52 protein-coding genes and 1 pseudogene (1 of these 53 running past the window's edge) are annotated in these 56,971 nt (G+C 72.0%); 25 read left to right on the top strand and 28 right to left on the bottom strand.

The window, feature by feature from the left end; translation table 11 throughout:
• Positions 1–334: the 3' portion of a PH domain-containing protein gene (locus ABT070_RS29100; RefSeq protein WP_351764836.1), read on the top strand. 170 nt of this gene lie to the left of the window's left edge; only the last 334 of its 504 coding nucleotides appear in the window; the start codon falls outside the window, past its left edge; it ends in the stop codon at positions 332–334.
• 239 nt (positions 335–573) lie between these two features.
• Positions 574–1,848, top strand: a complete 1,275-nt coding sequence (locus tag ABT070_RS29095; RefSeq protein ID WP_351764883.1) for a PH domain-containing protein — start codon at positions 574–576, stop codon at positions 1,846–1,848.
• 27 nt (positions 1,849–1,875) lie between these two features.
• Here the strand turns inward: ABT070_RS29095 and ABT070_RS29090 are convergent, their stop codons facing one another.
• Positions 1,876–3,432, bottom strand: a complete 1,557-nt coding sequence (locus ABT070_RS29090) for a hypothetical protein (protein WP_351764835.1) — start codon at positions 3,430–3,432, stop codon at positions 1,876–1,878.
• Between the two features lie 453 nt (positions 3,433–3,885).
• Positions 3,886–5,013, bottom strand: coding sequence for an alpha/beta hydrolase (locus ABT070_RS29085; protein WP_351764834.1), 1,128 nt, complete (start codon positions 5,011–5,013; stop codon positions 3,886–3,888).
• 236 nt (positions 5,014–5,249) lie between these two features.
• Here ABT070_RS29085 and ABT070_RS29080 point away from each other — a divergent pair, with 236 nt between their 5' ends.
• From ABT070_RS29080 to ABT070_RS29055, 6 genes are all read left to right on the top strand, one after another.
• Positions 5,250–7,061: a phosphatidylglycerol lysyltransferase domain-containing protein gene (locus ABT070_RS29080; protein ID WP_351764833.1), complete on the top strand. Its 1,812-nt coding sequence runs from the start codon at positions 5,250–5,252 to the stop codon at positions 7,059–7,061.
• A gap of 140 nt (positions 7,062–7,201) precedes the next feature.
• On the top strand, positions 7,202–8,128 hold the full coding sequence (gene folP, locus ABT070_RS29075) for a dihydropteroate synthase (protein ID WP_351764832.1): 927 nt from the start codon (positions 7,202–7,204) through the stop codon (positions 8,126–8,128).
• On the top strand, positions 8,125–8,646 hold the full coding sequence (locus ABT070_RS29070) for a nuclear transport factor 2 family protein (protein ID WP_351764831.1): 522 nt from the start codon (positions 8,125–8,127) through the stop codon (positions 8,644–8,646). Before folP ends, ABT070_RS29070 begins: the two co-directional genes overlap by 4 nt.
• A gap of 280 nt (positions 8,647–8,926) precedes the next feature.
• Complete coding sequence (folB, locus tag ABT070_RS29065) at positions 8,927–9,286, top strand: dihydroneopterin aldolase (protein ID WP_351764830.1); 360 nt, start codon at positions 8,927–8,929, stop codon at positions 9,284–9,286.
• Positions 9,283–9,894 (top strand): 2-amino-4-hydroxy-6-hydroxymethyldihydropteridine diphosphokinase, encoded by a 612-nt coding sequence (folK, locus tag ABT070_RS29060; RefSeq protein WP_351764829.1) that lies wholly within the window; start codon positions 9,283–9,285, stop codon positions 9,892–9,894. Before folB ends, folK begins: the two co-directional genes overlap by 4 nt.
• A 72-nt stretch (positions 9,895–9,966) precedes the next feature.
• Positions 9,967–10,452 (top strand): DUF3180 domain-containing protein, encoded by a 486-nt coding sequence (locus ABT070_RS29055; protein WP_351764828.1) that lies wholly within the window; start codon positions 9,967–9,969, stop codon positions 10,450–10,452.
• Between the two features lie 26 nt (positions 10,453–10,478).
• Here ABT070_RS29055 and folE read toward each other — a convergent pair whose 3' ends face one another.
• From folE to dacB, 6 genes are all read right to left on the bottom strand, one after another.
• A complete protein-coding gene (gene folE / locus ABT070_RS29050) occupies positions 10,479–11,084 on the bottom strand; it encodes a GTP cyclohydrolase I FolE (RefSeq protein WP_054241753.1) in 606 nt (201 codons plus the stop codon).
• 154 nt (positions 11,085–11,238) lie between these two features.
• A complete protein-coding gene (gene ftsH / locus ABT070_RS29045) occupies positions 11,239–13,278 on the bottom strand; it encodes an ATP-dependent zinc metalloprotease FtsH (protein WP_351764827.1) in 2,040 nt (679 codons plus the stop codon).
• A gap of 186 nt (positions 13,279–13,464) precedes the next feature.
• On the bottom strand, positions 13,465–14,025 hold the full coding sequence (gene hpt / locus ABT070_RS29040) for a hypoxanthine phosphoribosyltransferase (RefSeq protein WP_351764826.1): 561 nt from the start codon (positions 14,023–14,025) through the stop codon (positions 13,465–13,467).
• 73 nt (positions 14,026–14,098) lie between these two features.
• Positions 14,099–15,130 (bottom strand): tRNA lysidine(34) synthetase TilS, encoded by a 1,032-nt coding sequence (gene tilS / locus ABT070_RS29035; RefSeq protein ID WP_351764825.1) that lies wholly within the window; start codon positions 15,128–15,130, stop codon positions 14,099–14,101.
• 193 nt (positions 15,131–15,323) lie between these two features.
• A complete protein-coding gene (locus ABT070_RS29030) occupies positions 15,324–16,457 on the bottom strand; it encodes an Rv3626c family coenzyme F420 biosynthesis-associated protein (RefSeq protein WP_351764824.1) in 1,134 nt (377 codons plus the stop codon).
• Between the two features lie 108 nt (positions 16,458–16,565).
• Positions 16,566–18,182, bottom strand: coding sequence for a D-alanyl-D-alanine carboxypeptidase/D-alanyl-D-alanine endopeptidase (gene dacB, locus ABT070_RS29025; protein WP_451101661.1), 1,617 nt, complete (start codon positions 18,180–18,182; stop codon positions 16,566–16,568).
• Between the two features lie 124 nt (positions 18,183–18,306).
• Here dacB and ABT070_RS29020 point away from each other — a divergent pair, with 124 nt between their 5' ends.
• Together ABT070_RS29020 and ABT070_RS29015 are read left to right on the top strand one after the other, a co-directional pair.
• A complete protein-coding gene (locus ABT070_RS29020) occupies positions 18,307–18,798 on the top strand; it encodes an inorganic diphosphatase (RefSeq protein WP_007452023.1) in 492 nt (163 codons plus the stop codon).
• Positions 18,799–18,912: 114 nt separating this feature from the next.
• Positions 18,913–20,574, top strand: a complete 1,662-nt coding sequence (locus tag ABT070_RS29015) for a threonine/serine exporter family protein (protein WP_351764822.1) — start codon at positions 18,913–18,915, stop codon at positions 20,572–20,574.
• A gap of 45 nt (positions 20,575–20,619) precedes the next feature.
• Here ABT070_RS29015 and ABT070_RS29010 read toward each other — a convergent pair whose 3' ends face one another.
• Positions 20,620–21,651: a DedA family protein gene (locus tag ABT070_RS29010; protein WP_351764821.1), complete on the bottom strand. Its 1,032-nt coding sequence runs from the start codon at positions 21,649–21,651 to the stop codon at positions 20,620–20,622.
• A 141-nt stretch (positions 21,652–21,792) separates the two neighbouring features.
• Between ABT070_RS29010 and ABT070_RS29005 the strand changes: the two genes are divergently transcribed.
• The gene (locus ABT070_RS29005; RefSeq protein WP_020132511.1) at positions 21,793–22,158 is read left to right on the top strand and encodes a YbjQ family protein; all 366 of its coding nucleotides are present in this window, start codon (positions 21,793–21,795) and stop codon (positions 22,156–22,158) included.
• A 44-nt stretch (positions 22,159–22,202) separates the two neighbouring features.
• On the opposite strand, the gene ABT070_RS29000 is transcribed toward ABT070_RS29005, so the two are convergent.
• Positions 22,203–22,964, bottom strand: coding sequence for a MerR family transcriptional regulator (locus ABT070_RS29000; RefSeq protein ID WP_351764820.1), 762 nt, complete (start codon positions 22,962–22,964; stop codon positions 22,203–22,205).
• Between the two features lie 126 nt (positions 22,965–23,090).
• On the opposite strand from ABT070_RS29000, the gene ABT070_RS28995 reads away from it, so the two are divergent.
• Together ABT070_RS28995 and gad are read left to right on the top strand one after the other, a co-directional pair.
• Positions 23,091–24,374: an ion channel protein gene (locus ABT070_RS28995; protein ID WP_351764819.1), complete on the top strand. Its 1,284-nt coding sequence runs from the start codon at positions 23,091–23,093 to the stop codon at positions 24,372–24,374.
• A gap of 29 nt (positions 24,375–24,403) precedes the next feature.
• A complete protein-coding gene (gad, locus tag ABT070_RS28990) occupies positions 24,404–25,810 on the top strand; it encodes a glutamate decarboxylase (RefSeq protein WP_351764818.1) in 1,407 nt (468 codons plus the stop codon).
• Between the two features lie 8 nt (positions 25,811–25,818).
• On the opposite strand, the gene ABT070_RS28985 is transcribed toward gad, so the two are convergent.
• From ABT070_RS28985 to ABT070_RS28965, 5 genes are all read right to left on the bottom strand, one after another.
• Complete coding sequence (locus tag ABT070_RS28985) at positions 25,819–26,580, bottom strand: ABC transporter permease (protein WP_351764817.1); 762 nt, start codon at positions 26,578–26,580, stop codon at positions 25,819–25,821.
• The gene (locus ABT070_RS28980) at positions 26,577–27,548 is read right to left on the bottom strand and encodes an ATP-binding cassette domain-containing protein (RefSeq protein ID WP_351764816.1); all 972 of its coding nucleotides are present in this window, start codon (positions 27,546–27,548) and stop codon (positions 26,577–26,579) included. The genes ABT070_RS28985 and ABT070_RS28980 overlap by 4 nt, the downstream gene beginning before the upstream one ends.
• A gap of 80 nt (positions 27,549–27,628) precedes the next feature.
• Positions 27,629–28,270 carry a PadR family transcriptional regulator gene (locus ABT070_RS28975; protein ID WP_351764815.1) on the bottom strand — a complete coding sequence of 214 codons (642 nt, stop codon included), beginning with the start codon at positions 28,268–28,270 and terminating at the stop codon, positions 27,629–27,631.
• Between the two features lie 98 nt (positions 28,271–28,368).
• A complete protein-coding gene (locus ABT070_RS28970) occupies positions 28,369–29,829 on the bottom strand; it encodes an aldehyde dehydrogenase family protein (RefSeq protein ID WP_351764814.1) in 1,461 nt (486 codons plus the stop codon).
• Between the two features lie 131 nt (positions 29,830–29,960).
• Positions 29,961–30,800 (bottom strand): Sco1979 family transcriptional regulator, encoded by an 840-nt coding sequence (locus tag ABT070_RS28965; protein WP_502990186.1) that lies wholly within the window; start codon positions 30,798–30,800, stop codon positions 29,961–29,963.
• 362 nt (positions 30,801–31,162) lie between these two features.
• Here ABT070_RS28965 and ABT070_RS28960 point away from each other — a divergent pair, with 362 nt between their 5' ends.
• Positions 31,163–31,648 (top strand): ATP-binding protein, encoded by a 486-nt coding sequence (locus ABT070_RS28960; RefSeq protein ID WP_351764813.1) that lies wholly within the window; start codon positions 31,163–31,165, stop codon positions 31,646–31,648.
• A gap of 124 nt (positions 31,649–31,772) precedes the next feature.
• Here ABT070_RS28960 and ABT070_RS28955 read toward each other — a convergent pair whose 3' ends face one another.
• The 5 genes from ABT070_RS28955 to rpmG form a co-directional block, all read right to left on the bottom strand.
• Positions 31,773–31,991: a DUF397 domain-containing protein gene (locus ABT070_RS28955; protein WP_052183895.1), complete on the bottom strand. Its 219-nt coding sequence runs from the start codon at positions 31,989–31,991 to the stop codon at positions 31,773–31,775.
• 1,099 nt (positions 31,992–33,090) lie between these two features.
• Complete coding sequence (gene rpsR, locus ABT070_RS28950) at positions 33,091–33,327, bottom strand: 30S ribosomal protein S18 (protein WP_351764812.1); 237 nt, start codon at positions 33,325–33,327, stop codon at positions 33,091–33,093.
• 3 nt (positions 33,328–33,330) lie between these two features.
• A complete protein-coding gene (locus ABT070_RS28945; RefSeq protein WP_351764811.1) occupies positions 33,331–34,479 on the bottom strand; it encodes a CobW family GTP-binding protein in 1,149 nt (382 codons plus the stop codon).
• Complete coding sequence (locus ABT070_RS28940; RefSeq protein ID WP_351764810.1) at positions 34,476–34,739, bottom strand: type B 50S ribosomal protein L31; 264 nt, start codon at positions 34,737–34,739, stop codon at positions 34,476–34,478. The genes ABT070_RS28945 and ABT070_RS28940 overlap by 4 nt, the downstream gene beginning before the upstream one ends.
• Before the next feature lie 9 nt (positions 34,740–34,748).
• Positions 34,749–34,913 (bottom strand): 50S ribosomal protein L33, encoded by a 165-nt coding sequence (rpmG, locus tag ABT070_RS28935; RefSeq protein ID WP_351764809.1) that lies wholly within the window; start codon positions 34,911–34,913, stop codon positions 34,749–34,751.
• A 74-nt stretch (positions 34,914–34,987) separates the two neighbouring features.
• Here rpmG and rpmB point away from each other — a divergent pair, with 74 nt between their 5' ends.
• The 4 genes from rpmB to ABT070_RS28915 all read left to right on the top strand — a co-directional run bounded on the left by rpmB (position 34,988) and on the right by ABT070_RS28915 (position 36,933).
• Positions 34,988–35,224 carry a 50S ribosomal protein L28 gene (gene rpmB, locus ABT070_RS28930; RefSeq protein ID WP_142265528.1) on the top strand — a complete coding sequence of 79 codons (237 nt, stop codon included), beginning with the start codon at positions 34,988–34,990 and terminating at the stop codon, positions 35,222–35,224.
• The gene (rpsN, locus tag ABT070_RS28925) at positions 35,224–35,529 is read left to right on the top strand and encodes a 30S ribosomal protein S14 (protein ID WP_351764808.1); all 306 of its coding nucleotides are present in this window, start codon (positions 35,224–35,226) and stop codon (positions 35,527–35,529) included. The genes rpmB and rpsN overlap by 1 nt, the downstream gene beginning before the upstream one ends.
• A gap of 126 nt (positions 35,530–35,655) precedes the next feature.
• Complete coding sequence (locus ABT070_RS28920) at positions 35,656–36,189, top strand: hypothetical protein (protein WP_351764807.1); 534 nt, start codon at positions 35,656–35,658, stop codon at positions 36,187–36,189.
• 201 nt (positions 36,190–36,390) lie between these two features.
• The gene (locus tag ABT070_RS28915; RefSeq protein WP_351764806.1) at positions 36,391–36,933 is read left to right on the top strand and encodes a DUF4232 domain-containing protein; all 543 of its coding nucleotides are present in this window, start codon (positions 36,391–36,393) and stop codon (positions 36,931–36,933) included.
• 73 nt (positions 36,934–37,006) lie between these two features.
• Here the strand turns inward: ABT070_RS28915 and ABT070_RS28910 are convergent, their stop codons facing one another.
• Positions 37,007–38,284, bottom strand: a complete 1,278-nt coding sequence (locus tag ABT070_RS28910) for a DUF2786 domain-containing protein (protein WP_351764805.1) — start codon at positions 38,282–38,284, stop codon at positions 37,007–37,009.
• 91 nt (positions 38,285–38,375) lie between these two features.
• On the opposite strand from ABT070_RS28910, the gene ABT070_RS28905 reads away from it, so the two are divergent.
• Entirely contained in the window at positions 38,376–39,110 is a 735-nt protein-coding gene (locus tag ABT070_RS28905; protein WP_351764804.1) for a Clp protease N-terminal domain-containing protein, read from the top strand.
• A gap of 41 nt (positions 39,111–39,151) precedes the next feature.
• A complete protein-coding gene (locus tag ABT070_RS28900; RefSeq protein ID WP_351764803.1) occupies positions 39,152–40,918 on the top strand; it encodes a bifunctional 3'-5' exonuclease/DNA polymerase in 1,767 nt (588 codons plus the stop codon).
• Here the strand turns inward: ABT070_RS28900 and ABT070_RS28895 are convergent.
• From ABT070_RS28895 to ABT070_RS28885, 3 genes and pseudogenes are all read right to left on the bottom strand, one after another.
• Positions 40,900–43,164: pseudogene (locus tag ABT070_RS28895) on the bottom strand (AfsR/SARP family transcriptional regulator). The gene ABT070_RS28900 and the pseudogene ABT070_RS28895 overlap by 19 nt on opposite strands.
• 386 nt (positions 43,165–43,550) lie before the next feature.
• On the bottom strand, positions 43,551–44,444 hold the full coding sequence (locus ABT070_RS28890) for a glycosyltransferase family 2 protein (protein ID WP_351764880.1): 894 nt from the start codon (positions 44,442–44,444) through the stop codon (positions 43,551–43,553).
• Positions 44,445–44,792: 348 nt separating this feature from the next.
• Entirely contained in the window at positions 44,793–45,215 is a 423-nt protein-coding gene (locus ABT070_RS28885; RefSeq protein ID WP_351764802.1) for a DUF3052 domain-containing protein, read from the bottom strand.
• Positions 45,216–45,280: 65 nt separating this feature from the next.
• Here ABT070_RS28885 and ABT070_RS28880 point away from each other — a divergent pair, with 65 nt between their 5' ends.
• Entirely contained in the window at positions 45,281–46,246 is a 966-nt protein-coding gene (locus ABT070_RS28880; RefSeq protein WP_351764801.1) for a D-2-hydroxyacid dehydrogenase family protein, read from the top strand.
• Between the two features lie 200 nt (positions 46,247–46,446).
• On the opposite strand, the gene ABT070_RS28875 is transcribed toward ABT070_RS28880, so the two are convergent.
• From ABT070_RS28875 to ABT070_RS28865, 3 genes are all read right to left on the bottom strand, one after another.
• Positions 46,447–49,443: a hypothetical protein gene (locus ABT070_RS28875; RefSeq protein WP_351764879.1), complete on the bottom strand. Its 2,997-nt coding sequence runs from the start codon at positions 49,441–49,443 to the stop codon at positions 46,447–46,449.
• 135 nt (positions 49,444–49,578) lie between these two features.
• Complete coding sequence (locus ABT070_RS28870) at positions 49,579–51,033, bottom strand: hypothetical protein (RefSeq protein WP_351764800.1); 1,455 nt, start codon at positions 51,031–51,033, stop codon at positions 49,579–49,581.
• Positions 51,033–52,673, bottom strand: a complete 1,641-nt coding sequence (locus ABT070_RS28865; RefSeq protein ID WP_351764799.1) for a hypothetical protein — start codon at positions 52,671–52,673, stop codon at positions 51,033–51,035. Before ABT070_RS28865 ends, ABT070_RS28870 begins: the two co-directional genes overlap by 1 nt.
• 174 nt (positions 52,674–52,847) lie before the next feature.
• On the opposite strand from ABT070_RS28865, the gene ABT070_RS28860 reads away from it, so the two are divergent.
• Genes ABT070_RS28860 through ABT070_RS28845 form a run of 4 tightly spaced genes read left to right on the top strand, consistent with a single transcriptional unit; the run spans position 52,848 to position 54,903 of the window.
• Positions 52,848–53,285: a hypothetical protein gene (locus tag ABT070_RS28860; RefSeq protein WP_351764798.1), complete on the top strand. Its 438-nt coding sequence runs from the start codon at positions 52,848–52,850 to the stop codon at positions 53,283–53,285.
• A 23-nt stretch (positions 53,286–53,308) separates the two neighbouring features.
• Positions 53,309–53,557 (top strand): hypothetical protein, encoded by a 249-nt coding sequence (locus ABT070_RS28855; protein WP_351764797.1) that lies wholly within the window; start codon positions 53,309–53,311, stop codon positions 53,555–53,557.
• A 1-nt stretch (position 53,558) separates the two neighbouring features.
• Positions 53,559–54,023 (top strand): hypothetical protein, encoded by a 465-nt coding sequence (locus ABT070_RS28850; protein WP_351764796.1) that lies wholly within the window; start codon positions 53,559–53,561, stop codon positions 54,021–54,023.
• Between the two features lie 25 nt (positions 54,024–54,048).
• Complete coding sequence (locus ABT070_RS28845; protein WP_351764795.1) at positions 54,049–54,903, top strand: DUF3592 domain-containing protein; 855 nt, start codon at positions 54,049–54,051, stop codon at positions 54,901–54,903.
• Positions 54,904–54,989: 86 nt separating this feature from the next.
• On the opposite strand, the gene ABT070_RS28840 is transcribed toward ABT070_RS28845, so the two are convergent.
• A complete protein-coding gene (locus ABT070_RS28840; RefSeq protein WP_351764794.1) occupies positions 54,990–55,901 on the bottom strand; it encodes an MHYT domain-containing protein in 912 nt (303 codons plus the stop codon).
• Positions 55,902–56,971 lie beyond the last annotated feature (1,070 nt).

The raw sequence follows: 56,971 nt of genomic DNA, 5'->3' as shown, positions 1-56,971 counted from the left end.
CGCGTTCGCGCTGCTGCCCCTGGCCGGCATCGGATGGGGCTGGGTGCTGCTCGGCCGCAACTGGCGCTCCTGGCGGTACGCCGAGCGGGCCGACGACCTGCTGATCAGCCGGGGCGTGCTGTGGCGCGAGGAGACCGTCGTGCCGTACGGGCGCATGCAGCTCGTCGAGGTCACCTCGGGACCCGTCGAACGGCACTTCGGGCTGGCCAGCGTCCAGCTGCACACCGCGGCCGCCGCCACCGACGCGACGATCCCGGGCCTGGACCCGGCCGAGGCGGAACGGCTGCGCGACCGGCTCACCCGACTCGGCGAGGCCCGATCGGCGGGGCTGTGACGACCCCGGGCATCGAGGACGGCGTACCCGACGCACCCGACGGACCCCCCGCAGCAGACGCCCCGGACGCCCCGGACGACACTCCGGTCACCGCGACCACCGCGACCACTACGGACGCTGCGGCCACTGCGGACCCTCCTGACGCTCCTGACACTGCGACCACCACCGACGCTGCGGACGGCACGGCGTCACCGGACCCGGCCGGGGCCCGCCCCGAACGGCCCGTCACCGAGCGCCGACTGCACCCCGTCACACCGTTCCGGCGGGCGTGGGCGCCGATCGCGGTCCTCGTCGGGTGGGCCGTGCACGACCCCAACCAGGCGCAGGAGCAGCTGACCCGGCTGACCACCACGACCCTGCTGATCGCGCTCGCCGTCCTCGTCCCCGCGGCCTCCCTCTACGGCTTTCTGACCTGGTGGTTCACCCACTTCTCGGTGACCGACAGCGAACTGCGCATCCGGACCGGGCTGCTGTTCCGGCGCGCCGCGCACATCCGGCTGGAACGCATCCAGGCGATCGACGTCGGTCAGCCGCTGCTGGCGCGGATCGCGGGCGTGGCGAAGCTCAGGCTCGACGTGGTCGGCGCCGAGAAGAAGGACGAACTGGCCTTCCTGGGCGAGGAGGAGGCCCGGGTGCTGCGCGCGGAGCTGCTCGCGCGGGCGGCGGGTTTCGCGCCGGAGACGGCGCACGAGGTGGGCGAGGCGCCCGCGCGCCGGCTGTTGCGGGTTCCGGCGCGCGAGCTCGCGATCGCGCTGGTCCTGACGGGCGCGACCTGGGGCACGCTGGTCGCCGCGCTCGTCGTGCCGCCGGTGCTGTGGCTGGCCACCCACAGCGTGTGGACGGTCCTCGCGACCGGTGTGCCGCTGCTCGGCGCGGCGGGCGCGAGCAGCGTGGGACGGTTCGTCGCCGAGTACGACTGGACGGTCGGCGAGTCGCCGGACGGGCTGCGGATCGACCACGGGCTGCTGGACCGTACGCACGAGACGGTGCCGCCCGGCCGGGTGCAGACCGTGCGGATCGTCCAGCCGCTGCTGTGGCGGCGGCGCGGATGGGTCCGGGTCGAGCTCGACGTGGCCGGCTCGGCCAACTCCGTACTGGTGCCGGTGGCCCCGCGCGAGGCCGCGGAGGCGGTCGTCGCGCGCGTGCTGCCCGGGGTGAGCGTCCCGGACGAGAGCTCGCTGTCGCGGCCGCCCCGGCGGGCCGGGCGGTGTGTGCCGCTGTGGTGGCGGGGCTACGGGATCGCCGTCACGGACGCGGTGTTCGCCACCCGGCACGGCCTGCTGCGCCGCAGTCTCGCGCTCGTCCCGCACGCCAAGGTGCAGAGCGTCCGGCTGACGCAAGGGCCCTGGCAGCGCCTCTGGCGGCTCGCCGACGTCCATGTGGACACGGGGGCCGACAAGACCGTCACAGCCCGGCTGCGGGACGCACAGGAGGCCGCGGAGCTGCTCCGCGGGCAGGCCGAACGGTCACGGACCGGGCGCCTGGACGCCCGGCCCGACCGGTGGATGGCGTAGGGGCGCAGGACACCCCGGGTGACGGCGTCAGGAGACGGCGCTGCGCAGTCCCTGGAGGTCGATGTGCTCCGTCTCGTCGTGGGCGGTCAGGTCGATCACCTGACCGACACCGCGCGCCCTCTCGTCCAGCGGCTTGAACTCCGCCTCGGACTCGGCCTTGTGCAGGGCGAGGGCCTCCTGGCCGACGACATCGGCCAGGTCCTCGTTCTGCACCGCCTCCAGGGCGAGGGGCGCCGACGCGCCCTTCGTCCCGAAGAAGTCGAAGCCCCCCTCGGCCGTGGGACGCCGTACGGGCTGCGCGGCCGGTACGACGGCCACGGCGGTCGGCACGGCGAAGTGGCCGGAGGGACGGCGCTGCACGGCGCCGGCGGGGCGGGGGACGAGCGCACCGGCCGCGGCGGCCACCGGAGCAGGGGCTGCGACGGGGGCTGCGGTGGGGGCTGCCGCGGGAGCGGCGTACACCGGCGGCGTGGGCCGTACGGTCTCCGTGTCGTTCACGTGCTCGCCGACCGCGGCGGCTTCCGTGGCCGCCGGTTCCGGAGCGTTCCCCTCCGTGGCGTCCGTGGCGTCCGTGGCGTCCGTGGCGTCCGCGTCCGCGGGGGTTCGGTCGTCCAGGACCTGGCTCTTCGGACTCCGACGCCTCGGACTCCGGCCCTTCGAGCTCCGATCCTCCGGGCTCTCGTTCTCCGGGCTCTCGTTCTCCGAGACCGTGTCGGCCTCGGCAGTCGTGTGGGGGGCGGCCGCGCGCGTGTGCTCGTCGACCGCCTCGGGCTTCCCCTGCGCTTCGTCCTCCTGCGCGGCCTCCGTGTCGCCGCCGGCGGCTGTGGCGCCGACGTCCGCGGAAGTCGCCCGCGAGGTCTCCTCCTCGGCGTGGTCCTCGATCTTCGAGGCCTTGACGCCATCGGAGTCGAACCGGGCCAGGGCCGCCTCGGCCCGCAGGAACAGCTTGGAACCCTCGGGAGAGAAGACCGCCGAAGCCTCCGGCTCCTCCTCTGACTCCTCGGCCTCCTTGGCCTCCTTGGCCTCCTCGGCCTCCGCGACCGACTCAGCGGCGTCGTCGGACTCGGCCGAGTCGTCGGAGGCGGCCTCCTCGGCCGTCTCCGCGACTTCGGCCGCCGCCTCGACGGCGTCCATGTCCTCGGCGTCCTCGACGTCCTCGGCGTTCTCGACGTCCCGCGCGACGACCGCGCCGGTCGGCTCCCCGTCCTGCGCCGTGCGCGCGGCGGGCAGCGCGGGCATGGGAGCCGCCTCTATCTCGAGCAGCCGGCGGCCCTCCAGGGCGCTGGCCCGCTCGGTCTCGGCCGTGGCGTAGCGGCGCAGCAGCGCGGCGTGCTCGTTGCGCAGGCCCGCCAGTTCGGTGCGCTTGGAACGCAGGCGCTGTTCCAGCTTGACGCGCAGCTCACGTGATTCGTCGAGGTCGCTCTCCAGCTCGGCGACCCGTTCCTCGTAGCGCCACTCGTCACTGACACGCGCGCGTTCCAGGTCGGCGACCTGTTTGCCGGCCTGCATGTCCCAGCGGCGCATCACGTACGCGCCGAGGATCGCCGTCGCCGCGGCGGCCGCGGCCAGACCGCGGAGCGCCATCGGCTCCGTGAACACCCAGGGGCCGAGGGCGCAGACGAGGGAGACGCCTGCGATTGCCGAGGGAGGCAGCAGCCTGTGCAAAGGCGGGGAATGGCGGTGACGTCCACGTGGCATGGCCAGAAACTTACCGCGCGTAGGCGAATGTTGGCGCCCCGCCCCGCAAAAACACGGCCATACCGAAGTCTTCACACGGCATCAGGAAACAACGCGGTCACGGAATTCGACAAGAAACAAGATCATTTCCCGTCGGGGCGCCCGGACCGGCCCTCCTGAACCCCGCTCGGACCTCCGCGCATCCCGGCCCACGACGCCCCCCTGACCCCGCCCACGACACCCCTCGGCCCCGTCGACGCCCACCACCCCGCCCTGGCCCCGCCCCCGCCTCCGCCCCTGCCTCCGCCTCCACCCCTGCGATCCGACGCCTGCCGCCCGGCCCCCGCCGTCGGGCGCCGCTCACCGGTCGCTCAACCGCCCGCTCATCCACTCGAGCGTCGGCGGGATCTCCCGCCGCCAGGTGTTGAAGTTGTGCCCGCCGCTTTCCAGGATGATCGACGAGATCCTGGTCGTGTCCGTGGCCTTCGCCAGCGCTATGAACTTCTGCGTGGCCTTGAAGTTGGATTCCCCGACCTTGCTGCTGGTGACGAGCAGCGAGGTGTCGGGAGCGGAACGATTCTTCAGAAACCAGTGCAGATCCGCCTCGTTGCGCAGGGTCGCGTTCCCGTGGAAGAGGTCCCCGGTGGTCGGATCCGACGGCGCCTTGTAGTACGCCGACAGGCCCGCGCCCGCCGCGTAGACCTCCGGGTGGTGCATCGCCAGCTTCAGCGCGCAGTAGCCGCCCGTGGAATCCCCGATGACGCCCCAGCTGCCGGGCTTCCTGCCCACCCGGTAGTGGGCCGTCACGGCGTCCGGCAGATCCTTGGCGAAGAACGACTCGGTCTGCGGGCCCCCCGGGATGTCCACGCACTCGGTGTCGCGCGGCGGCGCCACGGTCGGCCGCATCATCACCAGGATCATCGGCTGCATGCGCCCGTCCTTGGCGAGCTGCCGCGCGGTGCGCGGGTAGTGCAGTTTGTCCACGAGCGCCTCCGCCGTTCCGGGGTAGCCCGTGAGGACGACCGCCGCGGGGAACGTACGCGTGCGGTACTGCGGGTCGAAGTACTCCGGCGGCAGATACACGTACGCCGGCGTGGCTATGTGTGTCGTACGTCCGTTGAGGGCGATCTTCTGGATCTGTCCGGCGTACTGCGGACGTCCGCTGCCGCCGCCGTCCACGCGCCGGGTGTCGAGCACCCGGAGCGGCCCCGCCGGAGCGCCACCGGCCCCGTGGTCGACGACCACGCCCTGGTCGGTCTCCCGGCCGAACAGGTCCGCCCAGCTGGCGTAGAAGCCGAACGCCTGGTTGGCGGTCAGCCCCACCGACACGAACAGCGCCAACTGGGTGGCGAGCAGCAGCCCGACCCGCCCGCTGACGGCCCGCCAGCCCGTTCGGGCCAGGCGCGGCCACAGCCACACCGTGCCGACGAACAGCAGTAAGGCGAACAGCACTGACAGCAGCAGCATTTTGTCGCTAGTGAGCCCCATGCGGTGGTTTCCTGCCTGCTCTCCGTCCGGGATCGCGCCCGCTCCCCCCGACTCCTTCGCGAGGGCTTGTCCCGAACTTTCCTTGGCCTTTTCAGTGGCTTTGAGGAGACGAGTGAACCTCTCTCCTCAAGACACCGTCCTAGAGGGCGCAATGTCGCCGGATGCCCGAATCGGGCCCGGGTCCAAGGTCTCTCGCGGAACTACGGGATGCGATGTCTGTCACTCAAGATGGGGAAATGTCGGGCGGGGTTCCGCACCGATCAAGCCGGGTGCGGCAGATACTGCGAGGTCCGCGCCCCGAGTCCGTTCCCGCCCTCGTCGCCAGAGCCTGTGCCCTGGTGGGCCTGCTGGACGTGGCCGGCGGCGTCTTCCCGCGGTTCAGGCACAGCCGTATGCACACCTTCGCCGAGGTGCTGCCCGGCTCGTTCGGGCCGTTCGCTGCCGCGCTGTCCCTCAGCGCCGGCGTCCTGCTGCTGCTGCTCGCCCACGGCCTCAGGCGGGGCAAGCGGCGCGCGTGGCGCGCGGCGGTGGTACTGCTCCCCGCGGGCGCGGTGGCCCAGTTCGTGTACCGGCACTCGGTCGTGGGCGCGCTCATCTCGGTCGCGCTGCTCGTGCCGCTGCTGCTGCACCGCGACCAGTTCGCGGCGCTGCCCGATCCGCGCAGCCGCTGGCGCGCGCTCGCGAACTTCGTCCTCATGGGCGCCGGTTCCCTCGGTCTGGGGCTGGTCATCGTCAGCGTCCACCCCAACCGCCTGATCGGCGACCCGAGCCTGGCCGATCGCATTACGCACGTCCTGTACGGCCTCTTCGGCTTCGAGGGCCCGGTCGACTACGCGGGCAACACCTCCTGGACCGTCGCCTTCTCCCTCGGCGCCCTCGGCTGGATCACCGCGGTCACCACGATCTACCTCGCCTTCCGCCCGGAGCACCCGGCCGCCCGCCTCACGGAGGAGGACGAGGTGCGCCTGCGCGCCCTGCTGGACAAGCACGGCCGCCGCGACTCCCTGGGCCACTTCGCGCTGCGCCGCGACAAGGCCGTGGTCTTCTCCCCCAGCGGCAAGGCGGCGGTGACCTATCGCGTCGTCTCCGGCGTGATGCTCGCCAGCGGCGACCCGATCGGCGACGTCGAGGCCTGGCCCGGCGCCATCGAACGCTTCATGGACGAGGCCAAGGCCCACTCCTGGACGCCCGCCGTCATGGGCTGCTCGGAGACGGGCGGCGAGGTCTGGACCCGCGAGACCGGCCTCGACGCGCTCGAGCTGGGTGACGAGGCGGTGGTGGACGTCGCGGATTTCTCCCTGGCCGGACGCGCGATGCGCAACGTGCGCCAAATGGTCAAGCGCATCGAACGCGCCGGTTACGAGACCCGGGTACGGCGCGTACGTGACCTCGGTGAGGCCGAGCTGGAGCGCATCCGACGGGCCTCGGAGGACTGGCGCGGCACCGACACCGAGCGCGGCTTCTCGATGGCCCTGGGACGCGTCGGCGACCCCTCCGACGGGGACTGCCTCATCGCCACCGCCCACAAGGCCGACGAGATCCCCGGCGAGTACGGCGACCTGAAGGCGATCCTGCACTTCGTGCCCTGGGGCCCGGACGGGGCCTCCCTCGACCTGATGCGCCGCGACCGCTCGGCCGACCCGGGCATGAACGAACTCCTGATCGTCGCCGCGCTCCAGGCCGCCCCGAAGTTCGGCGTCGCGCGCGTGTCGCTGAACTTCGCCATGTTCCGCTCGGCGCTGGCCCGCGGCGAGAAGATCGGCGCGGGCCCGGTGCTGCGGGCCTGGCGCGGGCTGCTGGTGTTCCTCTCCCGCTGGTTCCAGATCGAGTCGCTGTACAAGTTCAACGCCAAGTTCCAGCCGCGCTGGGAGCCCCGCTTCGTCGTCTACCGGGCCTCCGGCGACCTCCCCCGCATCGGCTTCGCCGCCATGCAGGCCGAGGGCTTCGTCAACCTCGCCCTCCCGCTGCCGCGCTTCCTGCGCCGCCGTTCCAAGGCGGCACGCGTGTGTGCGCACGCGGTGGCGGAGCGAGACGTACGGGCGGCGTAGCCGCGGCGATGCCGGCCCGGCGGGTCTCGGGGCCCGCGCCCCGAGACCGGCCCGGCCGGCGGCCCCTCCGCCTCCCGGCCCCGGGGCTTCCACCGGGGCCGCGCCGCGGCACGGCCCTCTCCTGGGCCTACGCTGAACGCATGAGCAAGCAGAGCGGACGCGGGCGCGTCGTCGGTCTTCCGCAATGGGACCGCTGTGCGGTCATGGGAGTCGTCAACGTGACCCCCGACTCCTTCTCCGACGGCGGCCGCTGGTTCGACACGACGGCCGCCGTCAAGCACGGCCTCCAACTCGTCGCCGAGGGCGCGGACCTCGTGGACGTCGGCGGCGAGTCCACCCGCCCCGGCGCCAGCCGGGTCGACGAGGCCGAGGAGCTGCGCCGGGTCGTCCCCGTGGTCCGCGGCCTCGCCTCCGAGGGGGTCGTCGTCTCCGTCGACACGATGCGCGCCTCGGTCGCCGCCCGGGCCCTCGCGGCCGGCGCCGCCCTCGTCAACGACGTCAGCGGCGGCCTCGCCGACCCGGAGATGATCCCGGTCGTCGCGGACACGGGCGCCCCGTTCGTCGTCATGCACTGGCGCGGCTTCCTCGATGGCGGCAACGTCAGGGGCGTCTACACCGACGTCGTCACCGAGGTCATGGACGAACTCCACGCGCGCGTGGACGCCGTCCTGGCCGGTGGCGTCTCCCCCGACCGCATCGTCGTCGACCCGGGTCTCGGCTTCTCCAAGGAGGCCGATCACGACCTCTCCCTGCTGGCCCACCTCGACCGGCTGCGCGCCCTCGGTCACCCGCTGCTCGTCGCGGCCTCGCGCAAACGGTTCCTCGGCCGGGTCCTGGCCGGCCCCGAGGGGGCGCCGCCGCCCGCGCGCGAGCGCGACGCCGCCACCGCCGCCGTCTCCGCCCTCGCGGCGGAGGCCGGCGCCTGGGCGGTCCGCGTGCACGAGGTCCGCGCGACGGCGGACGCGGTACGGGTCGCCCGTGCCGTGGAGGGGGCGCGCGAGGAAGGCACCGCGCCGGGCGCCCACGACGGCGCACACGGCCCGAGCGGCGCAGAAGGAGCCCGGTGAGCGCCCCCCACACCGACGTCGAGCAGGTCGAGGCCGCCAACACCGCCTTCTACGAGGCACTCGAACGCGGTGACTTCGACGGGGTGTCCGCGCTCTGGCTCACCCCGGCCGACCTGGGTGTGGACGAGACGTACCACGACCCGGCGGACGTCGGCGTGATCTCCTGCGTGCACCCCGGCTGGCCGGTGCTCACCGGCCGGGGCGAGGTGCTGCGGTCGTACGCGCTGATCATGGCGAACACCGACTACATCCAGTTCTTCCTCACCGACGTGCATGTCTCCGTCACCGGCGACACCGCGCTGGTGAACTGCACCGAGAACATCCTGAGCGGCGGCCCCGCGCCGGAGGACGGCGAGGAGCTCGGGCCGCTCGTCGGCCAGCTGGTGGTCGCCACGAACGTGTTCCGTCGTACGTCCGACGGATGGAAGCTGTGGTCGCACCACGCCTCCCCGGTGCTGACGGAGAACGAGGAAGCCGACGGTCCCGAGGACTCCGAGAGTGAGGAAGACCCCTCCTGAGCGGGTAGGCGGACCGCAGGAAGGGGGCAGGCGGCCCTGAGACGACCCACAGGGACCAAGAAGTGGTTGGAATCACGAACCCGTGGGTAGGGGCGGCTACCAGCCCGTGAGCAGCCGGGTTCCCCAAGGGAAACGCCCGGCGAAAAGTCCCGACTCCGGCCCGGGCCACCGCGGCCGGAGCCCGGGTCTGTCAGTGCTCGCGGGTAGATTCGTTCGAGGCCGGGATGCCGCCCGCACCCGGGCGCACCGGCCGAAACCGACAATTGCAGGAGTGATTCGCGTGGATCGTGTCGCGCTGCGCGGCCTCAAGGCCCGCGGGTACCACGGTGTGTTCCCCAAGGAACGCGAGGAGGGCCAGACCTTCATCGTGGACATCGTCCTGGGCCTGGACACCCGACCGGCCGCGGCCGACGACGACCTGGCGAAGACCGTCCACTACGGCATCGTGGCGGAGGAGGTCGTGGCCGTCGTCCAGGGCGAGCCCGTCGACCTCATCGAGACGCTCACCGAGCGCATCGCCCAGGCCTGTCTGAAGCACGAAGGGGTCCAGGAGGTCGAGGTCTGCGTCCACAAACCGGACGCGCCGATCACGGTCCCCTTCGACGACGTGACCGTCACCATCACCCGGAGCCGAGTATGACCGCGTTCTTCACCGAGGGTCAGAGCGACCCGACCGTACAGCCGGTACCCGCCTCCGTCGTCGAGAAGGTCGACGCCGCCGACACCACCCTGCACAACCCCCAACGGGCCGTGATCGCCCTCGGCTCCAACCTCGGCAACCGCCTGGAGACCCTCCAGGGCGCCATCGACGCCCTCGAGGACACCCCCGGCGTACGCATCAAGGCCGTCTCCCCGGTGTACGAGACGGAGCCGTGGGGCGTCGAGCCCGGCAGCCAGCCCTCGTACTTCAACGCGGTGGTCGTGCTGAAGACGACCCTCCCGCCGTCCTCGCTGCTGGAGCGGGCGCACGCGGTCGAGGAGGCCTTCCACCGGGTGCGCGACGAACGCTGGGGCGCGCGCACCCTCGACGTCGACATCGTCGCGTACGCCGACGTCGTCGACGACGACCCGCACCTCACGCTCCCCCACCCCCGCGCCCACGAACGCGCCTTCGTCCTGGCCCCCTGGCACGATGTCGAGCCGGAGGCCCAGCTGCCCGGCCGCGGCCCGGTCGCCGGCCTTCTCGACACCGTGACCCGCGAGGGCGTCACGGCACGCAAGGACCTGGAACTCCACCTGCCCGAGTAGTCGTTAAGGTCGACAGGACCACTGCCCGCGGGATGTCCATGCCCGCGGGCTCGGGGGAGTTGAAGGGACACCGTGAGAGAGCTGCGCATCAGGGTGCTGGCCGGCGTGTTCGGCGTGGCCGCGATCCTGTCCTGGGCCGGAGCCCGTCTGTGGAACTCGATCGGGACCCTCCCCAGCGTTCCGCTGGCCGCGCCCATCGTCCTCGCCCTGATCGCCGTGGTGCTCATGGCCACCGCGCTGTCGCTGCGCGCGCGCCTCAAGGCCCAGCGTGAGCGCCGCCCCGGGGCCAAGGGCGTCGACCCCCTGATGGCGGCCCGTGCGGTCGTGTTCGGCCAGTCCAGCGCCCTGGTGGCCGCCCTCGTCTCCGGCATGTACGGCGGGACGGGCGTCTTCCTGCTGGAGTCCCTCGACATCCCCGCCCGCCGCGACCAGGCCATCTACGCCGGTTTCTCCGTCCTGGCGGGCATCGCGGTCATAGCGGCCGCCATCTTCCTGGAGCGCGTCTGCAAGCTGCCCGAGGACGAGGACCGCGACAAGGGGGCGGCGTCACCGGCGTGACGTCGCCCGGTTGAGCGCAGACCCCGTCAGCGCGCCATGATCAGGCTCATCGCCTCGTTGCGCGTCGCCGCGTCCCGCAGCTGTCCCCGCACCGCCGAGGTGATGGTCTTGGCGCCGGGCTTGCGGATGCCCCGCATGGACATGCACATGTGCTCGCACTCGATGACGACGATCACCCCGCGCGGCTCCAGGATCTCCATCAGGGAGTCGGCGATCTGCGTGGTGAGACGTTCCTGCACCTGGGGGCGGCGCGCGTAGACATCGACGAGACGGGCCAGCTTGGACAGGCCGGTGATCTTCCCGGTGGTGGACGGGATGTAGCCGACATGGGCGACGCCCCTGAACGGCACCAGATGGTGTTCACAGGTGCTGAACACCTCGATGTCCTTCACGAGCACCATCTCGTCGTGCCCCAGGTCGAAGGTCGTCGTCAGCACGTCCTCGGGCTGTTGCCACAGCCCCGCGAATATCTCCTTGTACGCCCGCGCCACCCGCGCCGGCGTCTCCCGGAGGCCCTCACGGTCCGGGTCCTCGCCGACCGCGATCAGCAGCTCGCGTACGGCGTTCTCGGCGCGCTTCTCGTCGAACTCGCCGATGGCGCCCTCGCCGTCCAGCGTCACGGGGTCGGTCATGTGATGCCTCGTTCCTGTGCGGGTCGCGCGTATGGGTCACGCGCCTCATCTGCGGCATGCAAATACGTCAGACGGAAAAATGCCGCGCCCCCCAGGCTAGAACCTGGGGGGCGCGGCATCCATTCCGGGCCTGGTGGGGCCTCCGGGAGCCGGATCAGCTCTCGGGGCGGTCCTCCGGGGCCGGCTCGGTCACCGGGGTGGGCTCCACCACGGTGGACTTCGCCGTGGAGATCGCCGGAGTCGCACCGTTGGCGCCGTTCGTCAGTGCGAGCTCCCGGGGGGAGAGCACCGGCGGACGGGTGGACGGCGTGCGCCGCGAGGAACCGGTCCAGGCCGGCCGGGCCGGACGCTTGACGATGGCGGAGAAGACCTCGGCGATCTGCTCCTTGTTCAGCGTCTCCTTCTCCAGCAGCTGAAGCACCAGCTGGTCGAGGACGTCGCGGTTCTCGACCAGGATCTCCCAGGCCTCGTTGTGCGCCGTCTCGATGAGCTTCTTGACCTCTTCGTCGACCAGCGCGGCTACCTCTTCCGAGTAGTCACGCGGGTGCGACATCTCGCGGCCCAGGAACGGCTCGGTGTTGTCGCCACCGAACTTGATGGCGCCGAGACGCTCGGTCATGCCGTACTGCGTGACCATCGCACGGGCCGTCGCGGTGGCCTTCTCGATGTCGTTCGCGGCGCCCGTCGTCGGGTCGTGGAAGACCAGTTCCTCGGCAGCGCGGCCGCCCAGCATGTAGGCAAGCTGGTCGAGCATCTCGTTGCGCGTGGTCGAGTACTTGTCCTCGTCCGGCAGGACCATCGTGTAACCGAGGGCCCGTCCGCGCGACAGGATCGTGATCTTGTGGACCGGGTCGGAGTTCGGAGAGGCCGCCGCGACCAGGGCGTGTCCGCCCTCGTGGTACGCGGTGATCTTCTTTTCCTTGTCCGACATGATCCGGGTCCGCTTCTGCGGGCCCGCCACGACGCGGTCGATCGCCTCGTCCAGCGAGTGGTTGTCGATGAGCTTCTTGTCGCTGCGCGCCGTGAGGAGCGCCGCTTCGTTCAGCACGTTCGACAGGTCCGCGCCGGTGAAGCCCGGGGTACGGCGGGCGACGGCCGACAGGTCGACGTCCGGGGCGACCGGCTTGCCCTTCTGGTGAACCTTGAGGATCTCCAGACGGCCCTGCATGTCCGGGCGGTCGACCGCGATCTGGCGGTCGAAACGGCCGGGACGCAGCAGCGCCGGGTCGAGGATGTCGGGGCGGTTCGTGGCGGCGATGAGGATCACGCCGCCCTTCACGTCGAAGCCGTCCATCTCGACGAGCAGCTGGTTCAGCGTCTGCTCGCGCTCGTCGTGACCGCCGCCGAGGCCGGCGCCGCGGTGGCGGCCGACCGCGTCGATCTCGTCGACGAAGACGATCGCCGGGGCGTTCGCCTTGGCCTGCTCGAAGAGGTCACGGACCCGGGAGGCACCGACACCGACGAACATCTCGACGAAGTCGGAACCGGAGATCGAGTAGAAGGGAACGCCCGCCTCGCCGGCGACGGCGCGCGCGAGGAGCGTCTTGCCGGTACCGGGCGGGCCGTACAGGAGTACGCCCTTGGGGATCTTGGCGCCGACGGCCTGGAACTTCGCCGGTTCCTGGAGGAACTCCTTGATCTCGTGGAGTTCCTCGACGGCCTCGTCCGAGCCCGCGACGTCGGCGAAAGTCGTCTTCGGGGTGTCCTTGGTGATGAGCTTGGCCTTGGACTTCCCGAAGTTCATGACTCGGGAGCCGCCGCCCTGCATCTGGTTCATCAGGAACAGGAAGACGACCACGATGAGGACGAAGGGGAGCAGGGACAGCAGGATCCCGACGAAGGCGTTCTGCTTCGTCGGCGAGACTGTGTATCCGTCCGGGATCTGCTTGTCCTGGTACTTGGTCTGCAGCGTGTTGGCAATGGTCACGCCCTGGTCGCCGATATAGCTCGCCTGGATCTTCGAGCTGTCCTTGACCTTTACGCCGTCCTTGAGCGTGACCTTGATGGTCTGCTCGTCACCGGTGGTGAGCTTGGCCGACTCGACCTTGTTGTCGTTGATCGCTGCAATGACCTGGCCGGTGTCCACCGTCTTGTAGCCGCCGGACGAGCCGACGACCTGCATCAACACGACCACGGCAAGGACGGCCAGCACGATCCACATGACCGGCCCACGGAAGTATCGCTTCACGTCCATCCATACGGAGCGGTGTCGCCCCGTCCCTCCTGCCATAGTGAGTTTGATAAGACAGTTCTTCTGACGGTACCCCAGCTTTGTCGCGCGGAGCCGCACGGGACAGCTGGTGCCCCCGTCTGCTTGCTCCAACGGCGAAAAGCCCGCCGGGGTTCCCGATCTTCGTACGGAGCTTGGGCCCTTCGGGTCTCAGCCGCCGTAGACGTGGGGCGCGAGCGTACCGACGAACGGGAGGTTGCGGTACTTTTCGGCGTAGTCGAGGCCGTAGCCGACGACGAACTCGTTGGGGATGTCGAAGCCGACCCACTCGACGTCGATGGCGACCTTGGCGGCCTCGGGCTTGCGCAGCAGCGTGCACACCTTGAGGGTGGCGGGCTCGCGCGAGCCGAGGTTGGAGATCAGCCAGGACAGGGTCAGGCCGGAGTCGATGATGTCCTCGACGATCAAAACGTGACGGCCCTTGATGTCCGTGTCCAGGTCCTTGAGGATCCGGACGACACCGGAGGACTGGGTGCCCGCGCCGTAGGACGACACAGCCATCCAGTCCATGGTGACGGGGGTGGACAGGCATCGGGCGAGGTCGGCCATGACCATCACGGCGCCCTTGAGGACACCGACGATGAGCAGGTCCTTGCCCGCGTACTCCGCATCGATCTTCGCGGCCAGCTCGACCAGCTTCGCGTCGATCTCTTCCTTGGTGATGAGCACCTCTTTGAGGTCGGTGCCCATGTCTTTCGCGTCCACCCGCATCACTTTCGGTTGTCCCAGCGGCCACCGGGACCGCCCACGACCACGTAAGCGGTCCTGCCGGAGGGCCCGGATTTCAGCCTTGCCGAATCACCAGTCTGCCACCCTGGCGCTGGGCGACGACTTTGCCGGGGAGATTGATGACCCCCTGGCCGCGCCAACCGGTGATCAGCCGGTCGACCTCCTCGATGTGCCGGGCGAAGAGGGAACCGGCCGGAGCGCCCGCCTCGATGGCGGCTCGGCGCAGGATCCGACGGCGTACGGCGGGCGGCAGGGCGTAGAGCTTGGCGCACTCCAGAAGCCCGGCCGCGTCCCGTACGGAGGACTCGGCCTGGCCCGCCCAGGCGTCTAGGGCGTCGGCGTCATCACGGGAGAGCTGGGCCGTACGGGCGAGTGCCTCGACGACGCCCTTGCCGAGGGCCTTCTCCAGGGCGGGCAGCCCCTCGTGGCGCAGCCGGGAGCGTGTGTAGGCCGGGTCGGCGTTGTGCGGGTCGTCCCAGACGGGCAGGGACTGGACCATGCAGGCCTTGCGGGCGGTCTGCCGGTCGAGCTGGAGGAAGGGGCGGCGGTAGCGGCGCGCGGCCCCCGGGCCCCCGGAGACGGCCGCCATCCCGGACAGCGAGCGGATGCCGGAGCCGCGGGCGAGGCCGAGCAGGACGGTCTCGGCCTGGTCGTCCCGGGTGTGACCGAGCAGGATCGCGGCGGCGCCGTGGCGGACGGCGGCGGCGTCGAGGGCGGCGTACCGCGCGTCGCGGGCGGCGGCCTCGGGCCCTCCTGTTCGGCCGACGGTCACGGCCGCCGACTCCACTGGATCGAGGCCGAGTTCGCGCAGGCGCAGGACGACTTCCCCGGCGCGCAGATCGGAGCCCGGCTGGAGGCCGTGGTCGACGGTGACACCGCCGGCCCGGATGCCGAGCCGGGGCGCCTCGAAGGCGAGGGCGGAGGCGAGCGCCATGGAGTCGGCGCCACCGGAGCACGCCACGAGCACGAGCGGCGGTGCCGGTCGCTCGTGGGAGCCCGTCTCGGGGGCGGGTCGGTCGTTGAGGATGTCGTGGAGTACGCGGCGGACCGCCAGGCGTATCGCCGCGACCGCAGGATGGGGACCCACTGTCCGGTTCCCTTCATGAAGTTATCGGGAGTGAACCCGAGGTTCGGTCACGCAGAGTGTGTAGATGGTGACAGAACCGGGGCGTTCCCCGAGCATTGCACGCCTGCCGACGGCTCACGGTCCCTCGGATGGGTGATTGAAGGGGCGTTCGCCTGCCGTCGGCCGGATTCGGCTCACCGCCGTTCTGGCGGGTTCATGACTCGGCCTTGCGGTGCACTCGCGCGACCCAGTCCGCCGGCTCGGCGATCTCGGCCTTGGTCGGAAGTGTGTTCGGGGAGGTCCATACGCGGTTGAAGCCGTCCATGCCGACCTGGTCGACGACGGCCCGTACGAAGCGCTCGCCGTCGCGGTACTGCTTGAGTTTGGCGTCCAGGCCCAGCAACTTGCGCAGGGCGATGTCCAGTCGGGAGGCGCCCTTGGCGCGGCGCTGCTGGAACTTCTCGCGGATCTCGGCGACGGACGACACGACTTCCGGGCCCACTCCGTCCATGACGAAGTCGGCGTGTCCCTCCAGGAGGGACATCACGGCGGTGAGGCGGGCGAGGATCTCCCGCTGGGCGGGCGTCTGCACCAGTTCGACCAGGGAACGGCCGCCGTCGTCCTCCTCGCCCTCGGGCCGGCCGCCGGAGAGGGACTGGGCCGCTTCCCTGACCCGCTCCAGGAACGTCATGGGGTCGACGTCGGTCTCGCCCAGGAACGACTGGATCTCACCCTCGAGGTGGTCCCGCAGCCAGGGCACGGCCGAGAACTGGGTGCGGTGCGTCTCCTCGTGGAGGCACACCCACAGCCGGAAGTCGTGGGGCTCCACGTCGAGTTCGCGTTCCACGTGGACGATGTTCGGCGCGACGAGCAGCAGACGGCCGCCGCCGTTGGCCCCGGCGGGGAGCGCACGGGTGGCGGGGGCGAAGGTCTCGTACTGGCCGAGGACGCGGGAGGACAGGAAGGAGAGCAGCATGCCGAGTTCGACGCCGGTGACCTTGCCGCCGACGGCGCCGAGAACCGCGCCGCCCGGGGTGTTGCCGCGCCGTTCCTGCATCTTGTCGAGGAGGGGCTTGAGGATCTCCCGGAAGCCCGCCACGTTCGCCGCCACCCAGCCGGGGCGGTCGACGACGAGGACCGGGGTGTCGTGGATCTCCTCGGTGCCCATACGAGTGAAGCCCCGGACGTGTCCCTCCGAGGCCTTGGCGTGTCGGCGCAGTTCCGCGACGACGGCTCGCGCCTCGTCGCGACTGACCTCGGGTCCCGGCCGCACGAGCCGGGTCGCGGTCGCCACCGCGAGATTCCAGTCGACCATCCCCGAAGAAGCAGCGCCACCGTTGCTCGTCATGCGTCAACCGTACGTGAGGGCCGCCGTTGGGGGCAGGCCGCAGGAGACCGGTCAGGGAGATGTCAGGGTCGTGGCCGGGGGCGGCTCGGGGGTGCCGGGCCGCGCCGCTCAGCGGCAGCCGCACCCCGCCAGCGCCGTGGCCGCCCGGTCCAGCGCCGCCTGGGCAGCCGCCGGATCGGTCGTGTCTGCGGCCAGAAGGGCGAACGCGAGGAGGCGGCCGTCCTGGTCGACGACCGTGCCGGCGAGCGTGTTGACGCCGGTCAGGGTGCCGGTCTTGGCGCGGACGACGCCGGCCGCGCCCTCGGTGTAGCGGCTGGTGAGGGTGCCGGTGAAGCCGGCGACGGGAAGGCCGGTGAGGACGGGGCGCAGGTCGGGCCGGTCGGTGTCACCGGCCTTGACCAGTAGGGCGGTCAGGAGGTTCGCCGTGAGCCGGTCCTCGCGGTCGAGACCGCTGCCGTCCTTGATCCGGACGCCGGTCAACGGCAGCCCGAGCTTCTTCAGTTGGGCCTGGACGGCCTTGCCGGCGCCGGCGAAGTCGGCGCGGACGCCGGTCGCGACGGCGGTCTGGCGGGCGAGGGCCTCGGCGATGTCGTTGTCGCTGTTGGTCAGCATCCGTTCGACCAGGACGGACAGCGGGGGCGAGGAGACCGTGGCGAGGGTCTGCGCGCGCGTGGTGGCCTTGGAGAGTCCGGGCGCCGAGGTCTTGATGCCGGCGGCCTTCAGGAACTCGGCGAACTTACGGGTGGCGTCGGCCGCCGGGTCGCTCACCCGGGCCGTCGGGCCGCTGACGGAGTCGTCGGTGCGGCCCTCGTCGACGGACAGGGCGGTGACCGCCGCGAGGTTGGGGTTGACCCCGATGGGGTGAACCTGGGTGCCGGCGAACAGCGTCGTGTCGTACGAGAGCGTCACCCGGGTGAGGCCGCGCTTCTTCAGGGCGGTCGCCGTGGAACCGGCGAGGGCGCGCAGGTCGGCCCAGCCCTGGGCGTCCGCGCGGGCCGTCAGGGTGGGGTCGCCGCCGCCTACGAGGACGACCTCCCCGGTGTCGGGTTCCAGCGCGGCACGGGTGGTGAGACGGTGCTCGCCGCCCATCGCGGAGAGCGCGGCGAGCGCGGTGGCGATCTTCGTGGTGGACGCCGGGGTCAGCGCCTCGTCGGCTCCGGAGCCGTAGAGCCGCTTGCCGGTGGCCACGTCGACGACGACGGCGGTCCGCCGGGCGCCGAGGGCGGGATCGCCCAGGAGGGGGCCCAGGACGCCCGCGAGGCCCGTGCCGGTCGGCAGGGCGTCCGGGGCGGACTTCACGGCGTTGGCGGCGCCACCGAGGCCCGTGAGGACGGAGGCGGCGCTCGGCGCGGGCCGCGGTGCTCCGGCCGCCGTGTCGGAGGTATCGGACGAATCGTCCGTGCGGCCGTGATCTGTGCCACCCACCCGTTCCAGGGCGACTGCCCGGTCCCGCTCCGCCGTACGCTGACCGGTGGAGTCCCAGGGGCCGACGGCCGTCACCACACCGGCGGCCAGCGCCAGCCCGGCGGTCGCCGCACCCGCGGTGTACTGCCACGACCTGGTGTTCGGACCGGCCTTCGTGATCCGCTCGAGCTGCGGTTTCGCCGCCTGTGTGAGCCGTGCGACCTGCGGCTTCGCGGCCGCCGCCACACGTGCGAGACGAGGCCGTACGATCCCTGCGGCCCGTGCCAGACGCGGTCGTACGGCGTCCGCGACCCGCACCACGTGCGGTCTCGCGGCCCGCCAAGGCCTCAGCTCTGGCACGAACACCAGCCCCTTTCGCGATCACACAGCAGCGTGAGGGACACTTAACCACCAGAACTATGTGCTGATCATGGAGGAGCCACCGGTGGAGTTCGACGTCACGATCGAGATCCCGAAGGGTTCGCGGAACAAGTACGAGGTGGACCACGAGACCGGTCGGATCCGCCTGGACCGTCGACTCTTCACCTCGACCGCCTACCCGACCGACTACGGATTCGTCGAGAACACTCTCGGCGAGGACGGTGACCCGCTGGACGCGCTGGTCATCCTGGACGAGCCGACGTTCCCGGGCTGCCTGATCCGCTGCCGCGCGATCGGCATGTTCCGGATGACGGACGAGGCCGGCGGCGACGACAAGCTGCTGTGCGTCCCGTCGACCGACCCGCGCGTGGAGCACCTGCGGGACATCCACCACGTGTCGGAGTTCGACCGTCTGGAGATCCAGCACTTCTTCGAGGTCTACAAGGACCTGGAGCCCGGCAAGTCCGTCGAGGGCGCCGACTGGGTGGGCCGTACCGACGCCGAGGCCGAGATCGAGCGGTCCTACAAGCGTTTCAAGGACCAGGGCGGTCACTGAGGCCTTGGTCGCCTGATGTCACCGGAGGGGCCGCACGCGCACGCGTGCGGCCCCTCCGCGCGTCTGTGCTCATACTGAGGCGTACGAAAGGTGTCGTTCAGGGAGCGTTGCTGAGTGTCGGAGGCGGAGGACCGCAAGCCGCAGTCGGACGAGGCGAGGAGTGGCTTCGACCCCGAGATCACGTCCGAGTTCGCGATCCCGGCGGGGCTGGCCGTCCCCAGAACCGGCGGTGAGCCGGAGACCACGTCCGAGTTCGCCGTACCGAACGGGCTGGACGTGGGCCCGCCCGCCGCCGGGGAGGGCGAGGGGTCGCAGTTCAGCCTGCCGAGCACGTACAGCGCCCGGGAGGCGCCTGCCGCCTTCACACCGGCCGACGGCGTGCCGGTGGTGAGCCTGATCAAGGACCTCCCCTGGCAGGACCGGATGCGCACGATGCTGCGGATGCCGGTGTCCGATCGGCCCGCGCCCGAGCCGGGGCCCAAGGCGGAGGAGGGCGGCCCGGCCGTCCCGCGCGTGCTCGACCTGACGTTGCGCATCGGCGAGCTGCTGCTCGCGGGCGGGGAGGGCGCCGAGGACGTGGAGGCCGCGATGTTCGCGGTCTGCCGCTCCTACGGGCTCGACCGCTGCGAACCGAACGTCACCTTCACGCTGCTGTCGATCTCGTACCAGCCGTCCCTGGTGGAGGATCCGGTGACGGCGTCCCGGACGGTCCGCCGCCGGGGCACCGACTACACGCGCCTGGCGGCCGTCTTCCGGCTCGTGGACGACCTGAGCGACCCGGAGAGCCATCTCTCCCTGGAAGAGGCCTACCGGCGGCTCGCGGAGATGCGCCGCAACCGGCATCCGTACCCGACCTGGGTGCTGACGTCGGCGAGCGGGCTGCTCGCGGGCGCGGCCTCGGTGCTGGTCGGCGGTGACCTGGTGGTGTTCGTGGCGGCGGCGCTCGGCGCGATGCTCGGTGACCGGCTGGCGTGGCTCTGCGCGGGGCGCGGGCTGCCGGAGTTCTACCAGTTCCTGGTCGCCGCGATGCCGCCGGCCGCGATAGGCATCGCGCTCACGCTGGCGGACGTCGAGGTGAAGGCGTCCGCGGTGATCACCGGTGGGCTGTTCGCGCTGCTGCCCGGACGGGCGCTGGTGGCGGGCGTCCAGGACGGCCTGACCGGCTTCTACATCACCGCCGCCGCGCGGCTGCTGGAGGTCATGTACTTCTTCGTGGGCATCGTGGCGGGCGTGCTGGTGATGCTCTACGTCGGTGTGCAGCTCGGCGCGCATCTCAATCCCGACGCGGCCCTGGGCGTCACCAAGCGGCCGCTGTGGCAGATCGGCGCGTCGATGCTGTTGTCGTTGACCTTCGCGGTGCTGCTTCAGCAGGAACGATCCACCGTGCTGGCCGTCACCTTGAACGGCGGTGTGGCGTGGTCGGTGTACGGCGCCATGCACTACGCCGGAGAGATCTCGCCGGTCGCCTCCACTGCCGTCGCGGCGGGCGTGGTGGGCCTGTTCGGGCAGTTGCTCTCGCGCTACCGGTTCGCTTCCGCCCTGCCGTACACCACCGCCGCGATCGGGCCCCTGCTGCCGGGATCGGCGACCTACTTCGGGCTGCTGGCCATCGCGCAGAACGAGCTGGACGCGGGGCTGGTGTCGATCACCAAGGCCGCGGCGCTGGCGATGGCCATCGCGATCGGTGTGAACCTCGGGTCCGAGATCTCGCGGCTGTTCCTGCGGATCGGCTCCGCCGAGAAGCGGCGGGCCGCCAAGCGGACGCGGGGCTTCTGAGGGCGTCTTCCGTGGGGCGTCCTACGACGCCCCACGGGGGTGCTTCTAGTAGCCCTGGTTGTTGTTGTCGTACGGGTACTGGCTGTTCTGCTGGGCGCCGTACGGCTGCTCCTGCGGCTGCTGGGGCTGCTGCTGGGGCTGCTGCTGCCAGTCCTGGGGGTACTGCTGCTGTTGCTGTTGCGGGTACTGCTGCTGGCCGTAGTAGTCGTTCTGCCGGCCGTGGTTCTGGTGCTGGCCCGGGTGCTGGTTCTGGCCCTGGTGCTGGCCCGGGTGCTGGCCGTGGTTCTGGTCGTGGTGGTGGCCCTGGTCGCCGTACGGGTACTGCTGGTCGTGCTGGTCGATCCGGCGGAGCTGGGTCGTCGCGTCGTCCATGACCGCGGGCTGCTGCTGGTGGGGCCGGTGCTGCTGCCCGGGAGTCTGCGCCGGGGCCTGCTGCGGAGTCTGCTGCGGGTTCTTCTTGGCCTTGGAGCGTGCTCGCAGGAACTCGATGGCGATCGGGACCACGGAGACGAGGACGATCAGGATGAGGATCGCTTCGATGTTCTTCTTGACGAAGTCGATGTTGCCCAGCCAGGAGCCCAGCAGGGTGACGCCCGCGCCCCACAGGACGCCGCCGATGACGTTGAAGACCAGGAAGGAGCGGTACCGCATGCCGCTGACGCCGGCGATGATCGGCGTGAAGGTCCGCACGATGGGCACGAAGCGGGCCAGGACCAGGGACTTCGGGCCGTACTTCTCGAAGAACTCGTGCGCCTTGGTGACGTTCTCCTGCTTGAAGAGCCGGGAGTCCGGTCGGTTGAAGAGCGACGGCCCGACCTTCTTGCCGAACATGTAACCCGCCTGGTCGCCCAGGATCGCGGCGGCGCAGATCAGCGCGACCGCGCCCCACAGCGGGTAGTCCAGCTGGTTCGACGTGATCAGCAGGCCGGCGGTGAACAGGAGGGAGTCACCGGGCAGGAAGAACCCGATCAGCAGGCCGGACTCCGCGAAGACGATGAGCAACAGGCCCCAGAGACCGAAGTTGTCGAGCAGGTAATTGGGGTCCAGCCAGCTCGGTCCGAGGGCGATCGTCGTCACGGTTCCGGGCTCCTGATGGGTGGGGGAAGGTACGGCGTCCATGGTGCAGCCGCACAAAGCTATCAACGCAATGTGTGCGCCCCAGGTTCCACGGATGTCTCCGGGATGCACTGTGGGCCCGCTGGGACGAAGCTGTGAGCCATGGGCATCGAAGACTACGGCGGCGGGCAGGGCCCCGAGCCGGACGTACTGGTCGTCACCACGAACGACGTACCCGGGTTCCGGGTGGAGCGGGTCATCGGCGAGGTCTTCGGACTGACCGTGCGCTCACGGCACCTGGGCAGCCAGATCGGCGCGGGCCTCAAGTCGATGATCGGCGGTGAGCTCAAGGGCTTGACGAAGACCCTCGTCGAGACGCGCAACCAGGCCATGGAACGCCTCGTCGAGCAGGCACGCGCGCGTGGAGCCAACGGCGTGCTGATGTTCCGCTTCGACGTGACGGAGGCGGCGGAGGTGGGCACCGAGGTGTGCGCCTACGGAACCGCGGTGGTCCTGGTCCGGGAGTAGCCCCGGACCAGGACCCGCCGGGGCGCCCCTTACGCCTACGCCCCCTACGCCGCCTGCCGGGCCGCGTTCGCCGTGATCGCCTCCTCGAGGTGCTCGGCGAGGCCCGGCCGCATCGCGTCGTAGAACGCCTTGAAGCGCTCGTCGGAGACGTACATCTCCCCCAGACGGCGGTGCGTCTCGTACGAGCAGTCGTAGAACCACCTGCTGATGTGCTGCCGGTGCTCCTCGGCCATGCCCATCGCGGCCTCGCCGGTCGGCGGCTCACCGGCCGCCATGAGGCTCTCGTAGCGCGCGCCCCAGTCGAAGACCTCGTCCTGCATGCGCTTCCAGTCGTCCTTCGTGTAGCGGGCGGCTCGGCGCTGCGACTCCGCGTAGGCCTCGGTGCCTCCCCAGCGCTGCTCCGCCTCCTCGGCGTACCGCTCCGGGTCCTTGTCGCCGAAGACCTCGAACCTCTCCTCGGGCGTGAGGTTGATGCCCATCTCGCGTGCCTCCATCGCGTGTTCCACGGCCGCGGCCATCTTCTGCAGCTGCTCGATCCGGGCGGTCAGCAGTTCGTGCTGCCGGCGCAGGTGCGCGCGCGGGTCGGCCGCCGGGTCGTCGAGCAGGGCCGCGACGTCCTCGAGCGGGAAGCCGAGCTCGCGGTAGAACAGGATCCGCTGGAGCCGGTCGAGGTCGGCGTCGTCGTAGCGCCGGTGGCCCGCGTGGCTGCGTCCGCCGGGGACGAGCAGGCCGATGTCGTCGTAGTGGTGCAGCGTGCGCACCGTGACACCGGCGAATCCGGCGACCTGTCCTACGGAGTAGCTCACTTCGTCCGCTCCTTCCTTGGTACGCGCTCCACGGTGCGTCCTCACGCCACGTGAGGTGCAAGGCCGATGCCCCGCGCCCGTTCCCGTCCGGATGTCATGTCCGTTTCGCCCGCTTATCGTGAGCGCGTGGCCCAGGACACCGCACAGCAGGCGCCCCTCCATCCGGCGACCCCGGCACGCGCTCTGCTGCCGTCGATCCTGCCCGCTCTCGCCGTCGGCGTGCTGGCGAGCCTGCTGCTCCTGCTGGTGGAGGGGCTGGCCGAGCAGCTCGAGCACGTGCTGTGGCGGAACCTGCCGGACGCACTGGGCGTCGGCCACTACTCGGTGCTCTGGATGCTCATCGTGCTCACCTCTACCGGGGTGCTGGTGGGGCTGGTGGTGTGGAAGGTGCCGGGGCACGCCGGTCCCGATCCGGCCACGATGGGGCTGGACGCGCGCGTGCTGGCGCCTGGGGTCCTCCCAGGGCTGCTGGTGGCGACCGCGCTGATGCTGGCGGGCGGGCCGAGCCTCGGCCCCGAGAACCCGATCATCGCCGTGAACGTGGCGCTCGCCGTCTGGGTGGGCCGCCGGCTCCGGCCCCGGGCGCCCGGGGCGTTGTGGGTGATGCTCGCGGAGGCGGCGACCATCGGCGCGCTGTTCGGCACGCCGGTGGCCGCGGCGCTGCTGATCTCCGAGGCGCTGGCGGGGCGGCAGACCGACGGGCCGCTGTGGGACAACGTCTTCGCTCCGCTGGTCGCCGCCTCGGCCGGCGCGATGACGACCACTCTGGTGGCCCATCCGACCTTCGACCTCGATCTGCCGGCGCTCGGGGAGCCCGGGTGGGACGATCTGCTGGCGGCCGTCGTGATCGCCGTGGTGGGCGCGCTGCTCGCCATGTGCGCCGTCTACGCCTTCCCGTACGTCCACGGCGCGTTCAGACGGCTGCGGCACCCGATGGTGGCGCTGCCGGTCGGCGGACTCGTCCTGGGCCTGCTGGGGGCCCTGGGCGGCCATCTGACGCTCTTCAAGGGGCTGGACGAGGTCGGGGAGCTCGCGGCCGATCCCGACGGCTGGTCGGCCGGGCAGTTCGCCACGATGACGGTGGTGAAGCTGACCGCGCTGCTCGTCGCCGCGTCCTGCGGTTTCCGGGGCGGGCGGATCTTCCCGGCCGTGTTCGTGGGCTCCGCCCTCGGTCTCACCGCCCACGCGCTCGTGTCGGACGTCCATCCGTCGGTGGGCGTGGCGGCCGGAGTGCTGGGCGTGCTCCTGGCGATCACCCGGCAGGGCTGGCTGAGTCTCTTCGTCGCCGCCGTACTGGTCGCCTCGGCCTCGATCATCGCCCTGCTCTGCGTCGCCTCGCTGCCGGCCTGGCTGCTGGTGACGGGGCGGCCCCAGATGCAGTTGCGCACGGACGGAACTCCGGTCCGCTGACACCCGTTCGATCTGTCAGGAGGCACTCCATGGCGTTGCACAAAGGTCCCGACAAGCCCGATGAGCGTCCCCTGTCCGTGAACCCCTTCTACGGCGAGGCGAATCCGGTCGGCGGCATGATCGAGGCGCCGCCCAAGCACCGGCTGCCGGACGGCCCGACGCCGCCGATGGCGGCCTACCAGCTGGTGCACGACGAGCTGATGCTGGACGGCAACTCACGGCTCAACCTGGCCACCTTCGTCACCACCTGGATGGAGCCGCAGGCCGGCGTCCTGATGGCGGAGTGCCGGGACAAGAACATGATCGACAAGGACGAGTACCCGCGCACCGCCGAGCTGGAGCGGCGCTGCGTGGCGATGCTCGCCGACCTGTGGAACGCGCCCGACCCGTCGGCGGCCGTGGGCTGTTCGACGACCGGGTCGAGCGAGGCGTGCATGCTCGCCGGGATGGCGCTGAAACGGCGGTGGTCGCAGCGCGCCGGCGACCGTTACCCCGGTGCCCGGCCGAACCTCGTGATGGGCGTCAACGTCCAGGTCTGCTGGGAGAAGTTCTGCAACTTCTGGGAGGTGGAGGCCCGTCTGATCCCCATGGAGGGGGACCGCTTCCACCTCGATCCGCAGGCCGCGGCCGAACTGTGCGACGAGAACACCATCGGGGTCGTCGGCATCCTCGGCTCCACCTTCGACGGGTCCTACGAGCCGATCGCCGAGCTGTGCGCGGCGCTGGACGCCCTCCAGGAGCGGACCGGCCTCGACGTCCCGGTGCACGTCGACGGCGCGTCCGGCGCGATGATCGCCCCCTTCCTCGACGAGGACCTGGTGTGGGACTTCCGCCTCGCGCGCGTGGCGTCCATCAACACCTCGGGGCACAAGTACGGGCTGGTGTACCCGGGCGTGGGCTGGGCGCTGTGGCGGGACAAGGAGGCCCTGCCGGAGGAGCTCGTGTTCCGGGTGAACTACCTGGGCGGCGACATGCCGACCTTCGCCCTCAACTTCTCCCGGCCGGGCGCCCAGGTCGTCGCGCAGTACTACACGCTGCTGCGGCTGGGCCGCGCGGGCTACCGGGCGGTGCAGCAGACCACGCGGGACGTGGCCCGGTCCATCGCCGAGCGCGTGGAGGCGCTCGGCGACTTCCGGCTCCTCACCCGGGGCGACGAACTGCCGGTGTTCGCCTTCACGACGGCCCCGGGCGTGGACTCGTACGACGTCTTCGACGTCTCACGGCGGCTGCGCGAGAGCGGCTGGCTGGTGCCCGCGTACACGTTCCCGCCGAACCGGGAGGACCTGTCCGTCCTGCGGGTCGTGTGCAGGAACGGCTTCTCGGAGGACCTCGCCGACATGTTCGTGGAGGACCTGTCCCGGCTGCTGCCGGAGCTCCGCCGGCAGTCGGGGCCGCACACACGGGACAAGAGCGCGGCGACCGGCTTCCACCACTAGTCGTCGGCTCAGCGGCTCATGCGGGCGAACTTCCGGACCGCCAGGGGGAAGAAGACCGCCAGCAGGGCCAGGGGCCAGGCGGTGGCCGCCCAGATGTGGTCCGCGTCGGCGCCCAGGCCGCCGAACAGGTCGCGTACCGCTGCGGCCGTCCGGGACATCGGGTTCCACTCGACGGCCGTGCCCAGCCAGCCGGGCATGGAGGCGGGAGCGGCCAGGGCGTTGGAGAGGAAGCCGACCGGCCAGACCAGGATCTGGACGGCCTGCACCATCTCCGGTTTCCCGGCCACCAGCGCCAGATGGATGCCGATCCACAGCATCGCGAAGCGGAAGAGCAGGAGCAGGGCCACCGCGGCCAGGAAGGCGCCCGGCCCGCCCTGGGGGCGCCAGCCGAGCGCGAGGCCGACGACGATCAGCACGGCCAGGCCCACGGCCGACTGGAGCATGTCGGCCGTCGAACGGCCCACCAGGACCGCGCCGTCGGCCATCGGCATGGCACGGAACCGGTCGATGACACCCTTGTTGAGGTCCTGGGTGACGGCGAGCATCGTGCCCTCCAGGCCGAAGGCCATGGTGAGCGCGAGCATGCCGGGCATCAGATAGTCGAGGTAGTCGCCGTTCACCCCGCGGCCGCCGCCGACCAGGTAGCCGAACATCAGCAGCAGCATCACGGGGAAGACCAGACCGACGACCAGCCGGCCCGGCTGCCGTGCCCAGTGGGCGAGTTCACGCCGGGTCATGGTCCAGGAATCGGTCAGCGCGTACGTACTCACACGGTCTCCTTCGTACGGTCGTCATGCCCGGTCAGGTGCAGGAACACCTCGTCCAGCGTGGGGCGGCGCAGCGCCACGTCCTCCGCCTCGAGGCCGGCCTCCTCCAGGGCGCGGACGACGGCGGAGAGGGCGGCCATGCGGTCGGTGACCGGGGCGCTGAGCAGGCGGCGGTCGGGGTCGACGGTGACGTCCTGCCCGGGCAGGGGCAGCAGCGCGAGGGCCGCGCCCAGGTGGCCGGCGTCGCGCAGGACGACGTCGATGCGGTCGCCGCCGGTCAGCGCCTTCAGTTCGTCCGCCGTGCCGTCGGCGATCACATGGCCCCGGTCGACGACGGAGATCCGGTCGGCGAGCTGGTCGGCCTCCTCCAGGTACTGGGTGGTGAGCACGACCGTCGTGCCGCCGCCGACCAGCGAGCGGACCGCGGACCACACCTCGGCGCGCCCGCGCGGGTCGAGGCCGGTGGTCGGCTCGTCCAGGAAGAGCACCTCCGGGTCGGCGCCGTGCCGGTTGCCGATGAGGGAGGCGGCCAGGTCCAGTCGGCGGCGCATGCCTCCGCTGTAGGCGCGGACCGGCTTGCGGCCGGTGGCGGTGAGGTCGAAGCGCTCCAGGAGCTCGTCGGCGCGCACGCGCGCGTGGCGGGCGCCGAGGTGGTGGAGGCGGCCGAACAGCTCCAGGTTCTGGCGGCCGCCCAGCTCCTCGTCGAGGGCGGCGTGCTGGCCGAGCAGGCCGATGCGCAGGCGGACCTCCCTGGCCTGGCGAACGACGTCGTGTCCTGCCACCTCGACGCGTCCGGAGTCCGGCCGCAGCAGCGTGGACAGGATCCTGACCAGGGTCGTCTTGCCCGCGCCGTTCGGCCCGAGCACCCCGTGCACGGTCCCTGGGGCCACCGTGAGGTCGAGCCCGTCCAGTGCGTGTGTGTCGCCGTACCTCTTGCGTACGCCTTCGACGGTGATCGCCGTGTCGGCCATGGAACTCCCCCAGCTCGTCGCCTAGTCAAACTTGACTACCGACTCAAAGTATCTCCGCGAGACCGACTCGTCAAACTTGATTAGCGGGCGTCTCCCGGATGCCGTTCATCCGTGGCGTACGGGTTCTCCTCGCCCTCCGCGAGAACGCCGACGAACGGCTCGCCCTCCCCCGCGAAGGTGTACGCGCCGCGCTCGATCCGCGCGATCAGGCCCCGCGTCCACGCGGCCTCGGCGTCGGCCGTGTGGATCCAGAGGTTCATGATCTCCCCGATGTGGCCCAGCTGCTCCGGCCCGTCCTCGGGGATGTAGTGCCCGGTGACGGCGGAGCGCCACTCCTCGATGCCGTGGATACGCTCCTTCAGGAGCGACACGGCCTCCGCGCGCGGGAGGTCGACCACGAAGCCGATGGCCGCCGACTTCACGTCCGTCTTCTGGTCGTAGGAAGTCAGCGCCTCGCGCAGCAGCCGGAAGTACTCCTCGGTGCCGGCCTCGGTGATCTCGTACTCGGTGCGCGGCGGACCGCCCGCGGTGGACGGGGCCGTCTCGTGCTCGCGCAGCAGCCCCTGCTTCGCCATCTGCTTCAGGGCGTGGTAGATCGAGCCCGGCTTGGCGTTGGACCACTCGTGGGCGCCCCAGTACTCCAGGTCGCCGCGCACCTGGTAGCCGTGGGCCCGCCCGTGCTGACGCACGGCGCCCAGCACGAGAAGACGGATCGCTGACATGTGCCCAGGCTATGGCGTGGCGGACCCGCGCCCGTCAGGTACCCGGGCACGGATCCGCCGATGCCGCCGAAGGGGCGCCCCTCAGGGCGTCGGGCGGTTCAGAACGGGAATCCGCTGCGGCCGTGCTGGACCGAGATCCACTTCGTGGTGGTGAAGGCCTCCAGGGTCGTCTCGCCGTTGAGGCGGCCGACGCCGGAGCTCTTCTCGCCGCCGAAGGGGACGATCGGCTCGTCGTGGACGGTGGCGTCGTTGACGTGGAACATGCCGGTGACGATCTGCTTGGCGAAGGCGACGCCCCGCTCGATGTCCGCGGTGTGGACCGCGCCGCTGAGGCCGTACGGCGTGTCGTTGGCGATGCGGACCGCCTCCTCCTCGCCGTCGAAGGTGTTGATGAAGACGACCGGCCCGAAGACCTCCTGCTGGAGCAGGGCGGAGTCGGTGGGCAGGCCGGCCAGCACGGAGGGCTCGACGAGGTTGTCGGTGGTCGTGCCGTGCAGCAGGGCGGTCGCGCCCTCGGCGATCGCCTGCTCGACGGCGCCGGTCACGGCCTCCGCCTGCTGGGAGTTGATCACCGGGCCGATGGCGGTCTGCGGGTCGCGCGGGTCGCCGGCCTTGAGGGTCTTCACCTTGGCGACGAACTTCTCGGTGAACTCGTCCTCCAGCGAACGGTCGACCAGGATGCGGTTGGCGGCCATGCAGACCTGGCCCTGGTGGACGAAGCGGCTGAAGACGGCCGCGTCGACCGCGTAGTCGACGTCGGCGTCGTCGAGGACGACGAAGGCGCTGTTCCCGCCGAGTTCGATGATCGACCGCTTGAAGTGCGAGGCCGCGACGGTGGCGACATGACGGCCGACCTTGTCGGAACCGGTGAAGGAGATGACCCGCGGGATCGGGTGCTCCAGGAAGGCGTCACCGATCTCGGCGATGTCGGTCACGACCACGTTCAGCAGGCCCGGGGGCAGACCGGCGTCCTCGAAGAGCTTGGCGATCACGGTGCCGCCGGCGATCGGGGTGTTCTGGTGCGGCTTGAGCACCACGCCGTTGCCGAGGGCCAGCGCCGGGGCGACGGACTTCAGCGACAGCAGGAAGGGCACGTTGAACGGGCTGATCACCCCGACCACGCCGACCGGCTCCCGGTAGACGCGGTTCTCCTTGCCGTCGATCGGCGAGGGCAGGATGCGGCCCTCGGGACGCAGCGCCAGGTGGATCGACTCGCGCAGGAACTCCTTGGCGAGGTGCAGCTCGAAGGCGGCCTTGCCGAAGGTTCCGCCGGCCTCGGCGACGAGGACCTCGCTGATCTCCGCCTCGCGCTCCTCGACCAGCCGCAGCACCTTCTCGAAGACCGAGCGGCGGGCGTAGGCGTTCGTCGCGGCCCACTGCTTCTGGACGCGGGCGGCGGCACGGTAGGCGTCGTCGACTTCCTCGACGGTGGCTATGGTGATCGAGGCCAGCTTCTCGCCGTCGTAGGGGTTGAAGTCGATGATGTCCCAGGACCCCGTCCCTGGACGCCACTTACCGTCGATGTACTGCTGAGCCAGGTCCGTGAAGTAGGACGACATGTGCTCCCTCAATCCCCTGCTGCGATCGGCTGCGATCGATCGGCGTCACGATCTGATCACACGTCATCGTACGGGTGTTTCAAAGGAGTTGGGGCCGTTACTGGTGTGCCCTAGGGGAATCCCTAGGCAGCTCACCAGGACAGCTGGATCAGTCCGCGCAGGAGGTCCCGGCTCTCGTCCGGACCGGGGCTGTCCTGCTGGAGCTCCTTCAGCGCCTGCTCGTACTGCGCGACGTCCTCACGCTTGTCGAGGTACAGGGCGCTGGTGAGCTGCTCCAGGTAGACGACGTCCTGAAGGTCGGACTCCGGGAAGCTCAGGATGGTGAAGGCGCCGGACTCCCCGGAGTGCCCGCCGAAGCTGAACGGCATCACCTGGAGCCGCACGTTGGGGCGCTCGGAGATCTCGATCAGATGCTGGAGCTGCCCGCGCATCACCTCGCGGTCGCCGTACGGCCGGCGCAGCGCCGCCTCGTCGAGGACGATGTGGAAGTCGGGGGCGCTCTCGGCGACGAGGTACTTCTGCCGTTCCAGACGCAGCGCCACCCGCCGGTCGATGTCGGCCGCGCTCGCACCCTTCATGCCCCGGCTGACGACCGCGTGGGCGTACGCCTCGGTCTGGAGCAGGCCGTGCACGAACTGGACCTCGTACGCCCGGATCAGCGCCGCCGCGCCCTCCAGGCCGACGTAGGTGGGGAACCAGTTGGGCAGGACGTCCGAGTAACTGTGCCACCAGCCCGCCACGTTGGCCTCACGGGCGAGTCCGACGAGCGCCTGGCGCTCGGTGTCGTCCGTGATGCCGTACAGGGTCAGCAGGTCTTCCACGTCCCGGGTCTTGAAGCTCACCCGGCCCAGCTCCATCCGGCTGATCTTCGACTCCGAGGCCCTGATCGAGTATCCCGCCGCCTCGCGCGTGATGCCGCGTGCCTCACGCAGTCGCCGTAGTTGCGAGCCGAGCAGCATCCGCCGCACCACCGATCCGGGCTCTCCCGCGCTCACGTTCGCCAGCCTCCCCAACCGTCTTAGGGGCCGCAGTCTGCCACTAAAACACTTCGAGCAGTACTCGTCCGATTACAGAGATGGAAAGAAGACAAAGGATACGTACAGCGCGATGCGAGGGAACAGTGAGGGGAAAGCAAGAGAAGTGGCTCTGATGGGCGAGAAGTTGGCGGAAAAAATGGCCAAGAAGCGGTACGGGCGGGTCCATTTCGGTCACGTGCACGTGCATCTGCCCTTGCATCCGCAGTGCGCATCGGAAACCATGGTCTCGCGCCACCGCTGCATCGCAACGACCGCGAATCCCGGGAGTGCCTCGCATGGGGACGAATGGATCGACCATGCTCGAGCCGTTACGGCAGGGCCTTCCGCCGCTTGATCCGGCGGCCGTGTCCAATGCCGCCTCGTGTGCACTGCCCGCCCGCTTCGAAGCGGTGCGCGAGGCACGGCAGTTCACCAAGCGGACCCTCGGCCAGTGGGACGTCGGCGACCGCTTCGACGACGTCTGTCTGGTCGTCTCGGAGCTGGTGACCAACGCGCTCAGACACGGAGTGTCCTCCGACGACATCCCGCACGGGCAGGATCGTCTGCATCCGCCCGTGCGGCTGCACCTGATGCGGTGGACCGAGCGGCTCGTCTGCGCCGTGCGCGACCCCAGCCGTGAGAGTCCGCTGCCCCGTGAGAGCGACGACTTCTCGGCGGAGTCGGGCCGCGGCCTGTTCCTCGTCGACTCCTTCGCCGACAGCTGGGGCTGGCACCCGCTCTCCGGCAGCCTGGGCGGCAAAGTCGTCTGGGCGCTGTTCCGGCTGCACACGCCCGCCGAATGACGAACCGCGGCGCGCTCTGACGCCGCGGTTCTACGCGCGTTGTCCACCCTTTTCACGCGACAATTCCGAAATCCGGGTGCGCGCGGCGAAGAGGTGGAGGAAAGGGCGAGGACGTCGAGGGACGTCAGCTCGCGATCAGGTGGTCGAACTCGCCGTCCTTGATGCCGAGCAGCATCGCCTCGATCTCCGCGCGGGTGTAGACGAGTGCGGGACCGTCGGGGAAGCGCGAATTGCGCACGGCCACGTCACCGCCCGGCAGCCGCGCGAACTCGACGCAGGATCCCTGCGAGTTGCTGTGCCGGCTCTTCTGCCAGGCAACCCCGTACAGCTGTGTGGCCGTCATGCCGTTGTACACGTCGTGCCCCCCGTCAACGTGGTGGTCCACAGGTCGCTCCCTGGTGGTGCACTGGCTCGTGTGGCCATTGGTGCCGTGGTCAACTGTCCCGGATCATAACCCCGTTCATGTGCAGCCGCATGAGCAGATGCACGTGCACGCGGGGTGCTTGCGTGGTTACAGCTTTGACGCCCGCTTTACCCGACGTTGCGCCCCGCACGTCGGGGTCGGCGGCCGACGTCGGGCCCACGTGAAAGTCGTCCGGATCGAACTACTCATGCACTAGGAACAGACGCCTGGCACGGCCGTCCTGTTCCGTCGACCCGGGAGCGGATCGGCTGCCGGGAGCCGGCGCCTGACCGTGGGGCCGTCCCGAAGGGGGCGGTTCCGGCGGATGCCCGTCATCCGCTCGGCACGGTAGAAGGTCCCTCCGGATGTGGCTCCACCCGGTGCGCGCCGGTGACGCAGGGTGGCGGACGACGAGGGGCCGGGCCCGCCTCCGGCATCCCGCCCGCCGTCGAAACCCCCCGACACCTGTCCGTCCGGGGACGGCACGACCGGGCCGTCACCCCCGACCGGACCGGAACGCTCCGGGCGACGACGGCCGACGGCGACAAGCCACCACCCCCGCGCAGGACGGTGGAGTAGGCGGCGAGGGCGGGATGGGGGCGGCCCGACGCGGTAGCACCGACTCGGCCGACTGTCGGGCCTGGAGCCGCTTCGGACGGCCAGGGCGAGTAGACGGCACAGGTGATTTCGCTCGTACAGGTGAGGGCCAGGTCGTACGAAGGCGGCGGGGCCGGGAGTACGGAGGGAACCGCTCCCGAACGGCGCGTGCGTGGACGCGGAGGACGCGTACAGGACAGGTACGGGCAGGTACGGGACAGGTGCGGGGCAGGTACGGAACGGGTACGGGAGGGTGCCACGGCGGCCCGGCGCGGCGGCGGAGTGGAGCACCCGCACCGGCCCCGCGCGGACCCTGCCCGGGGGGACACGGGCAGGGTGGACGCGGGGCGGGGCGGGCACCGGGCGGGGCGGGCACCGGGCGGGGTGAGGGCCCCGGCAGGGTGGAGGTGCCGGGGGTGCCGGCGGTTCTGGGTGGGATGGGTCAGCGGGGGGTGGCGTACGGGAGCAGGGCCATTTCCCGGGCGGTCTTGATCGCCCGGGTCAGCCGGCGTTGTTGTCGGGCGGAGACGCGGGTGACTCGGCGGCTGCGGATCTTGCCTCGGTCGGAGAGGAACTTCCGCAGGAGGTCGGTGTCCTTGTAGTCGATGTACGTGATCTCGGCCTGGTCGAGCGGATTGGGGCGGGACCTGACGGGCCGGTGCTCGGTCTTGCGGGGCATGGGTCAGACCTCCAGAAGGGTGTCGAAGGCGGGCGGCAACCGCTTCCAGGCGGCCCGGCCGGCGGCGTACTCGGCGTCGGTGAGCAGGCAGGACTCCAGGAGTCGCGCGAGACCGTCCCGGTCGAGGCCGGGGGACGTGAAGACCAGGTGCTGGCAGCGGTCGCCGTGCTCGGGGTGCCAGTCCAGCGCGGCGGCGGCGCGGCGCACCGGCGGGACCATGTCCCAGGCCGCGTCGGGGAGGGACGCCAGCCACGGACCGGCCGACTCCACGCACAGCGCCCCGCCGGCCGCGTCCCAGTGGAGCAGGACGTCGGGTCTGTCGGCGAGCCAGAAACGGCCTCGGCTGCGGGCGGCGGCGCAGGTCAGGTCCTCCAGCGCCGCGTACAGCCGCTCCGGGTGGAACGGGCGGCGGCGGTGCCAGACGAAGGTGCCCACCCCGTGCGCGTCGGCCTCGGCGGGCAGCAGGGCGCAGGCCGGGTGCTGGGCGGCGGCGGCCGACTCGACGTCGAAGCCGGCCAGCGCCGCCCGGGCGAGTACCGACCGTGCATCCGCACGGTCGGCGGGCCCGATCCGGACCTGTCGGGCCGTCGGGTGCAGTTGTGCCAGCAGCTCGCGGTCCTCGTCGTCGGCCTCCTCGGAGTCGACGACGGCCAGCACGGGCGCGTACTCCAGCTGGCGCGCGAAGGTGTCGGCGACCGTGCGCTGGTCGGTGGTGGCCGCGGCGAGACCGCACTCGGCGAGATCGTCGCCGTTGCCGAGGCAGGGCAGGAGCAGTGCCGGGTCGACGGCGGTGACGACGCCGGTGACCGTGAGCCCGCCGGCCACGACCACCTCGGCCATGGCCTTTGGCTCGACGGAGTCCCACAGCTCGACGACGGCGAGACGCGTACTGCCGTCGTCGGCGAGGCGCCGGAGCTCGGGGACGAGGTCCTCGCGCAGGGCGCAGCAGGCGCAGTCGTTGACCAGGGGCGCCTCACCGGCGGAGAGGATGCCGGTGGCGTCTCTGACGGTCCGTACGACCGTGCCCGCCGCGGCCGTCGCGAGGTCGTGGTGGAGGGCGACGCTGCCCGGGACGTCGGCGAGCAGGCGTGCGACCGTCGTCCGGCGGGCGTCGGCGTGCAGTCCGCCGACGATCACGACCGACAGACTCACGCGCCGCCCCGCTTCCCGTAGCGGCGCTCGAAGCGCTCGACCCGGCCGGCCGTGTCCAGGACGCGGGCGGTGCCGGTGTAGAAGGGGTGGCTGACGGAGGAGGTCTCGACGTCGACGACGGGGTAGGTGTTGCCGTCCTCCCACTCGACGGTCTTCCCGCCCGCCGTGGCGGTCAGCGTCGAGCGGGTGAGGAAGGCGTGGTTCGCGGCGCGGTCACGGAAGACGACGGGACCGTAGGCCGGGTGGATTCCCTTGCGCATGGCGGTGGTTCAGCGCTCCTCTCGGAAGTCGACGTGACGGCCGACGACGGGGTCGTACTTGCGCAGGGTCATGCGGTCCGGGTCGTTGCGGCGGTTCTTGCGGGTCACATAGGTGTAGCCCGTCGCCGCCGTGGACCGGAGCTTGATGACCGGGCGGAGTTCGTTGCGTGCCATGCTGATACCTTACTGAAAATGAATTCCATTAGCACTACGGTCCCCGACATCGACCGAGGAGAGGTACGTCACCCGTGTCCGCGCACTGCATGCTGACCGGAGCCCAGCCGGGCTTCGGCAACCGCATCTCCCACTCCCACCGGCGCACTTCGCGCCGCTTCGACCCGAACATCCAGTCCAGGCGCTACTGGCTGCCGAGCGAGAGCCGCCACGTACGGCTGCGGCTGAGCACGAAGGGCATCAAGACCGTCGACACGATCGGCGTCGAGGCGGCCGTGGCGCGCATCCGCGCGCGGGGGGTGCGGATCTGATGGCGAAGAAGAGCAAGATCGCGAAGAACGACAGGCGGCAGACGACCGTCGCGCGGTACGCGGCACGGCGGGCCGAGCTGAAGGAGATCATCCGGCGGCCGTCGTCGACGGATACCGAACGGCAGGCGGCTCAGCGGGAGTTGCGCGCCCAACCGCGGGACGCGAGCGCGACGCGCGTACGCAACCGGGACCAGGTGGACGGGCGGCCGCGCGGGTACTTCCGCACGTTCGGGCTGTCCCGGGTGAGTCTGCGGGAGCAGGCCCACGCGGGGCATCTGCCCGGGGTCCGGAAGTCGTCCTGGTAGGTCACAGGCCGCCCCCAGTGTTCTGCCGGGGCTTGCTGGTAGCTTGCTGCGGTCCCCTACCGGTCCGTACGGCCTCACGGTCCGTGCGATCGACCCGGCCGGCCGGCTACAGCTTGGGAGCTTGCAGTGACTTCGGCGATCTTCTCGCGGGGCGCGTCCCGTCGGCCGGTGCGGGCCACGGCCGTTGCCGTGGCCGCCACGCTGGCGGGCGTACTCGCGCTGACGGGGTGCAGTGACGACGGAGGGTCCGACGACGGCTCCTCGGCGACGCCCACGACGGCGACCGGGGGCACGGGCGGCGCGACGGACTCCGCGTCCGCCTCGACCTCCGTCTCCGCCTCCGCCTCCGGCGAACTGGAGGGCAGTTGGCTCGCCACGACGGACGGCAAGGCCGTCGCCCTGATCATCACCGGGAAGCAGGCCGCCCTCTTCGTGACCGGCGGGACCGTGTGCAGCGGGACCGCCGGCGAGGAGGCGGGCATGCAGATGATCCACCTCAAGTGCACCAGCGGAAAGGGCGACCGGACGACCGGCATGGTCGACTCCGCCGACGCAAAGTCCCTGAAGGTCACCTGGTCGGGTGCGGTCGGCAAGGAGACGTTCGCCAAGGCGGAGGGCGGCCAGTGGCCGTCGGGGCTGCCGACACCCGGCCTCGGGTAGTAACTGGAGTACCGGGGTCCTGAGTACCGAGGTCCTGAGTACCGGGGTTCTGGAGTACCGGGGTTCTGAAGTACTGGAGTCCTGGAACGGCTTGGGCGGCCCGGATAGCGAAGCGGTCACGAGAGCGGGGGCGCGCGACACGTGCACGCACGCGTGCGTGATGATCCTTCGAGCACCGTCACGAAACCCTAGGGATCACTCATGCGCGCCGTTCCCCTCACCGTCACCGCTCTCGCGGCGGCTCTGCTCCTCACCGCCTGCGGCGGCGGGGACGACAGCAGTTCCGACACCGACGAGAGCAAGGCCGCCGGAACGACCGGCGGCACCGGCACCACCTGCGCCGCCGGCGACCTCGGCCAGGAGGTCGGCCCCGTCAACGCCGCGCCCGCCGCCGGTGACAGCGGCAACGTCACCGTCACGCTCACCAACAAGGGCGCGGAGTGCGTCCTGGACGGCTTCCCCACGGTCGAGCTCACCGCCGACAGCGGCTCCGCGACCGTGCCGAAGGACGAGGCCGCCGAGGCGCAGGCGCTGACCCTCCCGGCCCAGGGCACCGCCACCTTCACGATCACCTACGTACGCGGCGAGGACGGCGGCGACGGCCTCGCCGTCAAGACGGTGAAGTACGGCCTGCCGGGCGGCTCGGCCGACCAGAGCTTCCCCTGGTCGTACGGCGATGTCTCCCTCAAGAGCGAGAAGGTGCCGGACGCGACGGTGAGCGCCTTCCAGCAGGCGGGCGACTGATCCACCGGGCACCGACCCCCGCCGGGGGTGCGCCACGGCAGCCTGGGATGCCGTGGACGGCCGACCGGGGAGGTCATGGCAGCCGGGGACGGGATCGCATCCGGGCCCGGTCCGCCGCTTCGGCTCCCTCGGTCCAGCCCGCCTCGTCGGTCACTCCGCGCAGGCGGGTGGAGACCGTCTCCGGGAACATCCGGTCCGTCGCGGCGGTGACCGCGACCTGGCGGGAGGCGAGGACCGGCAGCAGCTCGTCGGTCACCTGGGTCTCGGCGGCGGCGGTGACCTCGCCCAGACGGGCGCCTATGCGGTGGGCGTAGGCCGCGAGGAAGGACTGCCGGAAGGTCTTGGTCCGCCTGCGGCCGCCGGCCCGCTGGGCCGCCTCCGCCTTCGCCATCGCGGACTGCGCCTGCACCAGCAGCGAGGTGTAGAGCAGTTCCACCGCCTCCAGATCGGCCTCGAAGCCGACGACCGTGGAGAAGGCGAAGGGTTCGTTCCACACCGCCCGGCAGTGGTTGGCGTCGGCGACCGCGTTCAGCAGCACCGCCTTCGCCTGCTCGTACGGCGGCTCGACCCCGATCCGGCAGGCGCCCGGCGCGTCCGGGGCCGGCGCCTGGGCGTCGAGCAGCGCCTCGTCGACGCTGTGCCGGGCCATCAGCTCCTGCGCCTTCGCCGTGAGCGCCTCCGCCTCCTGCGGAAAACCGGTCGCCTCGGCCTTGGCGAGCAGCGCGCGGATGCGGGTGAGCATGCGGGAGTGCGTACCCGGGCGGTCCTGCCGGTGCGGTGCGGGTTCCTGGAGGGGGTCCAGGGCGGGCAGGCGCAGCAGCAGGCGGTAGAGCTCCAGGACAGTGGTGGCGTGCGAGAAACGGTCGGTGACCGGCGCGGGCGCAGTGTCCGCGGACAGCTCCGCCAGCTGGGCCGCCCAGCGCCGCCCGCGCGCGCGGTCGTCGCGCGCCTGCGTGCGGATCAGCTCCGTCACCAGGCCCACGTGGACGTCGTCCAGCTCACGCCGTACGAAGCGTGCGAGGTCGGCGGGCTGCCAGCCCCGCCGCCAGGCCGCCGCCACGAAATCCACGCCCCGCCGCACGAGTTCGGCGTCCGCCGCGCGGTCGGCGGCGAGGAGCGAGGCGCCGGTGTCGAGGGTGGCGTCGGCGGTGTCGTAGAGCGCGGCCCGGAAGGCGCGTTCGACGGTGCCGGACGCGCCGTCGGACGCACCGGCGGACGAGTCCCCGCTCGGACCGCCGGACGAGTCCCCGCTCGGGCCGCCGCGAGGGCCGTTGCCCGGGCCTTCGCTCGGGCCGCTGCTCGGGCCGCTGCTCGGGTCGTCGCTCGGGCTGTTGTGGTCGGTGCTGCTCACCGGTCGATCGTGTCACGGGGCGCGGCGCCGAGGTCCACGGGAGTGACAACCTCGGGTTGACACTCTTCTACTGTCAACCTACGGTTGACACATGACGACTCCGCGACCCGGCACCACCTCTTCCGTCCGTCTCGACGACCTCATCGACGCCATCAAGAAGGTCCACAACGAGCCGCTCGACCAGCTCCAGGACGCCGTCATCGCCGCCGACCACCTGGGCGACGTGGCGGACCACCTCATCGGCCACTTCGTCGACCAGGCCCGCCGCTCGGGCGCCTCCTGGACCGACATCGGCCGGAGCATGGGCGTCACCCGGCAGGCCGCCCAGAAGCGGTTCGTGCCGAAGGAGTCGGCCGACCTCGACGCGAGCCAGGGCTTCACCCGCTACACCCCCCGCGCGCGGAACGTGGTCATGGCCGCGCACAACGCGTCCAAGACCGCCGGCAACGCCGAAGGACTGCCCGCGCACCTCGTCCTCGGCCTGCTCGCCGAGCCGGAGGGCCTCGCGGCGAAGGCGATCGCCGAGCAGGGCGTCTCCCTGGACACGGTCCGCGAGGCCGCAACCGCCGCGCTGCCGCCGGCCGTGGAGGAGGTGCCCGAGCTGGTCCCCTACGGCCCGGACGCCAAGAAGGTCCTGGAACTCACCTTCCGCGAGGCGCTCCGCCTCGGCCACAACTACATCGGCACCGAGCACGTCCTGCTGGCGCTGCTGGAGTTCGAGAACGGCGAGGGCGTCCTCAGCGGCCTCGGCATCGACAAGGCCGGCACCGAACGGTACGTCGCCAAGGTCCTGGCCACGATCTCGGTGAAGCCGGACCAGGAGTAGCCGTCGGGCCCGTTGTCAGACCCCCCTGCCACACTCGCAGCATGGCCGACCGGTGGGCACTCGCTCCGGCCGAGGACGGTGGCGTGGAACTCGCCCCCCTCGGTCCCGGCGGGCTGCCCACCGGCCCGGTGCTGCGGGAGGCGGACCTGGCGCGGGCCGTGCGGGAGCGGCCCGAGGTCACCCGCTGGGTCTGGCGTTCCACGGCCGAGGTGTATCCGCGTCTGCTCGCCACGGGGGTGCGAGTAGAGCGGTGCTACGACGTCGAGGACGCCGAGACCCTCCTCCTGGGTCACGAGGGGCGCTCCGGCGAGCCCCGCTCGGCGGCCGCCGCGCTGGCCCGGCTGCGCGGCGGCCCCGTACCGCCGGATCCGCCGCAGCGCTCCGCCGCGCCCGGCGCGCAGTCCTCGCTGTTCGAGGCGCAGGACACCGCCGTCCGGCTGCCGCTGGAGGACCTCCTCGCCGTCTACGCGGAGCAGCAGCGGCGGCACGAGCGGGCCGAGCACCCGGCGCGGATGCGGCTGCTGACGGCGGCCGAGTCGGCGGGGATGCTGGTGGCCGCCGAGATGAACCGGTCCGGGCTGCCGTGGAGCGCGGAGGTGCACCGCGCGGTCCTGCAGGACCTGCTCGGCGAGCGGTACGCGGGCGGGGGCGAGCCCAGGCGGCTGGCCGAACTGGCCGACGAGGTGTCGGCCGCCTTCGGGCGCCGGGTCCGCCCCGACCTGCCCGCCGACGTGGTCAAGGCCTTCGCGCAGGCCGGCATCCGGATCAGGTCGACCCGGCGCTGGGAGATCGAGTCCCTGGACCACCCGGCCGTGAAGCCGCTGATCGAGTACAAGAAGCTGTACCGGATCTGGGTGGCCCACGGGTGGTCCTGGCTCCAGGACTGGGTGCGGGACGGGCGGTTCCGGCCTGAGTTCCTCGCGCACGGCACGGTCACCGGGCGCTGGGTGACCAATGGCGGGGGCGCCCTCCAGATCCCCAAGGTCATCCGGCGCGCCGTGGTCGCCGACCCGGGCTGGCGGCTCGTCGTCGCCGACGCCGACCAGATGGAGCCGCGCGTGCTGGCGGCGATCTCCCGCGATCCCGGGCTGATGGAGGTCGCCGGCCGGGAGACCGACCTCTACCAGTCCGTCTCCGACCGCGCCTTCTCCGGCGACCGCGCCCAGGCGAAACTCGCCGTCCTCGGCGCGGTCTACGGCCAGACCTCCGGGGACGGTCTCAAGAACCTCGCCGCACTGCGCCGACGCTTCCCGCGCGCGGTGGCGTACGTCGACGAGGCGGCCCGGGCCGGCGAGGAGGGGCGGCTCGTGCGGACCTGGCTCGGCCGGACCTGCCCTCCGCCGACCGGGGCGGGGGACGAGGGTACGGAGGAGGCCGGCATCCCCGTCGACTCCGGCGGTCCCGGCGGCCCAGGCGGTCCCGGAGGTGCCGGAAGTCCCGGCGGTCCCGGCGGTCCCGGCGGGGAGGACGAGACCTCCGCCGACCGGCAGTGGGTGCCGGGGTACGCCTCGACCAACGCACGCGCGCGTGGCCGGTTCGCCCGCAACTTCGTCGTCCAGGGCAGCGCCGCCGACTGGGCGCTGCTGCTGCTCGCCGCGCTACGGCGCACCTGCGCGGGGATGGCGGCCGAGCTGGTCTTCTTCCAGCACGACGAGGTGATCGTGCACTGTCCGCAGGAGGAGGCCGAGACGGTCGTCGCCGCGATCCGGGAGGCGTCCGGCCTGGCCGGGCGGCTGACGTTCGGGGAGACGCCGGTGCGGTTTCCGTTCACCACGGCGGTGGTGGAGTGCTATGCCGACGCGAAGTGACCGGCCCCCGCGCACTCGGCTCTCGCAAGCTCGCGGGCGAAGTCCCGTACCAGGTCGTGCGGGGTGTAGTGGCCGTACGCAGGCTCCTCGATGAGGGCCACGTCGACGAGTCGGTTCAGGGCCGCCTCGGCACGGGGTTCGTCGGTGCCGGTGAGTCGGGCCAGGAGGGGGACGTCGTACGCGGGCAGGTCCAGCGCGCCGATGCGGCACAGGGCGAGGGCCGCGTCCCGGTCGGCCTGACGTCCGGAGGCGGCCAGTGCGTCGTGGGCGACGGCCAGGGAGCGGCGGACGCTGAGATCGTCGTACTCCAGGTGGGACAACCTGCTTTCGGAGTCGGCGAGTTGACCGGCCAGCCCGTCCGGGGTGAGCGCGCTGCGGGCGGCGAGACGGGCGGCGGCGACGCGCAGCGCGAGCGGGAGACGGCCGGTGAGGTCGACGAGGGGATGGGCCGCGTCCAGACCCGCACGCCCCTCGCCCGGGCCGGAGGCCGCGCGCAGCAGGGCCGCGCTGTCCTCGGCCGACAGCGGTCCGACCGGAAAGCGGTGCGCGCCGTCGAGCGCGGTCAGCGGGGAGCGGCTGGTGACGATCACCGCGCAGCCGGGGCCGGCCGGCAGCAGCGGACGGACCTGGGAGGCGGTCGCGACGTCGTCCAGCACGACGAGCGTGCGGGTCGGCGCGAGCAGGGTCCTCAGCAACGCGGACGCGGCGTCCGGGCGTTCGGGGATGTCCCGGGGGTCGGTACCGAGGCCGCGCAGCAGGGCGGTGAGCGCCCGGGGTGCGGTGAGGGGGGCCGTGCCGGGGGTGGCGCCATGCAGGTGCAGGTAGAGCTGCCCATCGGAGAAACGTTTCTTCACAGCGTGGGCCACGTGCAGCGCGAGCGCGCTCTTGCCTGCGCCGGCCATACCGCTGAGGACGACGACCGGACTGCCGCCGGCAAGGGCGCGATGGAGGAGACGCAGGGCTTCGACGCGGCCGGTGAAGTGGGCGGGCGGCGGGGGAAGCTGCGCCGGGCGAAGTCGCGCCGGGGGGATGCGGGGGTGGGCGGGAGCGGGGGCAAGGGCGGGGGCGGGAGCGGGTGCGGGGGCGGGCGCGGGGGCGGCCTCGGGCGCGGGAGCGGGTGCGGCCTCGGGCTCGGGCTCGGGCGCGGGCGCGGGTGCGGGTGCGGCCTCGGGCGCGGGTGCGGCCTCGGCGGCCGGGGTAAGCGGTGAGGTCGTCGGGGACGGGGACGGAGCTGGAGTGCGAGCTGACGTCGGCGCCTGAGCAGGACTCGGCGCCGCCGTCGGCGTCGGCGTCGGACTCGGCGTCGGACTCGGCGTCGGACTCGGCGTCGGACTCGGCGCCGCCGTCGGCGTCGGACTCGGCGTCGGACTCGGACTCGGCGTCGGCGTCGGACTCGGAGTCGGAGTCGGAGCGTGAGTGAGAGTCGAAGCCGGCGTCCGAGTCGGCGTCAGGTGGGCGTCGGTCGTGGGGGTCAGGATCTCTACGTGGGCGTCGCGTGTCGCCGGGCCCGGTTCGATGCCGAGTTCCTCGACGAGGCGGGCGCGGAGGTCGCGATGGACGGCGAGGGCCTCGGCCCGGCGGCCGGTGCGGTGCAGGGCGAGCATCAGCTGACGGTGGTAGGCCTCGCGCAGCGGATGCTCGGCGGCCAGGGCCGTCAGCTCCGGGACGAGCCGCTCGAACCGCGTTCCACCGAGGGCGAGTTCGGCGTCGTAGCGCCACTCCAGCAGGAGCAGCCGGGCCTCCCGCAGACGTCGTACGAAGGCGTAGCCGCCCAGGTCGGCCGGGAGTCCGCTCAACGGGGCGCCTCGCCACAGCGCGAGTGCCGCCGCGCATTCGCGCGCGACGCGTTCCCAGTTCCGGGCGGCGTGCGCGCCGCGTGCCGCGGCTACGTGCCGCTCGAACACGTGGACGTCGAGCTCGCCGTGCTCGACCCGGAGCCGGTAGCCGGGCGGCACCGCGCGCAGCCGCTCGGGGTCGTCGAGCAGCCGACGCAGCCGGGTCACGTGGTTGTGCAGCGAGGCCTGCGCGGACGCCGGCGGCGCGCCGCTCCACAGCGCCTCCTTGAGCGACTCGACGGGGACGATCCGGTCCGCGTCGAGCAGCAGGGATGCCAGCAGGGCACGTACCTTCGGGCTGCGGACGGTCTCGTGGGGAGGGGCGCCCGCCTCGCACCCGGCCTCCGGCGCGACGGCCGTGAACAGGACCGGTGGGCCCAGCAGGCCGAACCGCAGCCCGTACCGCCGCATCACACCGCCCTCGCCCTTCCACGCCCGGTCCGTACCGAGGGTCTGCACACCTGAGTCGCCTTGCCGGGTTGAGACGAGGACACCGAGTGACCAGCGACGACGCGAAGATCCGTCGGCCGTATGTTAGCGATCCGTTGGCGCGTTCTGATGTGATCACATCATCGGAACCGGCCCGACGGTGCGTGCGTATCGACGCGCAACTCGGGGGAGCGTCGCCGCCGCGGCCGGATCCGGGAGCGCGCGGGGCTCCGGTCGGCGGAGGTGACCGACCGGGCCCTGCGCCCCGTTCCGCGCGGTTCCACGCCGTTCCGCGCCGGTCCCGAACTGCGCCCGACGGCCCCTCGGATGACCGGCTCGGATGACCGGCCCCTCGGATGACCGGCGGCTCAGATGACCGGCGGCCTGCCCAGCCGGGTCAGTCGCCATACCGTCCGCCACTTCATGGGCCGCCGGTGTCCGGCCGGTTTGCGCACGCCCTCCGCGAACCCGCCGAACCAGGCCTTGAGACCGCCGAGCGAGCGGGTGCGCAGGAGGGTGACCGCGATCCAGACGCCCAGGTGGACGGGGATGAGGAGCAGCGGAAGGTTGCGCCGGACCAGCCAGACCCGGTTCCGGGCCGTGACCCGGTGGTATATCGCGTGCCGGGCGGGCGAGGTCTTGGGGTGCTGGAGCAGCAGCTCGGGCGCGTAGAGGATCTTCCAGCCGGCGTCGGTGGCCCGCCAGGCGAGGTCGGTCTCCTCGTGCGCGAAGAAGAACTCGGCGGGCCAGTCGCCGGTCTCGGCGAGCATGGCCATGCTCAGGGCGTGGCCGCCGCCGAGGAAGCCGGTGACGTACCCGCCCTGCATCGGGTCCGAGGCGCCGACGCGCGGCACATGCCGGCGCTGGGTCTCGCCGTGCTCGTCGGCGATGCGGAAGCCGACGATGCCGAGGCGCGGGTCGGCGGCGTACAGCTCGCGTACGCGGCTCAGCACGCCGGCGTCGACGAGCAGCCCGTCGTCGTCCAGCTCGACCACGACGTCCACGTCGCCGTACTCCCGCAGGCGGGCGAGGGCGACGTTGCGGCCGCCGGGGCAGCCGAGGTTCTCGTCGACGTCGATCGTGGTGACCTCGCCGGGCAGGAAGAGGCGGTGGGCGAAGTCGGGAAGTTCGCAGCCGTTGCCGACGATCACGATGCGGGCGGGTGGCAGGTCCTGCTTGGCCACCGACTCCAGCAGCGCGTCGACCTCGGCGGGCCGGTTGCCCATGGTCACCACGGCCACGGCGATCCGCGGCTCCGCCACGTCCCCGATGTCCCCCACGTCCACCACGTCCCTCACTCCGTCCGGCCCTCGACGCGACCGCGTCCCGTCCACGCGCGGGCCCGTCGTTCACCTAGATGTTGCCTCAGGTGCGGGCGTTGCTCCGAAGCCGCCTCATTTTGCTTCCCTTTTATGCCGGTTCTGCCTAAGCGAGCTCTGCCGGCCCGGCCTCCGCTGCGCCGATTCCGGATACGGGGGCGGCTCGTCGGCTCCGGATGCGCACGCTCCGGATGCGCACGCTCTGAAAGCGCACGTTCTGGATTCGTCGGCTCTGGATACGTCAGCGCTGGGTATGTCGACTCTGGGTATGTCGGCTGTGGTCACGTCGGTTCAGCCGTGTCGGTTTTCCCTGCGTCGGACGAACTTGAGCCCCGACCAGTCCTCCCCCAGCGCCGCGACCTTCACGTCCACGACGCCGAGAGGGAGGAAGAGGTCGCGGAGGTCGTTCTCGGTGATGTCGCTGACATGTCCGGCCGCCTTGCGGGGCCAGGCGATCCAGAGCATGGCGTCGTCGGCGAGGTCGCGGACGAGGGCCTGGGTCTCGGCGGCGAGGTCGGCACGGCCGCGGTAGAAGGCCACCGTCAGGTCGGCGTCGCGAGGGCCGCCCGGGGCGAGGTGGACTCCGTCGGGGAGCCCGGGAACCTCCCACCCGGCCGGCGCGTGTCGCAGTCGCACCCGGTGGCCGGGCTTGACGCCGAGCTTCCTGGCGAGGGGGGTGCCGGAGTAGCCGCCGGTCGCGGCCGAGTCGCTCACAGGCTCACCGTAGCCTCGGACCGGACCTGTTCCCCGGTCGGAATCACCTCACCTGGAGGAAAGCCGTGCCCTTCCGCTGTGCCGTACTCGACGACTTCCAGAACGTCGCGACGACCCTCGCCGACTGGTCGGCGCCTGCGTCGGGCCAAGAGGTGGAGGCCGTCTCCTTCACCGAGCACTTCGCCGACGAGGACGAACTCGCAGTGGCGCTGGCCGACTTCGACTGCGTGGTCACCCTGCGGGAGCGCGTCCCCTTCCCGGCGTCGCTGCTGGACCGTCTCCCCCGGCTGCGCCTGCTGATCGCCTCCGGCATGCGCAACTCGGTGATCGACCACGCGGCGGCGAAGGCGAACGGCGTGACGGTGTGCGGTACGGAGAGCTCCTCGACTCCGCCGGTCGAGCTGACATGGGCGTTGCTGCTGGGCCTCGCGCGCGGGCTGGTGCAGGAGAGCACCGCTCTGCGGGAGGGCGGGCCGTGGCAGTCCACGGTCGGCGCGGACCTGCACGGGCGGCGGCTCGGGCTGCTGGGCCTGGGGAAGATCGGTGCGCCGGTCGCCCGGGTGGGCCTCGCCTTCGGCATGGAGGTGAGCGCGTGGAGCCAGAACCTGACGGCGGGGCGGGCGGCGGAGGTGGGCGTGCGGCGGGCTGCCTCGAAGGACGAACTTCTCTCCGAGAGCGACTTCGTGTCGATCCACCTCGCCCTGGGCGACCGCACCCGAGGGCTCCTCGGCCCGGCCGAACTGACCCTCCTCAAGCCGACGGCGTACCTGGTGAACACCTCGCGGGCGGCGATCGTCGACCAGGACGCGTTGCTGGCGGCGCTGCGTGAGGGCCGTATCGCGGGCGCGGGTGTGGACGTCTTCGACGTGGAGCCCCTGCCGTCCGACCACCCGATGCGGAGCGCTCCGCGACTGCTGGCGACTCCCCACCTGGGCTACGTGTCCCACGCGAACTACGAGCGGTACTACGGGCAGGCGGTGGAGGACATCCGGGCGTATCTGGCGGGGGCACCGGTGCGGGTGCTGGGCTGACGGGCTACGCCGCGTTTGCATCCGCACCGACACCCCGAACCGACCGCCTCCGTCGCGTCAGAAGACTCGGACGTTCGTCGCGTTGCCCCAGAGCACGCCGGCATTCGCGCGGCTGAGGGAACCACTGCCGTTCCCGCGGCCGTCACCGGTGAGGTCATTGCCCGCCTGCCTGCCCGCCTGGCCGCCTGCCCGCCTGTCGTTCATACGACGATGCAGGTCATGGCCGCCCACAGCAGGGGCGAGTGCTCGATCCGGCCGCCGGACCGCCAGCGGTCGAGCTGCTCGCGCTGCCAGCGGCCGAGCGCGTGCACGGGGTCACGGTGCTCGTGGGCGCTGTCGACGGCGACGATCGCCTCCGACAGCGGACGTACGGACGCGGACGCACCGGCCAGCCGGTGGAACGCGAGGTTCGTCGGCAGGACCCAGCGGGTGGCGGTGACCAGCTCAGCCCCGTTGTGGATCATGGCCGTGGCCAGGCCGAACGACTCGGCGAACCGCAGATCGCCGCCGCTCTCGCAGCCGATCAGGGCGACACGGCGTGGCGCGGGCCAGATCCTCGCGCCCGGCTCACCGTCCGCGCGCAGGGGAAGCGTGCCCAGGAGCAGATCCTTGGCCGACAGCGGGCGATGGCTGCGGACCGGCTCGGCCAGACCGGCGCTCTCCGGACCGCAGCACAGATGGAGCGTGCCGTCCTCGCTCTGTCCGCCTTCGACCGGAGCGCCGCTCACATGCCCGACGTACATCAGCCGGCGCGCCCCCTCGCGGAGCACGCCGCTCAACCAGTCCCGGTCCAGGTCGGTGCGGCGGAAGGCCTCCGCAGGGGCGGCGACCGAGGGCACGACGGCACCGGCGTCGAGCCGGCGCTGGACGAACGACAGCAACTCCGGGTCCGAGCCGGGCGGTCCCAGGACCGAGCCGAGCGGGGAGTCGGCCCGGAATCCGGGCACCCGGGGGTCGAGGACGAGAACCACCGCGCCCGCTCCCGTTTCCGTGCCGGATTCCGTACCGGTTTCGGCGTCCGATCCCCCGTCCGATTCCGTGCCGGTTTCCGCTCCCGCTTCCGCCTCGGTTTCCGCGCCCGTTTCCGCGCCCGTTTCCGCGTCCGTTTCCGCGCCGGTTTCCGCGTCCGGCGCCGGGCGGGCAGTGGGGGTTCCCTGCCGCAGGGACGCCGGTGCGGTGGTCACTACGTCCGCCAGGTCGATGAGGCGTACGTCGCCCGCGTCGTCGACGGCGAGCAGTTCCCACGGCACCTGGGCGACCCGGGGCGACGGCTGGATCCGCACCAGGGGACGGCCCGCGCGAGCCGACACCTGACGTATCTGCTCCGTCAGCCCCTGCGGCCACAGCGCCCCGGCCAGCACCCGCGCGAGCCGCAGCTCGGCCCGGTACTCGGCCAGCGCGCCCGAGTCGAACGCCCGCCGCATCCCCTCGGCTCCCCCGACCGCCCCCGGCAGCGCGGCGGCCAGCGCACGGACCGCCTCCTCGACCTCGTCGGCGGGCCCACGACCGGTACCGAACCCCCGGGCCCCGCCCGCCCACGTCCAGGTCATGAACAGGTCGCCGGCGTCGGCCAGCCGGACCTGGACCACCGGGCGGCCCGTCAGATCGTCGGTCGTCCAGAACGGCGTCTCCGCCTCGCTCACGATCCGGCGGTGGTAGCGGAACTCGGCCGCCGCGATGTACTCCTGCAACGCGACGCGGCCGGATTCCGACGACATCCGCACCTTGGGCGGCGGCGCCACACGCAGTCCCGCGGAGGCAGCGGCCTCCGCCGCCGCACCCCCGAGCGTCAGCGCGCCGTCGACGGGCTCGTACGTCTTCATGCCCGCGCCCGGGAACACCGGGGCGTCGGGCGTCGCCGACCGCGGCGTACGGTCCAGCGCCAGCGAGGCGCCCGCGCAGCGGTGTTCCGCCAGCTCGAAGAGCAGTCCCTGGTCCTGCCGGCGTACCGCCAGGCGGAAGACCAACTGCATGGCTTCGTCAGCGAGTTCCAGCCACTGGCTGCGCGCGTGGGCGGTGACGAAGTCGAAGCGGGCCGCCTCCAGGGCCAGTGCGGCGGGAAGGGCGACCGAGATCGCCGTACCGAGGGACTCCGCCTCGCGGTCACCGTGGTCCGTCCGGTTCAGATTGTCCTCGAGGGTTCGCGCGAGCAGGAGATCGACCTGGGCGCACCGCTCGTACACCTCCCGCTCCTGGTACACGTCCCGGGCCTGCTGGGCCAGCCGCTTCATCTCGTCGATGTCGCCCCGCCCGTAGGCGTGCTGGGCGCCCAGCAGCATGCTGTCGGCGGCGGCGATCGAGGCGCCGAGCCGCTCGAACCGGGCGAGGCTCGCCGCCAGCAGGTCCTGCGCGCCGACGGCGTCGCCGCGCTGCCCGGCGAGAAAGCCGCGGGCCTGTTCACAGACCGCCAGGTCACCGAACCGCCGCTGCCGCTCGAAGAACGCGGACGCCTCCGCGAACAACCGCTCCGCGAGGTCGAGATCGCCCCGGTGCATCGCGACGTACGCCCGGTGCGCGAGCAGCGACTGCCGCTCACCGGTGTCCCCCAGCGCCCGGAAGCCGTCCTCCGCGCGGGCGAAGCAGTCCTCGGCCGGGTCGAACCGCCCGGTCGAGGCGCAGATCAGCCCGAGGGCGACCAGCAGCCGCGGGACGGTCTCCACCGCGGTCGCCGGCGTGGTGGCCAGGAGCGCCTCGGCCTGTTCCTCGGCGGCTCCCCACTCGCTCCGCTCGATCAGCAGATGCACCCGGTTCAGGCCGAGTTCGGAGGCGCGCAGTCCGTCGGGATCGTCGAACTCGGGCAGCCTGACCGCCGCCTCGTCGAGACAGGCCAGCGCCTCGTCCAGACGCCCGGTGCCGCGCAGCAGGTCGGCCCTGGCGAGCAGCGTCCTCAGCAGCAGCTCCAGCCACAGTTGGCGGCCGCGCGGCCCCATGGGCACCGATGCGATGTCGTCGAGCAGGGCACGGGACCGCTCGACGGCGTCCTCCGCGCCGCCCAGGTCCGTGGCGGTGAGCCGGACACTCGCGATGTTCGCCAGCAGATGCGCCCGCAGGAACCGCACGTCGGGCGAGTCCTCGAGCGACTCGGCCACGGTGAGCAGTTCTTCGTAGACGGCGATCGCGGCGGCGGGATCGGCGGCCAGCTGGTGTTCCTCGGCCAGGGCGAAACGACTGTCGAACGGCTCCCCGTACAGCCGCATCACCGCCCCGCTCTCCTGGCCCTCACGCTCCTGGCCCTCGCGCTCGCGGCCTTCACGCTCCTGGCTTTCACGCCCGCGCCCCTCACGCTCCTGGCCTTCACGCTCGCGGCCCTCGCGCTCGCTCTCGTCCATCCGTCAGTAGTCCTCTTCCGTGGCAGCCGCGACGGCGGCGATCTCGGCGAGAAACGGCCCCGAGGAGGCGTCGTGCGCCGCCCCGTCGTACGCCAGGGGCCGGGCCGCGTCGGCGAGCCGCCGCCGGACCAGCTCGCGGATCGCGTCCCGGTCGGCGCGGTCTTCGGGTCCGCCGGGCCCCGGGTCGAATCCCGGCAGCAGCACACCCACCTCGAAGTGCGGGGGCACGGCGTCGGCCGGACCGTACGGATCCAGGTCCGCCCGGCCGGTCCACACGTCGTCCCGCCGGGCCAGGGGCACCCGGTTCCGACGGCCGCCGTTCACCGTGACCTCGGCGACGAGGGGCGCTCCGGCAACGGGCGCCGCGATGTGCGCGACGATCTCGAGCTCGATCTGCCGTCGTGCGCCGAGTGCGCGAGCGGTCCAGGACACCGCGGTCTCGGAGGCGTCGACGAAGCCGGGCGGGTAACGGCGCCAGTCGTTCGTACCGGCGCCCCTGGCGATCACCCGGCCGCCCGCGGCGCGCTGCTCGCCCGCCGCGAGGGCATAGCCGCCGTGCCGCACGAACAGCGCGCCGAGGTCGACCGTCGTAGCGGCCGGACGGCGTTCGTCCAGGGCCGACCGGAGCCGGCGCAGCGCCTGCCCGTCCAGCCCGGCGCCGTCCGCCGCGTCGTCGAGCAACCGCAGGACGCTCTCCAGATGCCGCGCCGTGTCGGCCGACTGCGGCGCCGCGCACCACCACTGGACCAGCGGGTCGAGCGCGGCCTGGTGATCCTTTATCAGCTCGGCCACGCAGCCGTCGGGCTGGTCACCGAACCGGCCGTAGCCGCCGTGGACGCCGTGGCCGTCACGACTGTCGTAGCCGCCGTGGACGCCGTGGCCGCCACGACTGTCGTAGCCGCCGTGGACGCCGTGGCCGCCACGACTGTCGTAGCCGCCGTGGCCGTCATGGCCAGCGCCGAAGTCGGTGAACTCGTCGAAGTCGTCGCATTCGCTGAACAGTTGCTGGCACCAGTGGGTGAGCGCGGCCAGTTCCAGGCCGAGCACGTCCGGTTCGAGCGCCGGTATCCCGTCCACGTACGACGCCGGCCACCACCGGGCCGCCCAGTGCCCGAAACCGAGCCGGGCGGCGGCGCCCGCGAGAGCGGTCACGTCCGCGGTCACCCCTGCACCGGTCGGCTCCCCCGCCGTACAAGCCTGCACCGCGGCGGCGGTGCGCTCGCCGTACAGCGCCCACAGCCACTGCTGCGCCCGCCCCACGTCATGCACCTCCGCCACCGGCAGTCCGGGTTCCTCGCGGACGGGCCAGGACAGAACGGCCCCCGCGACGTCGAGAACGGCTCGGGCGAAATCGGGGCCGCCGCCGTCATCGGCCCGGCCGGGGGCGGGACCGGCGGCGATCCGGATCGTGCCGTCCTCGCCCCGCGCGACCTGGACGTCCATGTGGGCCTGCGCCATCACGCGCTCCTCGGCTCGGCCGCTGCCGCCGGGTTCGGTGGGGTCCCCGAGGTCGCCGGAATCGCCGGGCTCACCGGGACAGCCGAGTTCAGCGGGACAGTCGGGCTCACCGGGACAGTCGAGTTCACCGGGACCTCCGCGCTGCCCGGAGCCGTCGACAGCGTGCGCAGTGCCGACCGGACCCTGGCACGGTGGTCCATCATCACCGAGCGGGCGACCCCGTCGAGCACCGCCCAGGCCGACGCGACGTCCGCAAGCGGCGCGCCGCGGACGTCCCGCCCGTGCAGCCGCACCCAGAGCCGCCGCATATAGGCGGACCAGGGGGTACGAAGATCCCGGGCGAGGGCGTCGAGGGCGTCGAGTACGCCACCGCCGTCCCTGTCACCGTCACTGCCGCCGTCCCTGCCTCCGGCCCCGTGGCCGTGACGGCCGCGGTCCCCGTTGCCCTGGCCACCGCCGCCGTCCCCGTTGACGTTGCCGTGGCCGCCACCGTCGTCGCCGCCGTGGCCGCCGCCGTTTGGGTCGGGGCGGGGAGAAACGGTCATCCTGCGGGCACGCAGGACCGACGCCTCCCGTCGCCAGCGGCTGTTCACGGCCCGATGCGCCGCCGTGCGCCCCGGCGCGGGTTCCCCGGTTCCCAGCGGGTCGAGGCCGACCGCGAGCCGGCCGCCGAGGACCAGGGCGACGCGCAGGCTCTCGTCGTGCAGGCCGAACGGAGCGCAACTGCGTCCGACCTCCCGCCCGACCAGCTCGGGCACCGTCGGCAGTTCCTCACGCCGGGCCGACGACTGGAGCACGACGAAGAGCCGTTCGAAGAGCGTCCGGTCCAGCGGCGCGGGAAGCGTGGCCGTCGAGGCACCCCGGCCGACCTGCGGCCGCGGCGGCAGCTGACGCCCGGTCAGTCCCAGGTGCGCCGGCAGATCGTCGCGGCCCCAGACGCCGTCCGCGTGCGCCCACAGGGCCCGGCCGAGCAGACCGCCGTGTCCCGCCTCGACCATGGCCGCGTACTCCGGCGAGTCGCCCGCCCCGCCCGGCGTACCGCAGACCTCCAGCACCTCGCCCGCCAGTGCGACCGCCGCGACGGCGTCGGCGACCCGGGCCGGCCGGCGGCTCTCCCATCCACCGGCCAACTCCCCGTCGAGCCGGGCGCGCCGGACAGCGTCGGCGAGGTGGTCCTTCAGCGCTTCCACCGTGCGTCCGCCGTCCGCGTCCGCCACCTCCTCGACCACGGCCCTGGCCACCGCGTCCGCACCCGCCGAGGGCGGTCCGTGCTCGGTGGCCAGCTCGAAGCAGCGCTGGAAGTACAGGTCCTGGGGGTTGCCCGCCACGATGCCCAGCGCCCGGCGGACCCTCTTGAGCAGGGTGAACCACCGTGCCGTCGCCTCCAGACGCTCCCCGGACTCCCGGATCAGCGCGTCGAGGCGCGCGGCCTGCGCCGGTCCGAGGAAGTCCACCGCGAGTTCGGGGCGCAGCGCCGGCCTGACGATCAGCGGCAGCACTATCAGCTTGACCGTCCGGGTCAACGGCGCGCCGCCGGGCCCGCTCAGCGATTCCAGCCCCGGCCCGAGGCCACGCCAGGCCCCGTCGATCACCATGGCGCGCGGTCGGCGCTCGCCGGTCGGCTGGCTCGGGGGCGGCATGTCTGGAGCGTACGTCGTCCGGAAACGAGCGGGCGAACCTGGGATCGGTAGGCGCCCCCGGCCTTCTAGCGTCCCGACCGTGGACGCGTTCCGGATCGCGCACGACGAGGTCCGTGCAGGCCGCGTCGGACACAGCCGGGCGTCGCCCGACATCGCCGAGAAGGGGAAGCCGTCATGGGAATCTTCAGGAAGCGTCACCGGACCCGCGAGGAGCGGGCCGCCGAGATCGCCGGCAAGGTGGCCGGCGGCAAGGGTTTCTACGGTCGCGCCACCCGCGCCTTCCTCGGCGCCGAGGACTACGCGCGGGTCCAGCAGTCGATGAGCGCGTACAACTCCGGGATCGGCGTACAGCAGTTGCTCGCCATGGGGGTGCCGACCATACCCGCCGTCGTCGTGTCGATCAGCGACACCGGCAAGCTGGTCAACTTCGACCCGGTCGTCGTCCTGGTCGTCGACCTGGTGCCCCGGCCGTCCGGGGCCGCCGAGCGGATCACCCTTCAGACCATCGTCTCGAAGCTGCGGATCCCGCGCGCCGGCGACCAGGTACTGCTGGTCGCCGACCCCGCCCGGCCGGGCGACTACCTGTACGCCGGGGACGGTGTCGCCCCGTGACGGCACCGCCGTACGAAGCACTGGTGACCGACACGGTCCTGATCTCGTTCGACGGCCGGATCCTGGAGCTGTTCGGCTACTCCGACACCCACCGCACCCACATCTGGCAGGCGCCCCGGCTGGAGTTCGGCACGGGCCGCAACCCCAGGATGACGATCGTCACCGGACGCGGTACGCGCCACTCCCTCCCCTACGACTCGCACCGGCTGGACGGGCTGCGCGTCCTCGCCGAGCGGCTGGCACAGGGCCCGTCCGAGCGGCCGGAGCCCTGAGATGGCCGACGGCGGGAACGGCGTCCCCGAGCCGACGCAGGCGTCCGACCTCGGTCCGTACGCGACGGTGGTCCTCTGCTCCACCGCCCTGGGCCTGTGCGTGTGCGGACCGGTCATGCTGGGCTTCACCGTCTTCGCCGACGCTCCCCTCATGCTCGGGGGCATCCTGTCCACGCTGCTCTGCACGCCGTTGGGCATCGGCCTCTGGGCCCACGCCTCCGTCGAGAGGGGCAACAACCGGCGGCTCGACACCGTCGGGGTCGCTGCGACGGCGGAGGTCACCGACCTGACCGACTGGGAGGACGCGGACGACGCCGGTGTCATGGTCGCTCTCCGCATCGGCGGCCCGGGCCTGCGGACGTTCGAGACGACCTGGAAACGCTCACGGCACCCCGCCCTGCGCGTGGGCCTCCGCCTCACGGCCGTCGTCGACCCGACCGACAACCTGTTCCGCGTCTCCCTCTGATCGGCGCAGAAAGGCCGGCACTGGCATGGGCGGTTACGAACTACTGGAACTGTGGTGGGTGGTACCCGCGGGGCTGGCGTTCCTCGGCTACACCCTCTCGCTCACCGGACTGACCCGGGCCCAGCGCGCGGTATGGGTGACGGCGCGGATCGTGGCCGTGGAACCACCGGCCCACGGCGCCTCCAAGCAGCCCGGCATACCGGTGACGGTCGCGTTCCAGGACCCTTTCACCGAAAGGCAGTTCACCCTGTCGAACGCGGGCAGGCACGGTTACTCGGTCGAGGAAGCCTGGGTGGGCCGGGAACTGCGGGTGCGCTACCCCCGAGGGCAGCCGCACCGGTTCCGCGTCACGACCGACACCCCGCAGGACAGGAACGGCCGGGTCGGCCCCGACTGCGCGACGATCCTGCTCCTCATCGGCCTCGTGATCCATGCGACCGTCGTCCGGGGCTACCCGTACGCGCTGCTCGGCTTCGGCGCCCTGCTCACCGTCTTCGCGGCGGCCAGTCCCGACATCCGCGCAGCCCGCGCCCGCGACGACCTGCTGTCCTCGGCCGTGGCCGTCCCGGCCCGCGTCGTGGCCGTCACCAAGGACGTCTACACCGACGGGGAGGGCGAAGAGCTCGTCAACCACGCTCCGGTCCTCACCTTCACCACCGAGGACGGCACCCACGTCACCGTCCTGTCCCGCGACGGCATCCCCGACCCGAGCCACTCCCTCCACCGTGAACTCACCCTCCACTACGCCCCCTCCGACCCGGCCGTCTACACCCCCGACCCCGCAGCGGACCGTCGCGCCAACGAACGGGCCATCGGCTGGATCATCATCCTGCTGATCACCGGTGCGGCGGCGGTCGCGACGGGCGCGGCACTGCTCTGACACCCGGGCCGCACCCGGACCGCCGCCTACAGGTGTCGCCGGCAGGACGTCGGCCGGCCGTCGGCCGTCGGTTCCGTGCAGACCGGTCACCAGGTGGTGGACGACCTCGACGGCTGCTGGGGCTGCGCCGGGTACTGCGGCTGGGGCTGCTGGGGATAGCCGGTGCTGTGACCGGTGCTGTAGCCGGTGCCGTGACCGGCGGCATCGCCGTAGCTGTCGCCGCCGGCGGCGTCGTACGGTGCGGGCGCGACCCGGTCCGCGTCCTCGTCGCCGAGCATCATGTCCGGGTCGAACATCACGATCACGGCGGCGATCAGCAGAATGGCGAACGGCGCGGCGAGCATGACCAGGAGGAAGGACAGCAGCGTGGTGGACGACTGCGCGGTCGCCGCTTCGCCGGTGAGGTGGACGGAGACCGCGGCCATGCCGGTGTAGTGCATGCCGGTCACAGCCACACCCATGACCAGGCTCGCGCCGACGGTGGACCACAGCCCGTGGACGGAGACCGCCGCCCACAGCGCCGCCGTGGCGGCGGCGACGGCGATGACGACCGACAGGGCCACCGCCCGCGTGTCGTAGTGGAGCCCGCCGTTGGTGTGGATGGCGGCCATACCGAGGTAGTGCATGGCCGCGACCCCGAGCCCGGTGATCAGACCGGCCATGCCCAGGTTCAGCGAAGAGCCGCCGCGGTAGCCGACGAGGAACACGCCGATGGCGACGACGACGATCGCGACGGCGAGGCTCAGGAGCGTCTTCGTCACGTCGTAGTTCACCAGCGCGCCCTGCACGCTGAAGCCGATCATGGCGATGAAGTGCATGGTCCAGATGCCGCAGCCGATGGATATGGCACCCAGGGCCAGCCAGCCGGCTCTGCGCTGCGGGCGCCGAAGCGAGCGGGTCGTGCACCGCAGCCCGAGTCCCGCGCCGAGACAGGCCATCAGATAGGCGGCCACGGGAGTCACGGCGCCGTAGTAGAAGTTGGAGACGGTGGCGGTCATCAGGGTTCCCTTCACATGCGTCTCGGCAGAGCGGACGACACCGCGGAGGCGGTGTGCGGGCAGACACGGTGATGCGGACACGCGGACGCATCGGGGTGCTGAGGTCAGAGACGGGTGAGCGACGCCGATCCCCGTCCCCGCCATACGGGTTGGCCGGCTCGGCCGGGAGGCAGGACCCGGGATGCACGGCCGCCCTGCTGAGGGAGGCAGGGCAGAGGGGAACCGGGCGAACAGATCAAGCCACCTGGCCGAGTTGTGCATGATTCAAGCACATGATGCACACACTTCCCACACAATGCGGGCACTCGTTCGCCGAATCGATACATCGCCGCTCTTCGCCACAAATCCCGTACACCGCACGGCGACCACAACCGCGCCCCTGGACCCGCGACCCGCCCCCCAAGCGCAGGACGCCGTGCAAAGCCGCCAATAGCCGCCGACAGCCGGTGATAGCCGGTGATAGCCGGTGATAGCCGGTGACGACACCCCGAGTTGAGCTCAGCCGGTCACAGAGGAAGGCGGAACGGCCTCAGAACTCTCCGCGTCCGCCGAGCCACCCGTGCCGACCGCGGCCGGACCGGCCCACCCTGGATGATCAGCGGGTCCCGAGGTCGAGACTCGCGCCACACAGGCAACCGGTCGACACAGAACGGAACTTCACCAGCGCCGGCCACAACCGCGCCCCCCGAGAAGCCACCCACCGCCCGGACGCGCCCCGGGCAACCCTCCCGGGCGGGTCCGGGCGGCCGGCGTCCAGGCGTCCACATCCAGCGATCCGAGCTCTCCGCCGACCGCCTGCGCGGTCCTGACCGGAGCGACGTCCGTCACCACCCTCGCCGAGTGAGCGACCGGCGGCGGAGGCGAGCCAAGCCCGCCGCCCGGCGTGCGTCTGTCGATCTTCGTCGACCCCGGAACCCGCACCCGAGACCAAGACCAAAACGGAGAAGGAGACGGAGACGGAGTCGGAGGAGGCTGAGAGGGAGACTGGGGCTGGGGCTGGGGCTGGGCTGCGACTGGGACTGGGACCAGGGACAGCCGCGCGGCCCGCGCTAGGCGCTCTCGCCGTATCC

Source organism: Streptomyces sp. NPDC002884 (assembly GCF_040295245.1).
Lineage (GTDB): Bacteria > Actinomycetota > Actinomycetes > Streptomycetales > Streptomycetaceae > Streptomyces.
Note: the sequence above shows the minus strand (reverse complement) of the source record. Positions and strands in the feature narration are given on the sequence as shown.

Bases quoted from the DNA above. Each gene is read 5' to 3' on its own strand.
- rpsN (WP_351764808.1), top strand. From the start codon at position 35,224: ATGGCGAAGAAGAGCAAGATCGCGAAGAACGACAGGCGGCAGACGACC.
- ABT070_RS28860 (WP_351764798.1), top strand. From the start codon at position 52,848: ATGGGAATCTTCAGGAAGCGTCACCGGACCCGCGAGGAGCGGGCCGCC.
- ABT070_RS28975 (WP_351764815.1), bottom strand. From the start codon at position 28,270: ATGTCAGCGATCCGTCTTCTCGTGCTGGGCGCCGTGCGTCAGCACGGG.
- ABT070_RS29005 (WP_020132511.1), top strand. From the start codon at position 21,793: ATGGGCATCGAAGACTACGGCGGCGGGCAGGGCCCCGAGCCGGACGTA.
- ABT070_RS28970 (WP_351764814.1), bottom strand. From the start codon at position 29,829: ATGTCGTCCTACTTCACGGACCTGGCTCAGCAGTACATCGACGGTAAG.
- ABT070_RS28905 (WP_351764804.1), top strand. From the start codon at position 38,376: ATGACGACTCCGCGACCCGGCACCACCTCTTCCGTCCGTCTCGACGAC.
- ABT070_RS28900 (WP_351764803.1), top strand. From the start codon at position 39,152: ATGGCCGACCGGTGGGCACTCGCTCCGGCCGAGGACGGTGGCGTGGAA.
- ABT070_RS28875 (WP_351764879.1), bottom strand. From the start codon at position 49,443: ATGCGGCTGTACGGGGAGCCGTTCGACAGTCGTTTCGCCCTGGCCGAG.
- ABT070_RS28940 (WP_351764810.1), bottom strand. From the start codon at position 34,739: ATGCGCAAGGGAATCCACCCGGCCTACGGTCCCGTCGTCTTCCGTGAC.
- rpsR (WP_351764812.1), bottom strand. From the start codon at position 33,327: ATGCCCCGCAAGACCGAGCACCGGCCCGTCAGGTCCCGCCCCAATCCG.
- ftsH (WP_351764827.1), bottom strand. From the start codon at position 13,278: ATGGACGTGAAGCGATACTTCCGTGGGCCGGTCATGTGGATCGTGCTG.
- ABT070_RS29090 (WP_351764835.1), bottom strand. From the start codon at position 3,432: ATGGCGCTCCGCGGTCTGGCCGCGGCCGCCGCGGCGACGGCGATCCTC.
- ABT070_RS29080 (WP_351764833.1), top strand. From the start codon at position 5,250: ATGTCGGGCGGGGTTCCGCACCGATCAAGCCGGGTGCGGCAGATACTG.
- ABT070_RS28960 (WP_351764813.1), top strand. From the start codon at position 31,163: ATGCTCGAGCCGTTACGGCAGGGCCTTCCGCCGCTTGATCCGGCGGCC.
- ABT070_RS28870 (WP_351764800.1), bottom strand. From the start codon at position 51,033: ATGGCGCAGGCCCACATGGACGTCCAGGTCGCGCGGGGCGAGGACGGC.
- gad (WP_351764818.1), top strand. From the start codon at position 24,404: ATGGCGTTGCACAAAGGTCCCGACAAGCCCGATGAGCGTCCCCTGTCC.
- ABT070_RS29030 (WP_351764824.1), bottom strand. From the start codon at position 16,457: ATGACGAGCAACGGTGGCGCTGCTTCTTCGGGGATGGTCGACTGGAAT.
- ABT070_RS28845 (WP_351764795.1), top strand. From the start codon at position 54,049: ATGGGCGGTTACGAACTACTGGAACTGTGGTGGGTGGTACCCGCGGGG.
- ABT070_RS28850 (WP_351764796.1), top strand. From the start codon at position 53,559: ATGGCCGACGGCGGGAACGGCGTCCCCGAGCCGACGCAGGCGTCCGAC.
- ABT070_RS29085 (WP_351764834.1), bottom strand. From the start codon at position 5,013: ATGGGGCTCACTAGCGACAAAATGCTGCTGCTGTCAGTGCTGTTCGCC.
- folE (WP_054241753.1), bottom strand. From the start codon at position 11,084: ATGACCGACCCCGTGACGCTGGACGGCGAGGGCGCCATCGGCGAGTTC.
- ABT070_RS28865 (WP_351764799.1), bottom strand. From the start codon at position 52,673: ATGCCGCCCCCGAGCCAGCCGACCGGCGAGCGCCGACCGCGCGCCATG.
- hpt (WP_351764826.1), bottom strand. From the start codon at position 14,025: ATGCGGGTGGACGCGAAAGACATGGGCACCGACCTCAAAGAGGTGCTC.
- ABT070_RS28915 (WP_351764806.1), top strand. From the start codon at position 36,391: ATGCGCGCCGTTCCCCTCACCGTCACCGCTCTCGCGGCGGCTCTGCTC.
- ABT070_RS28980 (WP_351764816.1), bottom strand. From the start codon at position 27,548: ATGGCCGACACGGCGATCACCGTCGAAGGCGTACGCAAGAGGTACGGC.
- folP (WP_351764832.1), top strand. From the start codon at position 7,202: ATGAGCAAGCAGAGCGGACGCGGGCGCGTCGTCGGTCTTCCGCAATGG.
- folK (WP_351764829.1), top strand. From the start codon at position 9,283: ATGACCGCGTTCTTCACCGAGGGTCAGAGCGACCCGACCGTACAGCCG.
- ABT070_RS28955 (WP_052183895.1), bottom strand. From the start codon at position 31,991: ATGACGGCCACACAGCTGTACGGGGTTGCCTGGCAGAAGAGCCGGCAC.
- rpmG (WP_351764809.1), bottom strand. From the start codon at position 34,913: ATGGCACGCAACGAACTCCGCCCGGTCATCAAGCTCCGGTCCACGGCG.
- ABT070_RS28840 (WP_351764794.1), bottom strand. From the start codon at position 55,901: ATGACCGCCACCGTCTCCAACTTCTACTACGGCGCCGTGACTCCCGTG.